This is a genomic window from Capnocytophaga sp. oral taxon 324 str. F0483, assembly GCF_000318315.2.
In the GTDB taxonomy this organism is placed as follows: domain Bacteria; phylum Bacteroidota; class Bacteroidia; order Flavobacteriales; family Flavobacteriaceae; genus Capnocytophaga; species Capnocytophaga ochracea.
Map to the genome: position 1 here is coordinate 107,329 of NZ_KB291535.1, position 40,575 is coordinate 147,903.

The 40,575-nt window shown below is 39.2% G+C and carries 29 protein-coding genes and 1 other RNA gene; 4 read left to right on the top strand and 26 right to left on the bottom strand.

Going from position 1 to position 40,575, the window contains the following annotated elements; genetic code table 11:
• Positions 1-276 precede the first annotated feature (276 nt).
• Positions 277-2,325, top strand: a complete 2,049-nt coding sequence (locus HMPREF9072_RS10805) for an HD family phosphohydrolase (protein ID WP_009411754.1) — start codon at positions 277-279, stop codon at positions 2,323-2,325.
• Between the two features lie 4 nt (positions 2,326-2,329).
• Complete coding sequence (locus HMPREF9072_RS10810) at positions 2,330-6,220, top strand: response regulator (protein WP_009411755.1); 3,891 nt, start codon at positions 2,330-2,332, stop codon at positions 6,218-6,220.
• Positions 6,221-6,296: 76 nt separating this feature from the next.
• Here HMPREF9072_RS10810 and dld read toward each other — a convergent pair whose 3' ends face one another.
• The 16 genes from dld to HMPREF9072_RS10890 form a co-directional block, all read right to left on the bottom strand.
• Complete coding sequence (gene dld, locus HMPREF9072_RS10815; protein ID WP_009411756.1) at positions 6,297-7,988, bottom strand: D-lactate dehydrogenase; 1,692 nt, start codon at positions 7,986-7,988, stop codon at positions 6,297-6,299.
• Positions 7,988-8,608, bottom strand: a complete 621-nt coding sequence (locus HMPREF9072_RS10820; protein ID WP_009411757.1) for a DUF5683 domain-containing protein — start codon at positions 8,606-8,608, stop codon at positions 7,988-7,990. The genes dld and HMPREF9072_RS10820 overlap by 1 nt, the downstream gene beginning before the upstream one ends.
• Positions 8,601-9,533, bottom strand: coding sequence for a ParB/RepB/Spo0J family partition protein (locus tag HMPREF9072_RS10825; protein WP_009411758.1), 933 nt, complete (start codon positions 9,531-9,533; stop codon positions 8,601-8,603). Before HMPREF9072_RS10825 ends, HMPREF9072_RS10820 begins: the two co-directional genes overlap by 8 nt.
• A complete protein-coding gene (locus HMPREF9072_RS10830) occupies positions 9,533-10,303 on the bottom strand; it encodes a ParA family protein (RefSeq protein WP_002671062.1) in 771 nt (256 codons plus the stop codon). The genes HMPREF9072_RS10825 and HMPREF9072_RS10830 overlap by 1 nt, the downstream gene beginning before the upstream one ends.
• An 11-nt stretch (positions 10,304-10,314) precedes the next feature.
• Positions 10,315-10,467 (bottom strand): hypothetical protein, encoded by a 153-nt coding sequence (locus HMPREF9072_RS12380; protein WP_009411759.1) that lies wholly within the window; start codon positions 10,465-10,467, stop codon positions 10,315-10,317.
• A 47-nt stretch (positions 10,468-10,514) separates the two neighbouring features.
• Entirely contained in the window at positions 10,515-12,194 is a 1,680-nt protein-coding gene (locus HMPREF9072_RS10840; protein ID WP_009411760.1) for a putative transporter, read from the bottom strand.
• 183 nt (positions 12,195-12,377) lie between these two features.
• Positions 12,378-14,003 (bottom strand): L-glutamate gamma-semialdehyde dehydrogenase, encoded by a 1,626-nt coding sequence (gene pruA, locus HMPREF9072_RS10845; protein ID WP_009411761.1) that lies wholly within the window; start codon positions 14,001-14,003, stop codon positions 12,378-12,380.
• Positions 14,004-14,471: 468 nt separating this feature from the next.
• Complete coding sequence (locus tag HMPREF9072_RS10850) at positions 14,472-15,410, bottom strand: hypothetical protein (RefSeq protein WP_009411762.1); 939 nt, start codon at positions 15,408-15,410, stop codon at positions 14,472-14,474.
• A 66-nt stretch (positions 15,411-15,476) separates the two neighbouring features.
• Positions 15,477-16,217 carry a hypothetical protein gene (locus HMPREF9072_RS10855; protein WP_009411763.1) on the bottom strand — a complete coding sequence of 247 codons (741 nt, stop codon included), beginning with the start codon at positions 16,215-16,217 and terminating at the stop codon, positions 15,477-15,479.
• Between the two features lie 11 nt (positions 16,218-16,228).
• The gene (locus HMPREF9072_RS10860; protein WP_009411764.1) at positions 16,229-18,571 is read right to left on the bottom strand and encodes a TonB-dependent receptor plug domain-containing protein; all 2,343 of its coding nucleotides are present in this window, start codon (positions 18,569-18,571) and stop codon (positions 16,229-16,231) included.
• A gap of 100 nt (positions 18,572-18,671) precedes the next feature.
• Positions 18,672-18,953, bottom strand: coding sequence for a hypothetical protein (locus HMPREF9072_RS10865; protein ID WP_009411765.1), 282 nt, complete (start codon positions 18,951-18,953; stop codon positions 18,672-18,674).
• A gap of 234 nt (positions 18,954-19,187) precedes the next feature.
• Entirely contained in the window at positions 19,188-20,189 is a 1,002-nt protein-coding gene (locus tag HMPREF9072_RS10870) for a hypothetical protein (protein ID WP_009411766.1), read from the bottom strand.
• A 13-nt stretch (positions 20,190-20,202) separates the two neighbouring features.
• On the bottom strand, positions 20,203-21,486 hold the full coding sequence (locus HMPREF9072_RS10875) for a DUF1735 and LamG domain-containing protein (protein ID WP_009750632.1): 1,284 nt from the start codon (positions 21,484-21,486) through the stop codon (positions 20,203-20,205).
• Between the two features lie 3 nt (positions 21,487-21,489).
• Positions 21,490-22,893 carry a hypothetical protein gene (locus HMPREF9072_RS10880; protein WP_009750633.1) on the bottom strand — a complete coding sequence of 468 codons (1,404 nt, stop codon included), beginning with the start codon at positions 22,891-22,893 and terminating at the stop codon, positions 21,490-21,492.
• Positions 22,863-24,503, bottom strand: a complete 1,641-nt coding sequence (locus HMPREF9072_RS10885) for a SusD/RagB family nutrient-binding outer membrane lipoprotein (protein WP_009750634.1) — start codon at positions 24,501-24,503, stop codon at positions 22,863-22,865. The genes HMPREF9072_RS10880 and HMPREF9072_RS10885 overlap by 31 nt, the downstream gene beginning before the upstream one ends.
• A gap of 30 nt (positions 24,504-24,533) precedes the next feature.
• Complete coding sequence (locus HMPREF9072_RS10890; RefSeq protein ID WP_009750635.1) at positions 24,534-27,581, bottom strand: SusC/RagA family TonB-linked outer membrane protein; 3,048 nt, start codon at positions 27,579-27,581, stop codon at positions 24,534-24,536.
• Positions 27,582-28,155: 574 nt separating this feature from the next.
• Here HMPREF9072_RS10890 and HMPREF9072_RS10895 point away from each other — a divergent pair.
• Positions 28,156-28,941, top strand: a complete 786-nt coding sequence (locus HMPREF9072_RS10895) for an HAD family hydrolase (RefSeq protein ID WP_009750639.1) — start codon at positions 28,156-28,158, stop codon at positions 28,939-28,941.
• Positions 28,942-29,143: 202 nt separating this feature from the next.
• Positions 29,144-31,387, top strand: coding sequence for a nitric-oxide reductase large subunit (locus tag HMPREF9072_RS10900; protein WP_009750640.1), 2,244 nt, complete (start codon positions 29,144-29,146; stop codon positions 31,385-31,387).
• Positions 31,388-31,459: 72 nt separating this feature from the next.
• On the opposite strand, the gene rnpB is transcribed toward HMPREF9072_RS10900, so the two are convergent.
• From rnpB to HMPREF9072_RS10945, 10 genes are all read right to left on the bottom strand, one after another.
• An RNA gene (rnpB, locus tag HMPREF9072_RS11805) (RNase P RNA component class A) lies at positions 31,460-31,765 on the bottom strand.
• An 11-nt stretch (positions 31,766-31,776) separates the two neighbouring features.
• Positions 31,777-32,256 carry a hypothetical protein gene (locus HMPREF9072_RS10905; protein ID WP_009750641.1) on the bottom strand — a complete coding sequence of 160 codons (480 nt, stop codon included), beginning with the start codon at positions 32,254-32,256 and terminating at the stop codon, positions 31,777-31,779.
• Positions 32,257-32,296: 40 nt separating this feature from the next.
• Positions 32,297-33,139, bottom strand: a complete 843-nt coding sequence (locus HMPREF9072_RS10910; RefSeq protein WP_009750642.1) for a transketolase — start codon at positions 33,137-33,139, stop codon at positions 32,297-32,299.
• 82 nt (positions 33,140-33,221) lie between these two features.
• Positions 33,222-33,962, bottom strand: a complete 741-nt coding sequence (locus HMPREF9072_RS10915; RefSeq protein ID WP_009750643.1) for an SDR family oxidoreductase — start codon at positions 33,960-33,962, stop codon at positions 33,222-33,224.
• Complete coding sequence (locus tag HMPREF9072_RS10920; protein WP_009750644.1) at positions 33,959-34,999, bottom strand: patatin-like phospholipase family protein; 1,041 nt, start codon at positions 34,997-34,999, stop codon at positions 33,959-33,961. The genes HMPREF9072_RS10915 and HMPREF9072_RS10920 overlap by 4 nt, the downstream gene beginning before the upstream one ends.
• The gene (locus HMPREF9072_RS10925; protein ID WP_009750645.1) at positions 34,987-35,775 is read right to left on the bottom strand and encodes a phosphatidate cytidylyltransferase; all 789 of its coding nucleotides are present in this window, start codon (positions 35,773-35,775) and stop codon (positions 34,987-34,989) included. Before HMPREF9072_RS10925 ends, HMPREF9072_RS10920 begins: the two co-directional genes overlap by 13 nt.
• Positions 35,762-36,367 (bottom strand): CDP-alcohol phosphatidyltransferase family protein, encoded by a 606-nt coding sequence (locus HMPREF9072_RS10930; RefSeq protein WP_009750646.1) that lies wholly within the window; start codon positions 36,365-36,367, stop codon positions 35,762-35,764. The genes HMPREF9072_RS10925 and HMPREF9072_RS10930 overlap by 14 nt, the downstream gene beginning before the upstream one ends.
• Before the next feature lie 81 nt (positions 36,368-36,448).
• Entirely contained in the window at positions 36,449-37,804 is a 1,356-nt protein-coding gene (locus HMPREF9072_RS10935; RefSeq protein ID WP_002677119.1) for a peptidylprolyl isomerase, read from the bottom strand.
• A gap of 111 nt (positions 37,805-37,915) precedes the next feature.
• Entirely contained in the window at positions 37,916-39,082 is a 1,167-nt protein-coding gene (locus HMPREF9072_RS10940) for a hypothetical protein (protein WP_009750647.1), read from the bottom strand.
• The gene (locus HMPREF9072_RS10945) at positions 39,063-40,235 is read right to left on the bottom strand and encodes an AIR synthase related protein (protein ID WP_009750648.1); all 1,173 of its coding nucleotides are present in this window, start codon (positions 40,233-40,235) and stop codon (positions 39,063-39,065) included. The genes HMPREF9072_RS10940 and HMPREF9072_RS10945 overlap by 20 nt, the downstream gene beginning before the upstream one ends.
• Between the last annotated feature and the right edge of the window lie 340 nt (positions 40,236-40,575).

The following is a 40,575-nucleotide window of genomic DNA, read 5'->3' on the forward strand; positions in this document are numbered from 1 at the left end:
CTTCCTATAAGCTCTCTATAAGCTACCCCTACCCTCCTTATAGCCTTTTTTTACCAAAATCCCTCTTAACCATCTTCCGAATCTCTCCGATATATTTCGAATCTCTCAACCCTTCCCCATTTGCTAATTTAACTGCCTGTGCGGCTCGCACCTCATTTTCTCATTTCCTCATTTTCTCATTTTCTCATTTTCTGGTATTATTAGCATTTTTGGTATTAAAAAATTATTTCTTATCTTTGCATTGCATTTACATCTACATTTGAGAAAGGAAAAACGATGATAACGCTCAAAAATATCAAAGCATTTGTTAAAAAATCACTTGTGTTCAAGGTTTTAGCCTTTGCTATAGCCTTAGTACTCATCTTGCAAGTATTTCCCGAAAAAGCAAAATTTAAATACGAATTTCGCAAAGGAGAGCTTTGGCAACACGAGAACCTATATGCCCCTTTTGATTTTCCCTTAAAGAAAACAGAAGAGCAAATAAAAGCCGAAAAACAACAAATAACCAACCAATCTACGGTGTATTACAAGCAAGATACTACCGCTTTTGTGAGTGCTAAGCAAAAGTTTGAACAGAAAAAGTACGCTTATTTTAAACATCTGCCCGACGATAAACGAGAACTCTTGCTTAAAAAAGCTGAGGCTTTTTTAGCGGAAAGCTATCGCAATGGAGTGATGCTCAATCAGCCTGCGTTTAGCCCTTCTGAAATCTTCATTATCAAGCATAACAATCAAATAGTAGAAGTGCCTGCCGAACGTGTGTTATATCTTCAACAGTTGGCAACAGCTATTAAAAACTATTTCGATACCGCCCCTTATAATGAGTATCACAAAAATTACTACGACCTTTTCTTTGAAATCCTTACTCCTAACCTCGTAATCGACCAAAATTTCACTCAAAAAGCGCTTACTCAAAACCTTAAAGAGATAGTCTATACGCGCGGTTGGGTAAATAAAGGGAAACTCATCATTGCCAAAGGTGAATTGGTAGAGGGCGAAAAACTGAATACTTTGTTGTCGCTCAGAGACGAGTACGAAACCCAGACGTGGAGTCAGAACAACTATAATTGGTCGCTTTTAGGTTATTACACGTTAGTAGCTATGGTATTGCTACTGATGGCGTTATACTTAAAAATATACGAAAATAAATTATATAAAAGCAACCTTAAATTGAGTGTTATCTTACTCAATATGCTCAGTATGATTCTTTTCGTAGGGCTCATTTCAAGGTATTTTCCCGATTATATCTATATTGTCCCCGTAGGAATGATGGTGCTCATTCTCAAGTCATTTTTCGATTTGCGTACCGTCCTCTTTGTGTATATCAGCACCATACTCATCACAGGCTTTATTGTGCCCAATAGCTTCCAGTTTGTATTCATACAGATTGTGGCTGCTATGGCTATCATTCTCACCCCTAAGGGAATGCACTACCGATTGAGCAGTTTTGTATCGGCGGGACTCATCACGGCTGCCTATTTAATTATTTATATTGCTTTCCACACCATTACCGAAGGAACACTCAAAGGGCTCGATATCTCTCTACTTACTCTTTTTATCCTCAATGGTATTGGTATTCTCTTTTCGCAACCCTTTACATATATTTACGAACGTACTTTTGGCTTAGTTTCCGATGTCTCTCTCTTAGAACTCTCCGATACGAATACCAAGCTCTTGCGTCAGCTTTCCGAAAAAGCTCCAGGCACCTTCCAGCACTCTATGCAAGTGGCTAATCTTGCCGAAGCTGCTGCTGCCGAGATTGGAGCTAATACCCTCTTGGTACGTGTAGGAGCCCTCTATCACGACATCGGTAAGATGGAAAACCCTATTTACTTTACCGAAAACCAAAAAACAAGCCTCAACCCTCACGACCAGCTTACTCCTGAACAAAGCGCTAAGGTGATTATCAAGCACGTAGCCGATGGAGTAGAACTCGCTCATAAAAACAAACTGCCCAAACGCATTATCGATTTTATTAAAACCCATCACGGGCGTAGTCTTACTTATTATTTCTATCGCAAAGCCTTAGACTTAAATCCCGAAGGTACTAAGGAAGAAGATTTCCGTTATCCAGGTCCTATTCCTTTCTCCAAAGAAACCGCTATTCTTATGATGGCTGATTCGGTTGAAGCAGCTACTAAGAGCCTCAAAAATCCTACCTTCGAAGCTCTCAATGAGTTTGTAGACCGTATTATCAAAAAACAATTAGACGATAATCAGTTTGCCAATTCCGATATATCTTTCAAAGAAATCGAAGCTATCAAACGCATATTTAAAAGCAAACTTACCAATATCTATCACGTACGCATCGAATACCCTGAATAACCCAATGAAGATAATAAAACTATCATCGGTGCTTGGCACTTGTATCTTACTTTTTTTTACGTGGGTAATCTACGGGCAAAACCCTACGGAATACTATTTTAAACGTATTTCCATTGAACACGGTCTTTCTCAATCGGGCGTTACCGCTATTGTACGTGACCATAAGGGAATTTTGTGGATAGGTACTCGTCAGGGTATCAATAGGGTAGACCGTAATCATATCAAAAGGTATACTGAGTCTTACATCTATCATCTTTATGAAGATACCCAGCATAACCTTTGGGCTGTAACCGATAAAGGCGTATGGCAATACGACCCAAATAAAGATACTTTTACCTCTAAAATCCAGCAACAACTCTTCTCTATTTGTGCTACTGAGCAAGGGGTTTACTTTGGTGGATATAGTGCTATCTACCAGTATAACTACAAAACTAAAAATATAGGGCGTTTGCCTTTGAGGAAAGAACCTAAAACAAAAGATAAAGAATGCCTCATTACCTATCTATGTCCTGTTGATAATACAACCTTTCTTGTAGGTACTGAAAACGATGGTATTTATAAGTATTCTCTTACCTCAGAACTGTTGAGTTTGTTTATTGAAAATACAAGCCCACTGAGTTCTTTGTATTATGATGCACAACGCAAAGAAGTGTATTATTCTATTTTTCAAAAAGGGCTTTTTCGTACTACCCTTGCAGGTGAATTGCGCTCGCATTACGATACTCACAATACTCTTTTGCCCAATGATATTATCTTAGATATCAAGCCTTATAAAGGCAATATATGGTTAGCCACCGATGGGGGAGGAGTATCGGTTTTTAGTCCTGAGAAGAACACTTTTTACAATATTCAGCATAGTGCCGGTAATATACATTCCTTGCCAGTCAATTCCATTACAGTGCTTTATGAAGACCCTAATCATAACCTTTGGGCAGGTACAGTGCGCGATGGTGTTTTTCTCTTTAAAGAAACCTATATCAAGACTTATACCGATAGTGCGTTAGGAAGTAGCAATGGGTTAAGTGAACGCGCTGTGATAAGTTTATTCGAAGCTCCCAATGGCATCATATGGATAGGCACCGATGGAGGAGGTATCAATGCTTTTAATCCCAAAACAGAACAATTTGTACATCATACCAATACGTATAACGATAAGGTCTCTTCTATAACCTACTTTTCACCTAATGAGTTGTTAGTCTCTCTCTATGGCAAAGGTCTTTTCATATATAATATTCTGAGTCGTTCCTATACTCCTTTCTTGCTCATCGATGAAGCTACTGACCAGCAAGAGTGTCACGCAGGCTTTACTCCCTTTGTATATCATATTGATAAAGATAAAATACTCATTACAGCTAAAAATACCTATCTGTATAATCTTCAAAACAAAGAGTTTAATAAAATTTCTTTTGCCGAAGGACTTACTCCTAAAAATGCCTTACAGCTCAAAGCACAACAAGGTGATACTTTATTTCTCTCCAAAGGAAATGTACTCTACCAAATGAAGTTATCGGAAGCTAAGATAACACGTTATTTAACCCTTAATGAGGGGTATACTATTAGTGCAGTATGCAATGATAAAGTTCATCACACCCTTTGGATTGCTACTTCCAATGGGTTATTTAGTTATGCGATACCACAAAAGAAGCTCAGTGCCGTAGGAACCGATAATATGTTCCACCAAATTAGCTATATGCAACTCGATACTGAACAGCGTTTGTGGATTAATGCTTCCAATGTACTGTTTTCTTATCATATTCCCGATAAGAAGATAATGATTTGGGACGATTCTGATGGCTTTCTCCACAACGATGTGCTTACAGGCTATGTACAGTTGTTGCCTTCCCCTTACATCTATATGGGAGGAGTTGGAGGTTTTGTGAAGATAAATAAGAATATTCACACCGAAGAGAGTAGTACTCCTTTACTCTTTTTACAAAATATAGAATTGAACGGCAAAATATACACCGCCGAAAACTTTCCTAAAGAGGTACCCCCTTATTTCAAAACCTTAAAACTAAATGTAGGATTGAATGAAAAAGATATGTTTAGGCGCATACTCTTCCGTTTTAAGATTAAAAATAACGCCCAAACTTCGGTGATTGAAACCTATGACAATAGTTTAGATATCTCTTTGCTTTCAGTAGGAAAATACCAAGTAGAAGTCGCTTGTATGACTAAAAATGGCTATTGGACGAAAGATACCTCATTGCTCAACTTCGAAGTGCTTCCTGTGTGGTATCAACGCACTTCTTTTTTGGTAGGAGTTTCTTTGCTTTTGTTGGCTATTATTGCAGGTGTAATGTGGGGTTATTTGCGTCGTAAAAAGCAACAACTCAAATGGCAAATAGCTTTGCATCAGCAGGAACTCAATGAAGATAAAATACAATTCCTCACCAATGTAAGTCACGAATTGCGCACGCCTCTTACCCTCATTTATGCACCGTTAAAGCGTCTGCTTAATCATACCGAGAGTGGTAAACTCACGCGTTCACAGAAAACCCAGTTAGAGAGTGCTTTCCGTCAAGCTACTACTATGAAGAATATTATCAATTGGGTATTAGACTATAACCGTAATACTTCGTTAGAAAATACACTCACCAAAGCCTATACTGATTTGAATCACCTTATCACCGATAGTGCTAAAGATTTTGAACAAGAATTTGAAACAAAGCATATAAGTTTAGAACTACATCTCGATAAAAATCTACCCCCTGTAGAGTTAGATAGTGCCAAAATAAGGGTAGTCCTTTCTAACTTACTAATGAATGCAGTAAAGTTTAGTAATGAGTATTCTACTATACACATTCGCAGTAGTTATAACGAACAAAAAGTGCGTTTTCAAGTAGAAAATACCGGTATAGGATTGCATAATATTGATATGGATAAGCTCTTTACTCGTTTTGAACAAGGAAAACACAACCAGCGAGGTAGTGGTATAGGGTTGGCTTATTGTAAAGAATTAGTAGAGAAACATCTCGGTACTATTGGAGCTTATCAAGATGAAGAAGAGCAAACAGTTTTTTATGTAGAATTACCTTACTCTCATAGCACTGAGGGCGTCCTTCACAAGTTTGAAGGTGAAGAAGAACAAACTGAAGCCCCAGAGAAGATAGCAGTAACTATGGATACCTCTATGTATTCTGTACTCTTGGTAGATGATAATCCTGATTTTTTAAACTATCTTTATGATGAACTTCGTCCATTGTTTAAAAGCGTTTTAAAAGCAGTAAATGGTGAGGAGGCTTTGTTGTTATTAAAAACGCACCAGCCCGATATTATCATCAGCGATGTGATGATGCCTGTAATGAATGGTTATCAGTTGTGTAAAGAGGTGAAAGAGCATTTGCAAATCAGTCATATTCCCGTAATATTACTCACTGCTAAAAGTGATACCGAAAGTCAAAAGATAGGCTATAAATTAGGTGCCGATGCTTATCTCTCTAAACCTTTTGATATAGACCTTTTGCTTTCAGTAATAGGTAATTTGCTCAAACAAAAAGAGCTCATCAAGCAACGTTATGAAAAAGAACTATTGATTCCTTCACCTGCACTTACTACTATCAGCAATGCTGACGAAGTGTTTATGATAAAACTTAATGAAATCATCAAAAAACACTATAGTAATATCGACTTAGATGTAACAATGATTTCTGAAGCAATGGCAATGAGTCGTGCTTCGGTGTATAATAAAATGAAACAAATTACAGGCATTGGTATTAGTGAATATATCAATAAGTATCGCATAGAAGTAGCTTGCCAGCTCTTAAAACAAACAGAAAAATCAGTTACTGATATAGCTTTTGAAGTAGGATTTAATTCTTCTAAGTATTTTAGTACGGTTTTTAAACAAGCTACTAAAATAACGCCACGTGATTATAGAGAAGGTATGAAGTGATAAAGAAAAACAAAAAAGAGAGGCTACCTCAAAACTTTTTGAGGTAGCCTCTCTAAATATGTAATACTATGAGTTTCTATTTCCAATCTTTTTTCTTAGAGGTCTTACCAATACCTGGGTTAAAGCTATTGGTAGGGTCAAGAGAGTTGTAAAAGTTCTTAAGGTCGTCGTTAGCGTGATATAAATGCCCTACATTGTGTTCTGCAGGATATTGTGCGCCACGAGTGTCTAATATTTTGAGCATCTCTTCTTCTATTTCCTCACAGTTGTAACCTTTCTTAATCACGTAATCTTGATGGAATACGTGGCACATAAAGTGTCCATAGTACAATTTGTAAAGTATCTTAGCGTCGAGTTCAGGAGGAAGCTTTTCAAACCAATCTTCATCATTGCGACGCAAAGCGATGTCTAAAGCAACGATATCTTCTACCTCATCTTCGTGTACGGAACGATAGCGAATAGCTGCTGAAGCCACTGCAAAGCGCAAGAGCATTGCTGCTTGTGCAAGTTTGGCATCACACCCTATATAAGCTCCTTTAGTGCTATCGGCAAATTCTTTTTGCAAATAAGCTCTAGCTTCGTCTACCCCTTTGCCTCCCATTTTTAAAATGAGATGGTGCTCGTATTGGTTGCGGTAATCCCACAATATTTTGGGGAGGTGTTGAGGCATTAGTTTAGAGGTGAATTGCAAGAATTTTTCACTGAAATGGTTGGGCATAAAAGGTAGTTTTTTGGCTACGCGGTCGCCCCACGCTTTGAGAGAAAAGAGCTTGGGTAAGTATTCAGTACCTACATTTTTGATATACCAAAAAGTATCTTTACCGTATTTAGCAGCGATATCAAAGGCGGTATGGTGAATATACTCGCCAGAAATAGGAATTTCTTCGAAAGTACCGAGCATATCACGGCGCAATTTGGTAAGTACCGCTGTGTTGTTAGTACCTATATAGAATACAGCTGTTTTTTTCTCGGCAGGGAAAGTATCCACGCGTACGGCAAAAACTCCTAAACGACCTGCGCTACCTGAAGCTTCGTATAAGCGAGCTGGGTCGGCATTGAAGCGAGCAGGCGTATTGGCATTAATCTCACGTACGTGGTTACAATAGTCGTGATCGTGTCCTTTCTTGTCAGAAGTGTGAATATCCTTTGCTTGGTATCTACCCTCTTGCAGATTGGTAAGTATTTCCTTAGGAGAGCTTCCTAAATCAATACCTAAGTGATTAATGAGTTCTAATTTACCGTTGGCATTGCGTTGGGCATAGAGAGCCATTTCAGTATAAGCAGGACCACGTTGTACTAAAGAACCGCCAGAGTTGTTACACACGCCTCCAATAACTGAAGCCCCAATGCAAGAGGAGCCTATTACTGAATGAGGTTCGCGGTTATGGAGTTTTAACTCTTGTTCCAAGTGGTTGAGTGTTGCTCCTGTAAGACATATAGCTTGCTTAGCATCAAGAATAAGCTGAATATTGTCATTACGCATTGTGTTGATGATTACTACATCGCGGTCGTAATCGTTACCAAAAGGATTAGATCCTCCCGTGATACCTGTATTGGCAGCTTGTGAAATTACAATCACATCAGCTGCTACACAAGCTTCAAGTACTTGCCACTGTTCCCACAAAGTAGCGGGACGCACCACGGCAATTGCATTTCCGGTACCAAAACGATACCCAGTGCGGTAACGTTCAGTTTTTGAAGGGTCGGTAATAACGTACTTTGCACCAACAATGTGGCGCAAGGTTTCTAATAGATTTTGTGTGGTCATTATTTCTTGGATTTATAGTTGAGTGTCAAGCCAAATTGGGGCTGTGTGAGGAAATCGTGTTGAATGAAAGGTTCCACTGTGAGGCGTTCATCTACATTGAATTGTTTGAGATGTGCATCGACATTCGCCTCGATGATATTCAGGGCATATAAGCCTATCCCTATAAGAATAGAAAGCTCTTTATTACGACGATAGAACTGTATGCCTCGTCTTAATCCATCGGTACTGAGACGCGGTTGTCCACTGGGGGTAGTGCCATAAAATTCATCATCGGTAAATCCTTGTTGACGACGTTTGTAGGCAGTGAGGTAACGATCGTATTCCTTAGAGTTTTGTATGTAGAAGTATATTGGGGTACCGATAGCAATATACACCAAAGGTACTTTCCAATAGCTCTTGTTGTATATCTGACCTAAACCTGGGATAACCGCTGAATAGAAGGCGGCTTTAGCAGGCGAAAGAGGGTCGGTATTCCAAGGGACTTTTTTCATATTGTCTTGCATAACAGCTATCTGCACAGAGTCTGAGGGTGTTTTTACCACTTCCTCTGTATCGTCTTGTGCATACGAAATACCCACTCCCATAAGTAGGGCTATTATCAAAACAATCTTTCTACTCATCCTTTTTGTGTAATAAACTTTGAATACGTTTGAAATCTTCCTCTGAACTAAAAGGAATGGTAAGGCTACCTTTGCCGTTCTTGCTCATCTTTACAGTAACTTTAGTACCAAAAAAATGATTAAAACTACTCATATTTTCTTTGATATAAGTAGGTACTTCAGTTTTACTATTGCTTTTAGGGATTTGAATACTTACCACATTAGGTGTTTCGGAGTTTTGCAAGTGGCGCACTAACTCTTCGGTATCACGCACTGATAGGTTATCGGAAATGATACGCTGGTATACTTCTGCTTGTTGTTCAGGGTTTTCTATGGCGATTATTGCACGACCGTGCCCCATAGAAATGAATCCGTCGCGTATGCCTGTTTGAATGATAGGAGCGAGTTTGAGCAAACGCAAATAGTTTGTAATGGTAGAACGTTTCTTGCCCACACGTTTGCTCATTTGGTCTTGAGTGAGATTCACCTGCTCGATGAGTTGTTGGTAAGAAAGTGCAATTTCTATAGGGTCTAAATCCTGGCGTTGGATATTTTCAACCAAAGCCATTGTGAGTGACTCGTTGTCATCGGCAATGCGAATATAGGCAGGAATGGTTTTCAGTCCAGCTAATTTAGAAGCTCTGAAACGGCGTTCGCCCGAAATGAGTTGATATTTGTTTTCTCCGTCGAGTTTGCGTACAGTGATAGGTTGCACTACCCCTAATTCCTCAATAGAGGAAGCGAGCCCTTGTAGCTCTTCTTCATTAAAAGAAGTACGAGGCTGAAAAGGGTTTGTTTCTATCAGGTCGAGTTCAAGTTCTATGATATTTCCTACAATCTTATCGGCATTTTTATCTTTGATAGAATTAATAGCCACTTCGGGGCTATTGCCAAAAATAGCTGAAATACCTCTCCCCAAGGCAGGTTTTTTAGCAGGTTTTGTCATTATACTGTTTTGTTTTTATCTATAATCTCTTGAGCTAAGTTGATGTGATTGGTAGCTCCTTTGCTAGTAGCATCGTAGTTGATGATAGTTTCACCAAAACTAGGTGCTTCACTAAGGCGCACATTACGCTGGATAATGGTTTTGAATACCATATCGCTGAAGTGTTTTTGTACCTCTTCTACTACTTGGTTAGACAAACGTAAGCGCGCATCGTACATAGTGAGTAATAAGCCTTCGATATCCAAATTGGGATTAAAGGTTTTTTGTACACTTTTAATAGTATTGAGAAGTTTACCCAACCCTTCCAAAGCGAAATACTCACACTGGATAGGTATAATCACCGAGTTAGCTGCTGTAAGAGCATTCAGGGTGATAAGTCCCAACGAGGGTGCACAGTCTATCAAAATGTAATCGTACTGGTCTTTGATAGGCTCTAAGGCTTTTTTGAGCATATATTCTCGTTGTTCTTTGTCTACGAGCTCAATCTCAATAGCCACTAAGTTGATGTGAGCAGCAATAAGGTCGAGATTAGGAGAACTGGTATGAACAATCATATCTTTAGCCTCCATAGTGTGTTCCAAAAGCTCGTAAGTACCGTGCTCAATAGAATCTACATCAATACCTATGCCAGAAGTAGCATTTGCCTGCGGGTCGGCATCGATGAGTAATACTTTTTTCTCCAATACGCCCAATGCGGCGGCTAAGTTCACGGAAGTAGTGGTTTTACCTACTCCTCCTTTTTGGTTTGCAATAGCTATTATTTTACCCATAGATTTATATTTTAAAAGTTAAACGGAAGCCCTTGTTTGGCTACTTCAGCCAAGGTAGCTTCATTTTTATCGGTCGCTCTCTTAATGGATTTGTTTAAGGTAACTATCAAAAAATCATTGATTTCTTGGGGTTTGCCCACCATATCCATCATATTTTCAAACATAATATTTTATTCTTTCAGAGGGCAAAAGTACAACTTTTTTTGAAACGTCACACAAAAAATACAATCAATAATTGTGCTACCATTATTCGCAAGAATGTAGTAAGCGGATATACACTTGCATAAGTGAGTGCGGGAATCTCGGAGTTCGACATATCATTAGCAAAAGCCAAAGCTGGCGGGTCGGTTGAAGCTCCAGAGAGTAATCCGCAGATACCCAAATAGTCTAATTTTGCTTTAAATCGTGCTACTAAAGAGGTGATAATAAGTGGTATAAGAGTGATGAGTGCTCCTAAACACATCCAGTACAAGCCTTGTCCGTGCAAAATAGTTTCTATAAAAGTAGCTCCTGCGTCTAAGCCCACACTGGCAAGAAAGAGCACAATACCTATCTCTCGTACCATCAGGTTGGCACTTTGCGATACGTAGTGAGTTACTGAGAATTTACCGCCATAACGGCTGATGAGAATGGCGACAATCAGAGGGCCTCCCGCTAACCCTAATTTTACAGGTACAGGTATGCCAGGGATAGCAAACGGAATGCTTCCTAATAATACACCAAGAGTAATACCCATAAAGAGTTCGGCTATGTGAGGGGTTTGCATACGTCGTTTAGAATTACCGAACTCTTTGCTTACGAGTTGTATGTGCGATTCATCGCCTATTACAGTAATGGTATCACCAAACTGTAATTTAGTATCGGCAGCGGGCACGAACTCAATACCTGCACGATATACACGAGTGATGGTTACTCCAAAACGTTTGCGTACATCGAGCTCTGCAAGAGTTTTAGTGAAAATAGCACGTTGGGTAACGTTGATACGGCGTGAAGTATAGCGCATATCTTTTACATCAGGGAAATAATCCAAAATGGAAACGCTGTCACCTATTAGGGTCAAAAACTTCTCATTTTCTTTTTGGTTAGCTACTATCAGTACGATGTCGCCTTCTTCTATCAGTGTGTCGGCACTAGCTAATATAATCTCTCCTTTTCTACACATACGCGAGATGGTAAAGTCGAAATCAAGAGTTTGTTTGATAACACTTAATTTTTTACCAAAGAGGGCAGGATTGCTTACTTTTATCGCGAATCGATTGATCACTACTTGGTCTTTAGAGTGACGTACAGAATTTAAACGTTTTTCAACATCTAAATTCACTTTTAAGAAGGCTTTGAGCCCTAACATTACCAAGATAATTCCTAACACCCCAAAAGGATAAGCAACAGCATAGGCGGTAGAGAGGTTCGGCATTGTAGCTGGGTCGCCTTTAAATACATCTTCTAAAGTAGCTTGAGCAGCTCCTAACCCTGGGGTATTGGTTACGGCACCTGACATTATACCTACCAAGGTTCCCATATCGGTCTGGGTGATGTAGTGGATAGCAATTACAGTAAGTACACAACTCACAATAGAGAGTACTGCCAAGAGATTGAATTTAATGCCTTCTTTTTGGAAGGAGGCAAAAAAGCCAGGGCCTACTTGTAGTCCGATGGTGTAGACGAATAGAATCAATCCGAACTCTTTTACAAAATGTTGAATATGGGGGTTTACAGTGAATCCTAATTCGGCCATAGCGATACCTGCGAAAAGTACCCAAGCAATACCAAAAGAGATGCCAAATATTTTAATTTTTCCTAAAGCAACTCCTACTGCGATGACCACGCTATACACTATCACAGTGTAAGCCACACTCTCGTGGTTAGTCATCAAGTTCCAAAGCCATTCCATTTAATGTCTAATGATTAATGTTTAGTGTTTAATGATTAATTAAGCCCCCGACCCCCCGAAGAGGGACAATCCACAAATACAAGTGTTTGTAAGGGAACTGTTTTTATATAGATTTAAGAGAAACTTTGCCAAAGGTGCGAGCCGCACGGGCTGAGAACTTTGGCAAAGTTAAAATTTTATTTATTATCCTAAGAATGGATAACGATAGTCTACTGGTGGTACAAAAGTTTCTTTGATAAGGCGTGGCGATACCCAGCGCAATAGGTTTTGGGCAGACCCAGCTTTGTCGTTAGTACCTGAGGAGCGTGCACCACCGAAAGGTTGTTGCCCCACTACGGCTCCTGTAGGTTTATCGTTGATATAGAAATTACCCGCTGCGTTTTCGAGTACTTTTACTGCTTCGTCTAACGCATAACGACAAGTACCAAATACAGCTCCTGTGAGTGCATAAACTGAAGTTTCATCAACGAGTTTCAAGGTTTCTTCCCATTTAGAGTCATCATATACATACACGGTTACTACAGGTCCAAAAAGTTCGGTTTCCATAGTGGTGTAATGTGGATTGGTGGTTACAATCACGGTAGGTTCTATAAAGTATCCTTTGCTTTTATCATATCCACCACCTACAAAAATCTCGGCATCTTTGTCTTTTTTAGCTTGGTCTATATATTTAGCTAATTTATCGAAAGAATGTTCGTGAATTACCGCAGTGATGAAGTTCTCAAAGTTTTCAGGAGAACCCATTTTGAAAGAGAGTACATCTTTTTTTACCAATTTCAGCGTTTCGTCTGCCTTCGATTTAGGTAAGTACACGCGAGAAGCGGCACTACATTTTTGTCCTTGATATTCAAAAGCTCCACGAGTAATAGCCGTAGCTACTTGTTTGGGGCAAGCACTTGGGTGGGCGATGATAAAGTCTTTACCACCTGTTTCACCTACAATTTTAGGATAAGAGTGATAGAGGTGAATATTGTTGCCTATCTTTTTCCAAATATCTTGGAATACTTCGGTAGAACCTGTAAAATGAATACCTGCAAAATGAGGGCTTGCTAAAACAGTATCGGTAATCATAGCTGCATCGCCGTGCAATACGTTGATAACACCATCGGGTAAACCTGCTTTTCTGAGGACTTCTACTATCATTTCAGCGGAAAATATTTGTGAAGTACTAGGCTTCCAAATGACTACATTTCCCATAAGGGCAGCACTGGTAGGGAGGTTGCCTGAGATAGCGGTGAAGTTAAAAGGCGTGACAGCATATACAAAACCTTCCAACGGACGGTATTCTACACGATTCCATACGCCTTCGGAAGAGTTAGGCTGGTCGTTATAAATATTAGCCATAAACTGCACATTAAAGCGCAAGAAGTCTATCAGCTCGCAAGCAGAATCTATTTCGGCTTGGTGTACTGTTTTAGACTGCGCTATCATAGTAGCAGCGTTCATTTTAGCACGGTAAGGACCTGCAATGAGGTCGGCAGCTTTTAAAAAGATAGCAGCGCGTTCTTCCCACGCAAGGTTAGCCCAATGAGTACGCGCCTTTAGCGCTGCTTCGATGGCTTGTTGCACGTGTTCTTTGCTCGCTTTGTGGTAAACACCCAATGAGTGCTTATGGTCGTGAGGGGAATGCATTTCACCTGTCTGACCTGTACGTACGGCTTCACCTCCAATATAGAGAGGGGCATCTACTTTAGTATTCCACAATTCTTTATAGGCTTGTAGTACAGCCTCACGCTCAGTACTTCCTGGCGCATAACTTTTTACGGGTTCGTTGGTAGCTTTAGGAACCTTAAAAAATCCTTTTCCCATAGTATAGTTGTTTTTAGTTGTTGATACAATTCGAAAATTTCGGCTAAATTACAACAATTATTTGAATGTGCAAATTTTGATGAGATAATTTCTCAATTTGGGTGAAAGATAAAAGGTAGAGAGTAAAAGGTGTGTTATAACTTCGTACAATTGTTTTAACTCGTTTGATAACTTTTTATGCTGTGAGCAAGTTGAGATATTTTTAAGAAAAGTAAAGAGAGAAAAATATTTTGAGGAGGAAAATGTATCTGAATATCAATGTTTATTTGAAGAAAGAGCAAAGCTAAGACGAACAAAAGACGAACAATGAACGGTGCAAAACACACGGACAGATATAGAATAAATGGAGGGTAATAGGAGTAAAACGAGTATAAACTGGTTTTATTAGCTTTACTTATTGTTTAAAAAAGAGACTGTTCTTTTTTAAGGAACAGTCTCTTTTATTATTGCTAAGTGATATGCACAAATTTATAAAAAGGTACCACTGCTTTCAGGAGAAAGATCAGAAGCTATAATGTCGTCTTGATCTTTTTTTATTTCGGCTTTACTAACGCCAAACTCGCGCATTGCATCTTCTACCGTCTTGTCTTCTCGCAAAAGGTCTGTGTAGATATGTATAGGTATTTTTATATCTAACACTTTATTAGCAGGCACAGTATTATAGGCTAGATTTGCGGGCTTGGTGGCGAAAACACCTAATACGATTTGCAAATCGAAGTTTATATAGGTTCTCTTTACTTCAAAGAAACCTTTTAACCCTATCTGTTCTTTTCTAAGCTCCCCTTTAGGGGCATTAGGGTTTTTATCAAAACCACCGCCTTTGATGTACAACTCTTCAGGATTAGTATCACGATATTTGTAGTCGAGTGCTTCAGCTTGGGTAGGCACAGTTGTATTGCTGGCTACTGCTGCAAAATTATTTGCGATAAAGAAGAATTGGTAGTGATTAGGAGCATCACCAGTGCTCAGTTGTGCATTTACACGCTTGCCGTCTTTGTCGTAAAAAATCAATTCTATACCGTATAAGCTCACGCCTGCATTGTGCTGATGATTGTGAAGAGCATCTTCGTCCTCATCTTCATCGTGGTGATTATCAGCCACTACATCAGTTCCTTCCCAGCGGATAGCAGTAGGGTTATCGGTAGCAGGTGTAGGCACTCCATTTATGTTATTAAAATAGAAACGTTGTACTGTTTTGAGGTATTTCACAGGATAATCGGGGTTTCCGTGAAAATAGCCGTGAGAATGCCCTTTGGTAAAGCGCACTTCGAGTTTGCTCCACGCAAATTCAGTAGGGTCTGTAATAATAGGGTTTTCTGGGTCTTTGTCCTTACTGCAAGAATTTAGGGTTATTGTTACAAATAGTAAAAATAAACTGATTTTTAAGATATAATATATTCTTTTCATCGTTTTTTAATATTAAAAGTTATTGTTTTGTAAATAATGTATTAGCAAAGTTCATAATACACACAGCTAACGAATAATTTGTATAGGGAGTATCATATCGGAGTCTAATTGAAAGGCGTTAGAATACTCCACTACGTTGTATGGACGCTCTTCTTGAGTTTTAGGGTTGAGCTTATTAGCAATAAGAAAGTGTGCTAACTTGATGCGCAACTTGTAATCACCTGCGGTAGCGTCGTCTTTGATGTGAAAGACGCCTTTTAATCCAATAGGGTCGCGTTGCTCAGGGTTGGTTTTATCCCAAGTGCGCAAGCGCAATTTCACTCCTTGTGTGCCGTAAGTACCATTTTCGGGGTCGGTATCCTGATATACATAGCTTAGGGCTTTGTTCATAGCCGTTACCATAGCGGTTCTTCCTGCTTCATCTTTAGGATACTCCCCCTGAAATAACTGAAAGAAGTGCTGATGGATAGGAGCCATTTTGGCACTTACAAACTCGTGGTTCATACGAGCTCCATTGTTGTAATAGACAATCTCGAAACGGTATTCGTGTCCCACTTGCCATTTTATAGGCTCGGTGATGTCATACACTATTCCTTTAGCTGATTTGTCGGCGGTGCGCTCTTGCACCTCGTTAGTTCCTAAATTGGTAATGATAAACTGCACTTTGTCGGGCATATCGTGCCCTCTGTCTTTGGTTTCATCGGTTGGACGAGTGGGTTTAGTGTTGTCTTTACTACAACTGCCCATTGTAAAACATACTAATGCTATTAGACTAATAGCTTTTAAATAATAAGATATCTTTTTCATTTTAATAGTGTTTAAAAATTGTAATTTATTCTTAAATATACGTTTCTACCCAAATCGTGGGCATAATACCTAAAACGATTGGTGTATTCCTTATATTCAGTATTAAAAAGGTTTTCGGCAGATAACCTTATGTCCAGGGTTTGGCGTTTGCCTATATCCAAAGTACCTCCTATGCTCGCCTCGAAAAGGTGATAGGCATCGGGAGTAGTAGGTACTAACTCTTGTGAGGGCTCAAAGCGTGTTTGCTTGGCTACAAAAGTATGCCCTATGCTAGCACTCATACGGCTTAATAAACTGTTGCGGTACGTTTTGTTATATTCTAGCGACTGACTCAAACGAGGGGCAGGGATAAACGGAAAGTAACGTCCCGTCTTCACTTCGTTAGCCCATACTACTGAGGCTTTCAAATGGTAGTCTAAACTTGTAGGATTGCCTACTTGTGCTACTCTGTTTTTGTTTAACAAACGAACAGTAGCATCGAGGTCAGCGCCTCTAAAAAACGCATTGGCTTGGGTGTACTGAAAGATAGGATACACGCCTGAAAAGAGGGTTTGTACTTCGCCGGTAGGATAATCGTAAATGTAATTCTTAATATATTGGATATAAAGGTCGAGATTTACATTCCAACGTTTATTCTCATTGTTTAGCAAAAGAGAGGTAACCCACTTCACTCCTGTTTCTGATTCGAGCTTATCGTCACCTAAATCATAAGTGCCTGCGCCGTGATGAAGTCCGCTACTGTACAGTTCGTTCACCTGAGGAGCACGCCACGCCACGCCTATGTTAGATTTCAGTTGTGAAACTCGCGAGAGAGGCATTGTTCCTCCTAAGGTATAGGTGAGATTATGGAAGTTGTGTTCGCCTCCGTAACGCTGTGAGTACATATCATAACCATCGGCATTGAGGTACTTATAGTCGTAACGCACACCTGCTTCTAATAACCAAGCATCTCGCTGAAAACGTTGTATTGCAAAAGCACCATAACTAAGTGAAGCATAGTTAGGGATTACAGGTACTACCCCCGTACCGGGTTGGTTGTAGTTGTCCTGCTTGTTGAAACTACCCCCTATGGTACTCTTCCATTTGCTGTAAGCGTTTTCCCAATACACATCGAGTGCGTGGGTAGTGAGCTCCATATTTAAGGCTGGAATGCGGGTTCTGTCCATTCGGCGAACACTGAACTCCTGACGAATATCTTTCTGAAAAGCGTATTGTGCGGTGAGTTTTCCTCCGAAGGGCAAGAAATAGAACGCTTTACCTTTTAACAGGTGGTGCACTACTTTTTGCTTGGGCGCATTGATGCTATACGAAAACGGATAAGTGGTAAGCGGTCTCCCAATTTCGAACCGAGCGAGCAAATCGTCTAAATTCCCAATATGCGAACCGTAGAACACACTGCTTTCGTTCTCATACCTACTGTAAAATATTTCAGCAGTGCCTTTTTCCTTCTGAACGCCTGTCGCTACTGAGAAATTGGCTTCACGAGCAGCAGTGTTATTCAGTAGGTAATTAGCTGTACTGATGTCGCCTGAACGTTTCAAAGTTCCTTGTACACGCCACGCCCAAGAAGGTAACTCGGGGACTGAACTTTCGACTTTTAACGTAGTACTCAATTTGCGTCCGTTAGAGCCAAACGAAGAAGCTAAGTTGGCGTGCAGACCGTCGCTATAAGGGAGTTTTTTTTGTTCTATGAGAATCACTCCACCTAAGGCATCAGAGCCATAACGCACCGATTCAGCACCTTTTACCACCGTTATTTGGTCGGCTACCAAAGGGTCGATTTCGGGAGCGTGGTCGGCACCCCATTGTTGTCCTTCTTGGCGCACTTCGTTGTTGAGAATTAAGATACGATTGCTGTGCAAGCCGTGAATTACCGGTTTGGCAATAGTCGCGCCTGTTTGTATCATCGATACTCCCGATATAGAGGTGAGCACTTTGGCTAAATCGTCGCCTTGTTTGTCTATCAAGCTATTTCTTTTGAGCGAAATGGATATGATAGATGGAGTTAAGCCTCTCACATACTGTTGAGTTGTATGTCCTGATACGGTAGTCCCTTCGAGTACGCTCACTGCTTCTTTCATTACAATCACAAGAGGTTGTGAGTGTGGAATGATTACAGTACTTTCGTAATCGTGATAGCCTAAATAGGTTACTTTGATAGGGTAAGAGCCCTTGCTGAGTTTTTTTATCGTTACCTTTCCATCGGCATCGCTTATAAAGTGCTTTCCAACGAAATGCACTACCGCATTGCCTAAGGGTAGTTTTTGAGTGTCTTCTATTTGCAGTTGCAAGGTTTCTTGCGCATATAGCGAGAATGCACAACTGAGTAGCAGAAGACTGAATATCTTTTGCATAAAATCAATTTGAAAATTTTGGGAATTTGAAAATTAGCAAGCTGGGTAAGAAGAGGAATGACTCCTCTTTTGCTAATTTACTAATTAACTCATCAGCTAATTACATCGGAGGACCTCTTGAAAAGATAGTAAAGGTGCTTTGAGGAAAGCCTTTTTCGATAAAGAAGAATACTGCTGTTGCACTTTGCTCTAAGAATAGATAGATAAAAAATGAAGGAGCAAAGAATTGATGCAGTTGTACAAAAATACAATCGTGATGAGTGTCTACCGCTGAAAGGTGAGCGTTGTGATGACACTTATCGCCGGTAGCTATAGCGCATAACTCTTCCTGAGTGTGGTGATTATGAAAGAATTCACCCACTGGAAAGGCTACTTTCAGCATACAAAACAGTAGCAGAAAGGCGAAGATGCGCGTGTGTAACGATTGTCTTTTCATAGTTTTCAAGATGCAAAATTACAAAATAATTGTGAATTGCAAAATATAATAGAGCGATAAATTTTAGTTTGAACAAATTCTTACTAATAAAAAGCCATAGTAGAAAAGATTTCTACTATGGCTTACTAAAAAAACAAGCATTGTTTTTTAGAAAAATTAATAATCAATAAAGGTTACTTTTTAAAAAAACTCTACTTCATAAACATCAATGTACTGATTATTATATTTTTTAAAGTTTTTAAACGTTAATGTTCTTATTTTGATAGGAACTTTGAACTTTATACAAAGTTTTTTTCTGTGTTCATCACGTGTGTAAGTACCTTGCAAATATTCCTTTATATTATCAGGAGTTGCATATATATCTACTCCCCCAATAGTTTTATTTTCTGCCCATCTTTGATTTTGTACAATGATAACTCCTCTTACTGTTGTTTCTTCTGTGAAAGTTGTTTTTAAATATACTTCTTCTTCAGTATTAATCCACCAATTTGTGTTATAATTTTCATCTTTAAGAGCTCCTAATCTATCAGACTTATAATTAGAATCAAAAGTATATTTATTACTATCCAATTTTTTGTCGTCATCAATAGTATCAGCATTTATTAGTTCTATATTATCTCCTTGCGGGTACTCTTCTTCTGTAAAACTAATTTTAATACGATATGCTGAATCTTGGTCAGAAGTGGCTACAGGCAAATCAGTAGGAGTAGTACTAGTTACTTTCACACGGAAACGTAAAGTATATTCCTTGGTGATGTCCAAATCTTTAAAGGCATAGGGTTTAAGCGTTACTTTAAAAGTTTCAGAAACTGTACCAGAGCTCAATTCAGCTTTTTCAATGGTGAAAGATCCCTCAGGGAGACTGCGCTCATAGCTCACTTTTTCGGTTTCAATTTTTAGATTAATTACTTCACCGTTTTGTAAGGCACGTTTGGCAAACTTAGGGGTGAAAGTGAAAGTGGTAGCACTGATAGTCTTGGAGGTAGGATCTCTAAATATCTTTTCTATTGTTTCGTTAGGCGAAAAGATAACTAAGGTTTTAGAAAGATCAACAGGAGGGTTACTCACTTGTGGGACAGTGGGTGCAGGTTCTTTTAGTACATCAAGTTCTTTGGTGTCGGGGGTACAACTTATAGCTAAAACAGCTGTAAGTAGTGCCCCTAATAAATATATTCTTTTCATTGTTTTAGCTTTTTTAAAATTCTACTTCTGTATTATAATCAACGGTAGGTAATTTTTCTTCTACACCTATTTTATGTACATACCATTTTTCAGGCATTTTTTTATGAGGGTTAGTAGAAGCATTTTTAATTACTTTTTCATTGCCTTCTGTTTCCCAAGGGTCTTCGTTATAGGGGACATAGAGTTCTAAACCTTCACTATCAGGTTTTACGAAGTTTTGAGTTGCAACTACCTGTCCTTGTGTAAGGGCTTTACTCCACAAACGCATTTCGCGCACATAGGCATTGAGATTGCCATTACCAAAGCAAAGAATAGGAAAATCGTGTATTTTGGCAGGAGCAACAGAATCAAACATCAATTCTCCATTTACATAAATTTTCAAGTAAGGGCTATCGTTGTTTTCTTCGTATACTACTGCTATGTGATACCATTTGTCGGCAGTAGGAGTACCACTCACAGCATTAAATTTAAATCCTGTACCCTTGGGAGTATTAAAACCTAATTTCAAACCGCTATTCATTATAGTAAAAGAACCACCATATAACACATTGTATAGAGCTGAATTAGAATCAGCACGACCATTGGGGTACATCAAACCTGCATTATTTGATGCATTTACAGGAGCAATAGAATACTGCATTGTCCAAGCGGTGAGTTTTACATCTTTTTCATATGTTTTACCACTTTCTTGTTTACCTGTATTTTTACCATAGATAGCGTGGAAAGCTCTGTTTCTTAGATATGCTACTTTGGTTTTAAATGAACGATTCAATAAAAATAAAGCGGTTTTTCTATCCCCTTGGGCTATGATGTTGCCATCGAGAGGGTGTAAACGCACAGCTACAGCATAGTTATTAGCTCCTGATAATTTATTGCCTTGTGCGTCTTTTAAAGCTTTGATGTTAAATTGCAATTTGCCAGTGGAGACCTGTTGTCCCTTAGGAATAAGTACTTTAAAACTATTGCCTGTTTGAGAAGTACCATTACCTGTATAACTCATTTCTATCACATTAGCAGGTAACAATTCATAATCCACCTTATTAGCCTGATTATAGTTATCTATCACTGTGGCATCGAGGGTTACTTGGTAGTAAGTATCTTGTGATACAGGGTTAGCTAAACGGACTTTTATTTCGGTGGCTTTTTCACTACCACTATCGTCTTTAACCTTTATGGTAGAAACAGCAGGATTGTCAAAAAGAACTACTTTTTGAGGAGTAACCCCTGAGGTATTAGGTAGTTTTTCACAAGCTATAACAGTAAGTACCCCAATTGTTAATATTAAAATCTTTTTCATAGCTTACTTTTTATTAGGTTTATTGATGGTGATTTCTTCTTTAAAATCTTTATACTCCTCGTTGGAGCGCGGGTCTATAATACGGATTGCCTCACGCAACCAAGCGTAATGTTTGTATTTGCGACCGCTAATTTTATTACTTTCCATATATCCTTTAAAAAGGGAACTTTCGGCAGAAAAGGAGTAGTCAAGCTCGCCGTGGTAAGAACCTACCCCTCCCACTGTTCCTATTTTTGTTGCTTTTGCTTTTACAATTATAGAAAGGTAGCTTCCTTTTTCAAATTCAGAGGTGGAAACACTTTTGTAAGGATTACTTGTAAAAGGACTACCTACTCTATTATCTCCATAATCTTGCATAATATATTTGCTAATATAGCTGTCTACATCGTCTGTATTGATAAGTTTTTCATATTGTCCATCAAATAACAAACAGTATTTTTTCTCTGCATAATTTCCTTTTTCAAAAAATGGTTTGTAAGCTTTGATATATTCTTTTTCTTTTTGGTGATAACCTGTGTGGTTTTCATCGAAGAGTTCGCGCAAATACTGCTTGCGTTGTTCTCCTGAATATTTTTCACCAAAATATTTACCTATTTCTCGAATAAAAGTATCCATATTCTTTTGATAACCATTGGTAGAAGAACCAGAAGCAAATTCATTATAACTGTAGTAGTTATGATTACCAATAGTAGGCTCCCAGTCAATATCAAAACCATCTAAACCACAAGCAATAATATAACGGGCTAATTCACGGGCGTAGATTTGGCAGCGATAGGTTTCGTTATCAGAATCTTTCTCTTCGCCATATTTTTCTCTGAAAAGGGTAAAACCTGATTTATTTCCTTCATTAGGTAATCCTTGTCCTACATTGGATACTTGCCAACACAAAAAGACTTTGCTACCCTTTTTGTGAAATACCTCCAAGTCGTATTTCTCGTTATCAGTCATATCAGCGGGTTGTTTACCATAACCTCCCCATAGAGAAATGGCAGTGGTAGTATCAGGAATAGATTGTAACCACGTGCGTTCGAGTCCATCAGCGGCACGCCAGCCTGTCCACCACATATAAATAAAAGGTTTTTCGCCTGTATTAGCCCACGCTTTTTGTTTGTATTCAGTGAGCATTTTATAGTAAGCTTCCCATTTTTTTTGTGCCTCAGCTTCAGCTTTGGCTTTGGCTTCAGCTTCGCGTTGTTGTTCTTGTTGAGCACGTTGTGTAAGTTGCTGTTTATAATCTTTTTCTATATCTAAAGGCTCTGTTTTTACACAGTTTATTACTAGTAACCCTAAGAAACAAAGACTAATATGTTTTATATAATTTAAACTTTTCATAGTAATTATTTTTTTAATATTACTTATCTTTTTGTTATTTGCAATTATCTTGTATTGGGGTTTGCATCCCACCATAGGTGGGTATTACAGTCGTCAATGGCGCCAGCTCCCAATAATTGAATACCTTTTAGTACATTTTCTCTGTTTTCACCTGTGTATTCTGATTGTGGATAGATAGCACGGCGTACTCCTTTGGTACGCCCATCGGTAGACATTATAGTGTTACCGTGAATCGCATCAGCATTGTATTCTACAGGCTTGATTTGACGAGGATAACCTGTTCTGCGCCACTCACTCCACGCTTCGTGTCCATCGGGGAAAATGGCTAAATACTTTTGGGTGATAATTTTCTCTAACTTATCTTCATTAGTACCATTATAGGCTACGGTTACTGATGAAGGAGCTGCTTGATTGTATTTACTGTCAATAGGATCTATGTAATCAGCTGGTTTATCAGTATTGTTATTAGTATAGGCATTAGAGTTCACTCCATTTTCTCTAAAACTCATAGCAATACCTTCTTCATAAAGAACTTGGTCTGTTTTAGCATCAGTAGTAAGTCCAAAGAGTTTTGCCTCTGCTCTTAGGAAATATACTTCTGAGGTTTTCATTACAAAAGTGGGACCATCTTCTTTAACGTTAGGATAACCAAAACCTAAATAATCTTTTTTACCCATAAATCCTGCACGAATACCCTGTAACTGTGTTTGGTTAGTATAACCATCGGGTTTTTCAGTAGGGTTGAGTTTAAAGTATACTGTCAATCGAGGATCGTTATATCCTTTAAGATAAGACAATATAGTAGCTCCAAGACGTGTATCTTGATAGTTATTGGCTATCATTTCTAAGCAATTTAAGATGATGAGGCGTTCATTCGTTTGAAGTTTTGCCATATCAGTAACGTCTTCCATTACTCCTCCGTCTAAGGCTTTTTGAGCTTCCTCTTTAGCTTTGTCTTGTGCTACATATCTGATACGCACAGCCATACGGAGCCTAATAGAGTTAGCAAACTTAATCCATTTATTTAAATCACCTCCATAGAAAAAGTCATTTTCGCGTATACTTTCTGGCAAACTATAGCTTTGTTTGAATTCTTTTAGATAGGTAGTAGCTTCGGTAAGTTCTTTGAAAAGCTGATTGTATATAGCTTCTACTGAATCATAAGGTACCTTAGTAAGTCCTTTTCCTTGATTTGAGTAAGGTAGCGGACCAAACATATCAGTAGCACGAAGCACCCCTAAAACTTTACAAATCATCGCCATTTGGTATACAGCTTTATAGGTAACATCATTAGCATCGGCATCGATGGTATTGGCTTTGATATCGCGCCAAGAAGAGATGATATTACTAAACATACCAGAATAGTTATTGTTCATCCACCATTCAGCCATATAACCTGTAATCATAGTTCTACCGTTGTTCCATTTATTGATAGGAGGAGCCATATAGCCTACATAGCTGTCTCCCATCATATTGATGGAAGTTTGGTAGAGATTTGTTCCATTCACAGCGCGAGTAGGAATAATTTGGTTCTGAATAGTACCTAAATAGCCCGCTACATTTACCCCATCACGTTCAGCTAACTTTTTAGTGGGGTTGGTGGGATTAGTATTTATTTCCTCAAAATCTTTGGTACAAGAGAAGATGAAGAGTGATAAAATACTGATATATATTATCTTTTTCATTGGTTTATATTTTTTAATTGACAATAATTTTTATAATGCTGCCTTAATAGAAATACCCAAACTTCGTAAAGAGGGCATTCTGAAAAAATCTGCAGTATTGCTATATCCTCTTGTATTTACAGTTGATTCAGGATCAAAAGGAGCTCTGAGATATAACATTGCTAAATTGTAACCTGTTACTGACATACTTAGCGATTTAAGCCATTTCATTTTGTTTATTTCATTTAATGGTAAACGGTAGGTTAGTGATAACTCCTGAATGCGTATATTGGTAGCATCGTAGCTATAGTAAGCGGGCAAGCTCACTCCTCCGTTAGCAATGGTCTCATAGTATTTTTTGGCATCGTATAGCTGTCCGTCTATCATTACGCCACCTCTGTCGCGAGCATCGGCAGTAGCTTTTGATACACCATATTGGTCAAGCCACGCTTGAGTACGTGATTGCACAATGCCACCAAAGCGACCATAAATCATTACATCAAGTGATAGATTTTTCATAAAAGTAAAACTGTTTCGCCAACCCATTGTAAAATCAGGAGCTGTGTTACCTATGAGATACTCACGGGTATTATCAATTTCGTAAGTACCTTTACCAGAATCTACTAATTTACCGTCGGCACCACGTTTGAGGAGTTTATCAGTAATCACATCGGTCATAGATCCTCCTTCGCGTATACCTCCTACTTTAGTGATACTGAAGTAAGATCCGTCGATAGGGTTACGGTAGTTATGTACTAATTCTTTTACAAGGTTGACGTTGCGTGTAAAAGTAATATGGCTACTCCAATCTAATTTTCCAAAAGATTGGTTAAAACCTAAACCTGCTTCAATTCCCTTATTTTCAATATTACCTGCTTGTAGCCATAAACGTTTATAACCACTAGACTCTGGCAAGTCATATGACAAAAGTTGGTTATAGGTATTTGATTTATATAGAGTAACATCTAAACTGAGAGCATTTTTTAAGAGTTTAGCATTCATACCTATTTCATAAGATTTGGTACGCTCAGCAGTAAAGTCAGGGAAAGGATAATCTCTATCAGGACTAATGCCTGTGCCACTATATCCAAAAGTACGGGTACCTGGTGTAAAGCCTTCTTGTGAAATAGGAGAACCTACTTCGGTATATGAACCGCGCACCTTTAAATAGGATAGCCATTCGGGCATTTTTACAAATTCTGAAATGACGCCTGAGAGTCCTACTGAAGGATAGAAAATAGCTTCATCTTTGGTATTGACGAGTTGCGATGCCCAGTCTGTACGCCCTGTGAGAGTAAGAAATAAGCGACTTTTCCACCCTAACTCAGTACTGCCAAAAACAGCTATATTACGTGTATGACTATGGGTTTGTACTTTTCCTCCGCGAGGGTCTAAATTACTTGCTGCAAAGAAGTTGGAAGTAGTGTGTAGATTTCCTCGGAATCCTGCGGTTTTATTAAGGTTGTCGTCATAAGAAGAACCTATGTTGGCAGTGATGTTGAAGAGTTTGCGGTCGTTACCGTCGTGGTCTACATATTTACCAAAGTCCTTATTGATGTTCAGCATTATATCGGCATAAGTTTGGTTAATAGTACGCATAGTGTAGCGCCATTCCCCACGTTTTCCTACTCCTGTACTTGGGTCGGAGGTAGCATAAGCTCGCATTTCGCCTTCTCCTTGTGTGTTGTCAATACGTACACGCCCGCTGATGTTTAACCAAGAGAGTACATCGTAAGTAAGTGAAGCTGAATACATATTGCGTTTTCTTTTTTCAAAGAAGAGTTGGCGATATATATTCCAATAAGGATTTTCTTTTACTACACCATTAGATACATTACCTACGTAGGGGTAATATTGTTCGTGAATTTTGCGAGAAGGATTCCAGCGCTCCCACGCTTTTAGTTCCTCAAAGTTATCCCCGCGTGGGAAAAGGTATAAAGAGGTCAGAGGGTTAAACCAGCCTCCTTGCGAATACATATTTTGATTACCTTGCAAAATATAGCTCGCCGAGAAATCGAAATGTAATTTGTTATTAAAAAAATGACTTGTATTGCGTCCCATAAAGTTATGGCGATAATAGCCATTGGTAGGGATAATTCCTTTGGAATCAGTAGAAGCGAATGATACAAAGGTTTGATTTTGTGCTGACCCTAGTGAAAAATCTACTGCATTGTTATGTACTATCCCTGTGTGGAAAAATTTTAGAGGGTCATAGGTAGAAGGAGTTGCAAGTTTAGGTCCCCAGCTGGTTTCTCCACTACTGCCGTAGGTGTTTTGGAACTCAGGTGTAATAAAAGGAGTAAGTACTTCTACTTTTGAGTTGAAGTTTACTGCTACTTTGCCTTCTTTTCCTTTTTTTGTGTTGATAATCACTACTCCATTGGCAGCTGCAGCTCCGTAAAGGGCAGCTGCAGAAGGCCCTGTAAGTACGTTGATACTTTCAATATCTTCGGGATTGAAATCTGAAATACTTTCTCCTCCCCCTACGATACCGTTGTCACCGCCATCAGAGGCAGAAGAAGCATTGTTGAGGGGAATGCCATCTACTACATAAAGAGCATTGTTACTACCTGTGATAGATTTTGCGCCACGCATAATCACTTTGGTAGCACCTCCTACTCCTGATGCACTACGTTGGATATTTACCCCCGCTACTTTACCGTTGAGATTATTCACGAAGTTAGCATCTTTTACTTTGGTGAGTTCTTCTGCTTTCACCTGTTGAACGTTGTAACTCAGTGCTTTTTCTTGCCTTTTGATACCCAAAGCCGTTACTACTACTTCACCGAGTTGTTGAGTTTCTTCTTTTAAGATAATGTTTAAAGTAAATGTTTTTCCACCTCCTGTAGGTATTTTTTTACTTTGAGAAATAAAACCAACAGAACTAAATTCGATAGTAGCTCCTTCTTTCACTTGGATAGAGTACTTACCATCCATATCCGTTGCCATACCACGCGTTGTAGCTTTCACAACAACCGTTACACCAGGGAGAGGAATACCTCCTTCATCGGTAACCTTCCCTGAAACTGTTTTTTCCTGTGCTAACAAAATACTGCCATAAATTGTTAAAAGCACTGCTATAAAAAATCTTTTGTTCATAGAATAGTATAAAAAAATTAATACTTCAAGATGTATTTCACAATTGGGGGCAAAAGTACAAAATGTTTTTAATAACGGCAAAGATAAAAATGAATATTTTTTAAAAATAATAAAAATATTCTATAACTTTATAGATTTGCAGGATATTCTTTGTGAAATCTTAAAGTTGTGATGTGATTTTTTTTAATGATATTGATATTAATTAATATCAGTTTGATGTAAAGAGTGGTGTTATGCCTTAGGGGGCGAACAGTTCAGAAGGGTGTGGAGTTTTCAGAAGATATCGGAGAAGTTCGGAAGAAGGGAGGGAGGGTTTTTGATGAAAAAAGGCTATTAGAAGGGTGGGGTTAGCTTATAGAGAGCTTATAGGAAGGCTTATACGAATCTTGGACGATTGGTATAGGAAGGGTATATAAGTGTTTGAAAGTGAGTGGTTAAAAGATGAGAAAAAGAGGTGATTTTGAGGGTAACAAAACGAAGTAAAACGGAAGTGAAGAGGTGGTTGAGATATATGAAAAACATATTTGAACGATATGTGTGAATAATTTTGTATATTTGCCGAAAATTAGAATGTATGATAAAACTTATTGTAACGGATATTGATGGTACTTTGGTGAATAATCAGAAGGAAGTACCTGAGAGTTTTTGGGAAGTTTTTAAGGAGATACGAGCCCGTGGAATTAATTTTTGCGTGGCGAGTGGACGACAAATACAGAGTTTGCACGAGCTTTTTGCACCTATTAAAGACGAGATAGCTTTTGCTCCTGATAACGGAGCTTCGCTAATATACAAAGGGGAGACGCTTTTTGAAAACCCTTTGAACCCTAATGGTATTCGCCCTATATTGGAAACTTGCGAACAGATTGGGCAAATAGGCGTAGCGCTTTGTGGGAGAGAGAATGCCTACATTAAGACGGATAGTGTTACTATTTTTGATGAAATAGCCAGACATTATCCCGCTCATACAAAGGTGATGAACTTTTCGGAAGTGAATGATGACATCTTTAAAATAACTATTTGTGATGAAGGAATTTCAAGGATCAATAGCTATCCTCTTTTGAAAAAGTATGAGAATGATTTTAATGTGGTGGTCTCAGGTGAGATATGGCTTGATATTACCCGAAGTGATGTGAATAAAGGGGTGGCGGTAAGACGTCTGCAAGAGAAATTAGGTGTCTTGCCATCGGAAACAGTGGTTTTTGGCGACCATATGAACGATGTAGAAATGATACAAACCGCTGAGATGAGTTACGCGATGAAGAATGCCCAAGAGGCTTTGAAAGCTATTGCTAATTACGTGACTGAATACGATAATAACGAGGCGGGAGTAGTGAAAACTATACAACATTTGATAAATTAAAAGAAGAATAGCAGAAAAGAAGGAGTACAAAACTCATAAAAAAACAAGGAAGGTTACCTGTTGATTTTCAATAGGTAACCTTCTTTTTTGCAAGAAAAATTTAAAATTGGACGCAAAAAAATAATACAAAAGATATATAAGATACAATTATCTTTTATATATTTGCACCCAGAAATTACAAAAACACTAATATATTTTATTTATGACAGGTAAGAAATTATGGATTTGGCTTGGGGCAACAGTGGCTGCTTCATTCCTTGTGCTGATTCTCTTCGGTGTAGAAATATACCGTACAGCACCTCCTTTCCCCGAAAAGATTGTAACGACCAATGGGGAAGTGCTCTATGAAGGGCAAGACATTAAAGATGGTCAGAATGTTTGGCAATCGATGGGTGGTCAAACCGTAGGTAGTATCTGGGGACACGGTGCTTATATAGCACCCGACTGGAATGCTGATTATCTACACCGCGAATCGGTATTGCTATTAGAGCTCTTTGCTCAGAAAGACGGTAAGGTGTACAAAGACCTGCCTGAAGATGAGCAAGCGAAGTACCAAGTGCAGTTGCGCAAAGAGTTGCGTACGAACACCTTTAACCAAGAAACAGGTGTGATTACCTTCTCGCCAGAGCGTGCTCAGGTGGCTAAAGAGTTGGCTGCGTATTACGCCAAACTCTTTATGGACGACCCTTCGCTAAGTGAAACGCGCACTCATTACGCGATTCCGAAGAATGCTATCAAAGACCCTGTGCGTATGCAACAGATGAATGCATTCTTTACGTGGACTTCTTGGGTATGTAGCACTAATCGCCCTAATAGCGATGTAACCTATACCAATAACTGGCCTTATGACCCTGTGATAGGCAATCACCCCTCGACTTCACTACAAATGTGGTCAGGATTTAGTGTACTGATGTTGCTTTTTGGGGTAGGACTCTTGGTGTATTATCACGCAAGCAACAAAGAGGAAGAAGAAAATGAACATCTTCCTGCGGAAGACCCAATGCGCGGTATGAAACCTACACCTTCAATGAAAGCGACCCTTAAATACATTTGGATAGTATCGTTACTTATCTTGGTACAGATGGTGGCAGGGGTGATTACAGCACACTATGGTGTAGAAGGGGGAGGTTTCTTTGGTATTCCGCTTGATATGATATTTCCACAGGCTATTTCGCGTAGCTGGCACGTACAGTTGGCTATTTTCTGGATAGCAACCTCTTGGCTAGCTACAGGGCTTTACATAGCTCCTGCGGTATCAGGACACGAGCCTAAATATCAAAAATTGGGGGTAAATATACTCTTTATCGCCCTACTGATAGTGGTGTTAGGTTCTTTGGCAGGACAATGGTTTGGCGTGATGCAAAAATTAGGCTTAGTAGAAAACTTCTACTTTGGACATCAAGGTTATGAATATCTAGAATTGGGTCGTTTTTGGCAAATACTATTGCTTGTAGGCTTATTCTTGTGGTTGTTCTTGATGGTAAGAGCTTTATTACCTGCTTTACGAAAGAAAGACGAAAACCGCCATTTGTTATTACTCTTTGTATTGGCTTCTATAGCTATTGCCGCTTTCTATGGCGCAGGCTTAATGTATGGTCGCCAAACACATATGGCTATTGCCGAATATTGGCGTTGGTGGGTAGTTCACCTTTGGGTAGAAGGCTTCTTTGAAGTATTTGCTACCGTAGTGGCTGCTTTCTTGTTCTCACGTATGGGCTTGTTACGCTTGAAAGTGGCGAGTGCCTCAGTATTGTTCTCTACTATTGTATTCTTAGCAGGGGGTATATTGGGTACATTCCACCACTTGTATTTTAGTGCTACCCCTACGGGTGTATTAGCCTTAGGAGCTACTTTTAGTGCTTTGGAGATTGTGCCTTTGGTACTCATAGGATATGAGGCTTATCACAACTACAAGATTTCTAAATCTACTGAGTGGATAAAAGCCTACAAATGGCCTATCTATTGCTTTATTGCGATGTGTTTCTGGAACTTCCTTGGGGCAGGTATCTTTGGTTTTGCCATTAACCCGCCTATAGCCTTGTACTACATTCAAGGATTAAATACTACGGCAGTTCACGGACACGCAGCCCTTTTTGGGGTATATGGTATCCTTGGTATTGGACTTATCTTGTTTGTGCTTCGCGGTTTGTATCCTGATCGTCACTGGAATAACAAGATTCTTGGTTGGGCATTCTGGTTGATAAATATAGGGTTGCTTGTGATGTTGGTAGGAAGCTTACTTCCTATAGGTATTATGCAAGCAGTAGAAGCTATTCAAAACGGTTATTGGTCAGCGCGTTCTGAGGAGTTTATGCACACCGATTTGATGCAAACCATACGTTGGTTACGCATTCCAGGTGATATACTCTTAGCAATAGGTGAATTGCTATTGGTATACTTCATCATTGGGCTTAAAACCGGTTGGTCATTAAGAGACAAGCGATAATTTACAAGATGAAATTGAAAAAGCCAAAGAGACGTCCTCAAAAGAGGACAGCTCTTTGGCTTTTTGGATATAAAAAAGAGCAAATCATAAGCCGGATTCTGTACCTACCCTTACCGAGCAGGTGCTTATCATTTATCTCGGTTAATGATTGCTCATTAGCTCTAACCGCCTACCCTCCAACATCGGGCGAGCAACCCTCAAACGCTGGTTTACGCGACGTTGCACCTCATAGAGTTTACCTGATTTCACTATGGCATTACCCATACATTCTTTCTGTTGCACTTGTCCTCGCCTCACGGCGGACGGGTGTTACCCGCTATGATGCTCTGTGGTGTCCAGACTTTCCTCTACCTTAGTAGCGATAAGCTGATTTGCTCTTTTTATAATTCTTAACTTAACCCTATATACTTTTGATTAGGTTTTTCATAAGGTGTTAATACACTTGCTTCAAGCATATTGAAATTTAGTAATAGGTTGTTTTCCTTTTCTTCATCAAAAAGTAAATCGTAGAGATAATGATGAACAAAAATATACCATTTTTTATTAGGATTTACTACTGCAAAACCAGCGACATCGTTGCCTTTGTCAAGATAGAAATACTCCCATTGATAGAAATTCATTACTGCATTAGCAAATAATTCTCCTAAACCATAAGCTAAATCTACCTTATCGTATGCTAAGGTATCGGCAGTAACTTTTTGCTCTTTATAAGCATCAATAAAATGTCTTAAAGAAGTAGCTACTTCTTTAGGATTGCTTTCATCACAAGCGAAATTATTTTCTTTTAGCAAGTCAATAGCTTTTTCTTTCAAAGCTAAAAGCTCTTCCTTTTCTTCACTATCAGCTAATCTTTCAGTAATTTCAGCCATAAATATCAATTTTTAATTTTCTAATTTGCTAATCTGCTAATTAATAATCGCCCAACGTTTCAGGGTTCTGTGCTAAACCTTTGGCTAATTGCTCGTCGTTAGGAGCTTTGCCGTGCCAAGCGTGAGTACCCATCATAAAGTCTACGCCATTCCCCATTTCGCTGTGGAGCAAGATACACACGGGTTTACCTTTGCCGGTTAAAACTTTGGCATCTGCCAATCCTTTCAAGATAGAGGCGATATCGTTACCTTTTTCAATATCGATTACTTGCCAACCAAAGGCTTCCCATTTGGCGCGAAGGTTGCCCAAAGGCATTACTTTATCGGTAGGTCCATCAATCTGTTTGTGGTTGTAGTCTACAGTAGCGATGAGGTTGTCCACTCCTTTACCCCCGGCGTACATTGCGGCTTCCCATATTTGCCCTTCTTGCAGTTCACCATCGCCGTGGAGGGTATATACCAAGTGGTTATCGCCGTTGAGTTTTTTAGCCAAAGCCACCCCAATGGCTACTGAAAGCCCTTGTCCCAATGAACCCGAAGCCACGCGTACACCTTCTAACCCTTCGTGAGGGGTAGGGTGACCTTGTAAGCGAGAATTGAGCAAGCGAAAAGTGTTCAGTTCACTTACTGGAAAGAACCCACGTCGTGCTAATACACTGTAAAACACTGGCGATATATGTCCGTTAGAGAGGAAAAATAAATCCTCGTTTTTACCTTCCATAGAGAAAGGTAGTTTGATATCCATTACCTCGTTGTAGAGGCATACAAGGAATTCAGCGCAACCCAAAGAGCCCCCTGGGTGACCTGAATTTACATTGTGAACCATTCTGAGGATATCTCTACGCACCTGCGTAGTAAGGTCGGTAAGTTGTTGGATATTCATTGTATTTCTTCAGTTTTATATTTTTAATACCGCAAAGGTACAATTTTTAAAGACAAAAGCAACAACGAAAGGATAATAAATTTTATTTCTTCATATAATGAGCTTTCTTATACATTATCTTTGAAAGCACAAAAGAGGGCATATATGAGAGGAAACGCATTAACCATTTCATTTGTTTTGGGAATAAAAGCAATGCTTTCTTTTCGGTAATAGCTTGCGTGATTTCTCTCACGGCTTGGGCTTCGGTTACAAGAAAAGGTTTCTTAGAGAGGTCGTTGTGGTTGAGGTCACGTAGTTTTTGAGTATCTACATAGCCTGGAGCAATGGTAGTAATTGCGATTCCATACCGACGCAAAGCACGGCGATAAGCATCGGCTATTTGTATCACACTACGCTTGGTCTTGGTGTATAGGCTTGACTCGGGGTAGTCTAAAATACCTGAAATAGAAGCAAGTAAGACTATTTGTCCGCCTGTGTGGCACATTGCTTTTCGCCCAACTTCTAAGCAGTTCACAGCTCCCATAATATTGGTTTGAAGCATTGCCACAGCCTCTTCATAGCTAATCTCATCTGCTACATCTTCAGCATACCTACCTGCACAATTGATGAGCAACGACAAAGCCCTCTCGCCTGCGAATTGCTGTATAACGTTTTGTAATTGCACTATATTGGTTACATCGGCTTGGTACTTCTCAAAACGCAATTCATCAGCGAGCTTTTGCAAATCTCTTCCACATACACCTACGCGATTGCCTTGTAGGTGATAATAGCTTGCCAATGCTAACCCTATGCCTGAGGTGCCTCCTATGATAAATACATTCATTGTTTAAAAGCGTTTATTGTAGTTTGATAACCGTAGTCCCATTGTTTTTCTATTTGTTCACGATAGTGAGCGTAGCTTTTTGGAAAGTGAATATCTACCGCACATCGCTTCCAGTTGATATACTTCTCTGAGTAAAATCGTTTTAAGACCATAGTAGCATCGCGGGTATCGATGAGCCTAGCGGGATATTGTGCTACTTCGGCTAAACGCTCGTTGCCACTAAAACCTAAAACTGCACGCACTAACGCTTCTTCAGTAGAACTATAAGGCTGTTTTTCCTCTCTTATCACTTCTTGCGAAAGAGTATTTGCTAATTCTATAGGTAGTAAATCTATTGCGCCTCCTGCAAACACATTATCTGCTATATTTACCGGAGCTACGTAGAACATATCAGAAACTGAAATGCGAGCAGCTGTGAGCATTGGTATCTCTGTTTTAAGGAGAATATTTTTAGCAACTGCCGATTGTAAATAGTTATCAGAAGAGATTTGAATGGCTTGCAGATTTATATGTCTTGCAGTTTGTGTATCGGTAAAGAGTACTTTTTGGTAAAGCTTACGAGCCCCTCTCCGTTTGCCACATTCATCAGGAGTGAATAACATTTTAGAACCGACAATAATAGTAGGTAGGGTAGAGGAGAATTGCACTTTGGCGAGACTCGGTAATAGATTAGAAAGGTTTTGTGCCATTGTTACCAAATAGCGATGATACACATCTTCAATATAAGGAGCGTGCCTCTTGTCGTATTGTTTCTTAAGAGCTAAAAAGCCTATACGGTATAATTGACTATAAGGGGTGAGAGAAAGGCTCTTGATGAAATTATAAAATTCTTCGGATTGCAGGTAGGCTTTGCGAGCAGTATGTGTAGGAAAAGCGTTGATGATTAGAGTTGCAAAAGCACCTCCACAAGAGGCTATCAGTAGCGAAGGAGTTTTGCCTAAATCATCTAAAGCATTGTACATACCGCCATAAAGGGCAAAACGTGTACCTCCTCCTGAGAAGACTAAGGAGCGATGGAATGTTTTCACTGTACCCATAGAAAGAACCATATACTGTTAAACAAAAGGCTATCCATACGGTCTAAAAGTCCGCCGTGACCAGGAATAAGGTTGCCAGTATCCTTTACGCCTGCTTTGCGTTTGAGAAAGGAAATACATACATCACCCCAAAAGCCGAAAAAGCTAATAGTTACCCCTAAGAGCAGCCACGTGTGAAGGGACGCTTGTAAACCGAGCACATATGCCAAACACACGCTTACTAAAGGTGTGAGTAAAATTCCTCCTACGCAACCTGCTATAGTTTTATTTGGACTCACCTCGGGCAGTATCTTTTGCTTGCCAAAGCATTTACCTGATAAGTATTGAAACACGTCGTTCAGTTCGGTGGAAACAACCAAAAAGATAACCCATAACAAGCCGTTAGGTACTGAAAGTAAAAAAAACAAATGTGGATAAGCAAATAGAACGATACCCAAAGAGAGGGCTATATAAGGTGCTTCGTTTTTGGCTACAAAGAAAGTTCCTAAAACTGAAATAATGAGCAGAACTATAGCCCCTAATAAATAAATTTGATAATGAGGAAAACAGAAAAGTAAAACGCCTTGTAGTATAGCGATAACAATAGGTAAATAACGGGTATTGAAAGAAAAGAGCCGTCCTAATTCTTTTAAACATTGAAAACTCACCCAACATATAAAAATACGCATCGTAAGTTTATTATATACAGCCCCTGCGAAGACAGCAATAATGAATACCCAACTCCTAATGCGAAGAGGTACATCGGCAAACTTACTATGGCTATTAGTGTTGGGCATAAAGTCCTTTTTTGAGACGAATAAAGGTGCTGAGGGACAGTAAAGCAATTATAATCCCGAAGGCAATCGCTGAGTAGGAAGTGATAGAAACGCCCCAAAAAGCTAAAAGTCCGTAAATGCCTATTAGTAAGGCACGGTCGCTTTTACCCATAGGTCCTTCATAGCGTCTTTCACCGCCTAACACTTTGCCCATTACGCCCACAAATTCATTGAGAACGCTGAGCACAATAAAAATAACTACTAAATAAAGGCTTTCGGGGTGATATTTCAGCAAAGGGAAGAAGATGAACACATCAGAAACCACATCACCTAATTCGTTGAGGATTTCACCTAAAGAAGTGGTTTGCTGGAACTCGCGAGCCATCATTCCGTCGAGTGCATTGAGAATCATACGCAAGAGTAGACCTATAGGTAAGGCTAAGAAGAAGTAACGACATTCAGAGGCTTGCCAAAAGAGCACTCCAATTATTAAAGAAAACAAAATAGCAACTATCGTTATTTGGTTTGCAGTTACTTTCTTACAATGCAAGAACAGCAAGATAGGGTGTAGCAACTGCTGAAATTTAGGTTTTAGTTTGTAAACGGAAATCATATACTGAGCTATATAAACATTGATGAGGCAAAAGTAATAAAAAATAGTGAAAAACAAAACTTGCTTTTCACTATTCACTAATTATTTCTTAAGCCAATTGTTTTCAAACTTACAGTTCTTGTATTCTCCGTTTACTGAAATGTAAGTTTTCTCGATATGTTCTTTCATCCACTTACTGATGGCTTTCAGTTGTTTTTCTTTCAGAGCTAAATCTTGTATCTTTACGTAATCCTTTACAAAGTCGGCTTGGTGTTCCTCAATACGGTTGGTGATTTGGTAAATCTTATATGTCTTTTTGCCTGTTCTATCTTCGTCGAGGAAAGGTACTGATACCTCATTGTCTTTAAGGTCTGAAATGCGAGCGTAAAGTGTAGGCTCTATACGGGTAAGCTCGAAACGAGTAGAAAGGTCTTCGGGGTTGATAAGCTGACCGCCATCGTTGCGGGTTTCTTTTTCATCGGAGAAATTACGTGCAGCCTCGTCGAAAGTAAGCTCTTTGTTTACAATACGGTCGCGTATTTTGGCTATCTTTTCTTTAGCCTCGTTGAGAGCTTCTTGAGGAATTTCAGGCATTAACAAGATGTGTCGTACACTCACTTCCTTACCGCGAATCTTGTCCATTTGGATAATATGCCAACCGAAGCTAGACTCAAAGGGCTTAGATATTTCTCCTTCCCGCAGAGTGAAGGCTACGTCTTTAAAAGCTTTATCAAAAGCAGAGTTACGGTTGAAGGTGAGTACTTGTCCGCCAGTAGCGCGGTCTTGCGAGTAGAGAATGGCTTTGGTAGAAAAACTCATACCGTTTTCCTCTACATCTTTTTTAATATCGTTGAGTTGGTTTATTACTTTTTGTACAGAACTCTTGGGAGCTACAGGATTGACTACAATTTGAGCGATTTCTAATTCAGTACCAAAGTGCGGACGTTCATCGGCTGGAATAGCGTTGAAGAAAGTACGTACTTCCTCAGGAGTTACTTCTATATCTTTTATAATTTGTTGTTTCATACGCTGAGCGAGCATACTCACTTTTAGGAGGTTGAAAAGCTCGTCGCGCATAGATTGTTCGTCGTCTTTTTTATAGAACTCTAAAAGTTTCTTAATGTCGCCACCTAACTGAGCGGTCAAAAACTCAATACGTTGGTTCACTTGGTCACGTACTTCGCTATCGGTGAGCTTCACACTGTCTTGCACAGCTTGGTGAGCGTAGAGTTTGTCCTCCATCAGTTTGCCGAGCATTTGGCAACGGTTGATTTCACGAGTGTCTACCTCTTGCTGTTGCAAATCAATATACGCCTTGTCGATATCTGATTCTAAAATCAAATAATCACCTACTACCGCTGCTACACCATCTACCTTTCTGCGCTCATTGTTTTGGGCAAAAAAGGGAGTCGTGAACAACAATATTACAAGTACTGACCAAATTTTTGTTTTATTCATAAACTTCGTTATTAACTTTAAACGTTCTGTTATTATATCAAAAGATGTGCCTAATTGCACTAACTAATTTGCAAAAGTAGTATTTATATTGGAAAAACGAAACTTTCTACTTTATTTTATTTTAAAACTACCGATGAACCACCCTATTGCGGGAAAGTAAAAAAGAGCAGTGAATGCCCATAACCATTCATAAAAATTACTGAAAATAGGATAGTTTACAATTACTGAAAACCCTTTGTAGGTGATGAGTACCTCGGTGGTGATAAAAGCAAAAAGAAACAGATAAACGAGCCATCGGTTTACTTTGTATACTTCTTCTAAAAACAGCAAGAGACCTATGGTTACAATCCCCAGAAAATTAAAGTGCAAGTAACTTATCAACAGGTCGATGTTTTTAAACAAATAAGGCGTAAGAACAGGGAAAGCACCTGTGAACATCATTACTACTTTGGCGATAAAGAAACTGATAAATACAGTAGCTAAAAAACTCTTAGGTTGAGTTTTTAGGTATAAACGCAATATCATCACTACCGCAATGAGCCAAATAAGCACCGAAGCTCCTCCTACAATATAGTAAATAGGATAGCTAAAATAGCCTACCCAAGAGATGAAAAGCGAACCTATAATTCCTGCTTGAAACAGAATGAATACGCGATTGATGAGCTGAGGATATTGAACGTCCCAACCGTATTTCTTTATAAAGAGTCCCATTAGGCTACTGAGCATAAAACCATTGTATTGAAAGTGCAAAAAGAAGGCAATGGCACACATATACATATCAGAGAACTTGCCATATTTCACTATGGTTACGGGCATTAGCCATATTCCCAAACTCGATAGGATAAGATACCAAATTCCCATTTTTACAAAAGGAGAAGTGGCATACTTCATAAAAAACTTCGCAAAAAAATAGGTACAGAAGATAAACACTGATGAAAAACTGATAGAAACAGCCCCATATCCTTGAAAAGGAAAGCTACATAGCATACCTAATACCGATAACTGAGTGATATAGAACAGCCATCGGTAACGTTTGTGAAGTTGAGCGTTAAGAGGAATGAAAGTGCGCACTAAAATAGCCGAGAGCAGTACGTATACAAACCCTAAAAGTGCTAAATGCGAATGAGTATGCACGATATTTCGATAATTGAACTCGAAAGGATAGTCCACTACTTGTACCGAGCGCATAAAGATACCCAAGCACACTACTATAACGAAATAGGTAAATGCCCATCGTACATCAGTTCGTATGTTTAATTTAGTATTCAAAAGTACCATATTCGCTTTTTATAGTGAGACATTTATTATTTGATGAGACTACCCTACCTATGATTTGCGCTTCTACATTAAATGATTTTGCAATAGTGATAATATCTTCTGTAATGGCTTCCTCTACATAGAGCTCCATACGATGCCCACAGTTGAACACTTGGTACATCTCTTTCCAATCGGTGTTAGATTCTTCTTGAATGAGTTTGAAAAGGGGAGGGGTAGGAAAAAGGTTGTCTTTGATAATATGCAAGTTATCTACAAAGTGCAATATTTTAGTTTGTGCGCCTCCACTGCAATGCACCATACCACATATTTGGGTATTGTTGTACTTTTCAAATATCTTCTTGATGATAGGTGCATAGGTACGAGTAGGAGAGAGAACGAGTTTGCCAGCGTTTAACGGACTGCCAATTACCTTGTCGGTAAGTTGTTTCGTGCCAGCATATACGAGCTCACTGGGGACAGAGGCATCGAAACTTTCGGGGTATTTGTGTGCTAATACTTTTGCAAACACATCGTGACGCGCTGAGGTGAGTCCATTGCTACCCATACCGCCATTGTATTGGTTTTCGTAGGTAGCTTGACCGTAGGAGGCGAGTCCTACAATCACATTGCCCGCTTTGATATTTGCGTTATCAATCACTTTACGGCGTTCTATGCGCGCTGTAACGGTAGAATCGACAATGATAGTGCGCACCAAATCACCTACATCGGCAGTTTCTCCCCCTGTAGAATGGATATGCACTCCAAAGGCAGAGAGTTCTGCAATCAGCTCTTCTGTTCCGTTGATAATAGCTGAAATGACTTCCGCAGGAATGAGGTTTTTATTGCGCCCAATGGTGGACGAAAGCATAATATTATCGACTGCTCCCACACACAATAAATCGTCTATGTTCATTATGAGGGCATCTTGTGCAATGCCTTTCCACACGCTTAGGTCACCGGTTTCTTTCCAATACATATATGCCAAAGCCGACTTGGTGCCGGCGCCATCGGCGTGCATTATAAGACAATAGTTGTCGTCGCTCGTAAGGTAATCGGGGACTATTTTACAAAAGGCTTTTGGGAATAATCCTTTATTGATATTTTTGATAGCTTTATGCACTTCGTCTTTGGCTGCCGAAACTCCGCGTTGTGCATAACGTTTGCTTACTTCCATTATAGTTTATTTTTGAGAGGCAAAGGTAAGAATAATTTATCAATTAGCAAATTTGGTACAATGTGGTGCAGTGCGTTCGCATTTAAAGACCTAACCCCCGTTCCCCTCACATACTCCGCTCTCGCGGACTTTCCGAAAGGAAGGGGGCAATCCTCAAAAGTGACTTTTTAATTAGAAAACATCTAATATTCTCTTATTGCGGAGTTTATTTTTGTAATTAATCAAAAAAATATAAGTTTATTATTTAAAATGCAAATGCCGTGAAATTGGAAGAGGATTATACAAAGCTTATAGGATAATTAAACAATGAGTGGCTCTACAGTGGCTCTACAGTGGCTCT

Coding starts and splice junctions, on each gene's coding strand:
- HMPREF9072_RS10805 (WP_009411754.1), top strand. CDS start 277: ATGATAACGCTCAAAAATATCAAAGCATTTGTTAAAAAATCACTTGTG.
- HMPREF9072_RS10810 (WP_009411755.1), top strand. CDS start 2,330: ATGAAGATAATAAAACTATCATCGGTGCTTGGCACTTGTATCTTACTT.
- dld (WP_009411756.1), bottom strand. CDS start 7,988: ATGACCACACAAAATCTATTAGAAACCTTGCGCCACATTGTTGGTGCA.
- HMPREF9072_RS10820 (WP_009411757.1), bottom strand. CDS start 8,608: ATGAGTAGAAAGATTGTTTTGATAATAGCCCTACTTATGGGAGTGGGT.
- HMPREF9072_RS10825 (WP_009411758.1), bottom strand. CDS start 9,533: ATGACAAAACCTGCTAAAAAACCTGCCTTGGGGAGAGGTATTTCAGCT.
- HMPREF9072_RS10830 (WP_002671062.1), bottom strand. CDS start 10,303: ATGGGTAAAATAATAGCTATTGCAAACCAAAAAGGAGGAGTAGGTAAA.
- HMPREF9072_RS12380 (WP_009411759.1), bottom strand. CDS start 10,467: ATGTTTGAAAATATGATGGATATGGTGGGCAAACCCCAAGAAATCAAT.
- HMPREF9072_RS10840 (WP_009411760.1), bottom strand. CDS start 12,194: ATGGAATGGCTTTGGAACTTGATGACTAACCACGAGAGTGTGGCTTAC.
- pruA (WP_009411761.1), bottom strand. CDS start 14,003: ATGGGAAAAGGATTTTTTAAGGTTCCTAAAGCTACCAACGAACCCGTA.
- HMPREF9072_RS10850 (WP_009411762.1), bottom strand. CDS start 15,410: ATGAAAAGAATATATTATATCTTAAAAATCAGTTTATTTTTACTATTT.
- HMPREF9072_RS10855 (WP_009411763.1), bottom strand. CDS start 16,217: ATGAAAAAGATATCTTATTATTTAAAAGCTATTAGTCTAATAGCATTA.
- HMPREF9072_RS10860 (WP_009411764.1), bottom strand. CDS start 18,571: ATGCAAAAGATATTCAGTCTTCTGCTACTCAGTTGTGCATTCTCGCTA.
- HMPREF9072_RS10865 (WP_009411765.1), bottom strand. CDS start 18,953: ATGCTGAAAGTAGCCTTTCCAGTGGGTGAATTCTTTCATAATCACCAC.
- HMPREF9072_RS10870 (WP_009411766.1), bottom strand. CDS start 20,189: ATGAAAAGAATATATTTATTAGGGGCACTACTTACAGCTGTTTTAGCT.
- HMPREF9072_RS10875 (WP_009750632.1), bottom strand. CDS start 21,486: ATGAAAAAGATTTTAATATTAACAATTGGGGTACTTACTGTTATAGCT.
- HMPREF9072_RS10880 (WP_009750633.1), bottom strand. CDS start 22,893: ATGGTGGGATGCAAACCCCAATACAAGATAATTGCAAATAACAAAAAG.
- HMPREF9072_RS10885 (WP_009750634.1), bottom strand. CDS start 24,503: ATGAAAAAGATAATATATATCAGTATTTTATCACTCTTCATCTTCTCT.
- HMPREF9072_RS10890 (WP_009750635.1), bottom strand. CDS start 27,581: ATGAACAAAAGATTTTTTATAGCAGTGCTTTTAACAATTTATGGCAGT.
- HMPREF9072_RS10895 (WP_009750639.1), top strand. CDS start 28,156: ATGATAAAACTTATTGTAACGGATATTGATGGTACTTTGGTGAATAAT.
- HMPREF9072_RS10900 (WP_009750640.1), top strand. CDS start 29,144: ATGACAGGTAAGAAATTATGGATTTGGCTTGGGGCAACAGTGGCTGCT.
- HMPREF9072_RS10905 (WP_009750641.1), bottom strand. CDS start 32,256: ATGGCTGAAATTACTGAAAGATTAGCTGATAGTGAAGAAAAGGAAGAG.
- HMPREF9072_RS10910 (WP_009750642.1), bottom strand. CDS start 33,139: ATGAATATCCAACAACTTACCGACCTTACTACGCAGGTGCGTAGAGAT.
- HMPREF9072_RS10915 (WP_009750643.1), bottom strand. CDS start 33,962: ATGAATGTATTTATCATAGGAGGCACCTCAGGCATAGGGTTAGCATTG.
- HMPREF9072_RS10920 (WP_009750644.1), bottom strand. CDS start 34,999: ATGGGTACAGTGAAAACATTCCATCGCTCCTTAGTCTTCTCAGGAGGA.
- HMPREF9072_RS10925 (WP_009750645.1), bottom strand. CDS start 35,775: ATGCCCAACACTAATAGCCATAGTAAGTTTGCCGATGTACCTCTTCGC.
- HMPREF9072_RS10930 (WP_009750646.1), bottom strand. CDS start 36,367: ATGATTTCCGTTTACAAACTAAAACCTAAATTTCAGCAGTTGCTACAC.
- HMPREF9072_RS10935 (WP_002677119.1), bottom strand. CDS start 37,804: ATGAATAAAACAAAAATTTGGTCAGTACTTGTAATATTGTTGTTCACG.
- HMPREF9072_RS10940 (WP_009750647.1), bottom strand. CDS start 39,082: ATGGTACTTTTGAATACTAAATTAAACATACGAACTGATGTACGATGG.
- HMPREF9072_RS10945 (WP_009750648.1), bottom strand. CDS start 40,235: ATGGAAGTAAGCAAACGTTATGCACAACGCGGAGTTTCGGCAGCCAAA.